This window comes from Coleofasciculus sp. E1-EBD-02 (genome assembly GCF_040218245.1).
In the GTDB taxonomy this organism is placed as follows: domain Bacteria; phylum Cyanobacteriota; class Cyanobacteriia; order Cyanobacteriales; family Coleofasciculaceae; genus Coleofasciculus.
Genome location: NZ_JAVJQN010000207.1, coordinates 1 through 51,853, shown reverse-complemented (window position 1 = coordinate 51,853; position 51,853 = coordinate 1). Strand labels below are relative to the sequence as shown.

Sequence of the window (51,853 nt, the reverse complement as noted above, 5' to 3'; positions counted from 1 at the left end):
TGCGACTTCCCGGCGCAGATGACCCCAATAAGCGAGGTAAATTACTGCTTCAAAACCAGCAGGAAGTCTATCTAGAACTCTTTAAGCAACAGCAGTTTGTGGTAACCTTCAATGTCCTAGAAATCGTCGATCAGGCTATATTAAAATCCCGCCAATGTTTGTCTACCCCATTACCGCCTGGTGGGATATCAGTACGTGATGCCGCAGGTTCCTTTGATTATGCCTATTCTGCCGATGGACGGGTGGATGTTCCTTCAGATGGACTATTTCATTCCGTAGCACTAACTAGCCAAAGTACCGATGTCAACCTGCGCTATGTTGTCGTTCCCCGTGAAGATACCAATGTTTTCCGAATCGCCCAACTGCGTAATCCCCTAGACGCCCCACTTTTAAGCGGTTCAGTTGATGTTTATATCGATGGTGAGTATATCTTATCCACAACATTACCAACCGTACCCACCCTGGGAGAAATTGAATTTGGGTTAGGCGTCGAACAAGGGATAAAAGTGGCTCGAAACACGACATATCAGGAAAAACGTTCTAGTCAGTTATTAGTTGCGTTCAACGAACTGCGTCACCACCTTAAAATTGACATTGCTAACCGTTTACCCAACGAAGCACGGATTGAGATCCGAGAACGTATCCCTGTACCCCAGGAAGGAGAAAAAGTTGATGTAGAACTTGGTAAAGTTTCCCCTCAATGGCATAAATATGAACAAGAAGAACGAGAAAAACCCATTCGAGGCGGATATCGCTGGCGGATAAAAATCCCCGGTCAACAACAAGCAAAATTATCAGCACAGTACACCATTAAAACCTACGCCGATAACGAATTAATCGGTGGCAATCGACGGGAATAGTTAGGCGCAGCTAAATAAATCTGGCGATGGGGGTAAGTATTAAGTATTAAATCTTATGCATCCCCATCATTTAACCCCCTCTGCGCCCCTCTGCGAAACCCTCTGCGCCCCTCTGCGTTGAACAATTATCATAGATTCCCCCATTACACCGCCCAAAAAAGTTCCGACACTACACTATAGTCCACCCAGATAAACCATGCCATCAATTACACCGAACCAAAACATTCAATCCCTAACCCTCGACGCCCCTGTCACCCTCGTTACTCTACTCGAAGACCGCGCCTTAGTGCAACGCAAGGGCAAAGCCAATCTAACATCAGGATTATGGCGCATCACTGTAGAAAATGTCGCCCCCGTACTTTCCGATAAATCCCTGCGGGCAGAATTTGCAGAAAACTATAACAATGCCAGAATTAATGATGTCCGCGTTCGTCGCCAGATGCTAGTCAAGGACGAAGAACGACCCAAAGACATTCAACCATTGTATAACGAGTTGCGATCGCACCAGGATCGCCTCGCCATCATTTCAGAAGACTCTCACCATCAGAAGTATTCCTTTAAACAAGTCAATACCATCTTAAGCAAAGCCTTACAAGAATTACCCATTGATGCCGTTTGGGGACAAATTGATCCCAAAACCTGGCGGGAACAATTGCAAACCCTGTTTAAACAACTCCGTGAATTGCGGACAGAAATCTTAAGCAGCGGTGAACATCAAGCACAACTCAGACGGCAAATTGATGACATAACCACTCACCTCCAATCCCTATCGCGTCCCGATACAATTTACACCGCCAAGATTGAATCCGATGTAATGATTTCTGAAGCCGGAGACTATGAAATTACCTTCGATTATGTCGTTCCCAATGCCTTATGGCGTCCTTGGCATCAAGCCCGTCTGCTAGTCCCAACTAACGCTTCTTCATCACCAGCTACCCTATCCTTTCGGATGGATGGGTGTGTCTGGCAAAATACAGGTGAAGACTGGACTAATGTTGATTTAATCTTTTCCACTGCCCGCGCATCTCTGGGGACTGAACCCCCTCTTTTAAGCGATGACAAATTAAATGTCAAAGAAAAATCAAAACAAATTATTGTTGAAACTCGAAATCAGCAAATTCAAACCACTGGACTGGGTATAGGTGTCACCACTCCGCAGAGAGAAACGACCAATTCAGTCAACCTACCTGGTGTTGATGATGGCGGCGAAGTCCGGACACTTCGCCCTAACCAAAAAGCCACGATTCCCTCTGATGGTCGTCCTTATCGGGTGCCAATTTTATCCTTTGAGTCCAAGGCTGAGATTGAATATATCTTAATGCCAGAACTCTCCTGTCAAGTTGTCCTCAAAAGCCAACAAACCAATTCATCAACCTGTCCCATTCTCGCTGGACCAGTGGACTTAGTACGTTCATCAGAATTTGTCGGCAAAACTGCCATTGGATTCATCGCCCCCGGAGAAAAATTTGCCTTGGGATGGGGTTCTGATGAAGCCATGCGGGTGCAGCGTACCCAAACGAAAAAACAAGAAAAAGACCATCTAACCCAGTGGAAACGAGTGATTACGCAAACCCAGTTATTTCTCTCTAATATTGCGGCAGAACCGAGAGAAATTACAATAACAGAGCGGGTTCCGGTGTCAGAATTAGAGCAAGTCAAGGTGAAGGTTTTAACGAAAAAAACGACCAATGGAATTCAAGCCGATGATGATGGATTTTGTACCTGGAAATTGACCCTCGCGCCCTACTCTCAACATAAAGTCACGCTAGTTTATCAAGTAGCAACATCGCCAGAGGTGAAAGGAGCCTTGTAAGGGTACGGTATTGCCCATTCTCAACCCCTCACCCCCATCTCCCACCCTGGGGAGAGGGGCTGGGGGTGAGGGGTATTCCAAAGGTACTTTGGAAGCGTCTTTATGTGATAGTTCCCCTTCTCCCTTGAAGACTTTGCTGGCGAATGTTACAAAAGAGCGTGAAATCCAATAAAATCGTTAGCCGCTCTAACGTATTTCGGTCATTCTAGGGCAGAATGTTAAATTCGCCAGCAGTATCCTTGAAGGGAGAAGGGGTTAGGGGATGAGGGTGAAATACTTGCCAGTCGTGCTTTTCACCTAAAGTTGACACCAATGCCCCTACAGCTCAGGCTGCTGGATTGGGTAATGGAGGATTTTTCGTTAATGATTCTAATAACCAATACGTGGTCATTTCTCCTTTTCCTTTAACGGCAATTTTTCCCCGTTGTTCAAAGCGATATTGCTCTTTTAAACAGGTATAGGTTGCTTCGGTGACTTGAATTTTACCCGGTAAACTTAATGATTCCATGCGAGAGGCAACATTAACCGCATCTCCCCATAAATCATAGATGAATTTCTTGGTGCCAATCACACCTGCGACAACTGAACCCCTGTTTACACCAATGCGGATTTGTAGCTGTTCACCATAGCTTTCTTGAAAACGGGCGATCGCGTCTCGCATATCTAGCGCCATTTGCGCCACGGCTTGAGCATGATTGGCTTTATAGACGGGTAATCCACCGACAACCATATACGCATCGCCAATGGTTTTGATTTTTTCTAACCCATGTTGCTCGGTTAATTGATCAAAAATTGAGAAAATTTCATTGAGTAAGTCAACCATTTCCGTGGGGTTTATCTTGGCTGATAATGGGGTAAAGCCGACAATATCCGCAAACAAAATCGTCACATCAGCGAATTGTTCGGCAATCGCCGTTTTCTCTTTTTTCAGGCGTTCAACAATCGGAGCGGGTAAAATATTCAGTAATAATTCTTCAGAACGCTCTTGACTTTTTTTCAGGGCAATATCCGTAATTTGACGCTCTAATTCAGCTCCGGCTCTAGCGGCAAATATTTTTAAGACTAATTCCCGGGTTTCATCCTTGAGCATGGGTTGAGTGTCTAGGACAGCAATATGACCAATGACATTCCCCATGGAATCAGTTAAAGGAATTCCCGCATAGCTTTCTGCTTTTAAGTCCACTAAATCTTGATCATCAGGGAAATGCGCGATAATATTGTCAGAATAGCAAGAATATTTGTTATTTTGAATCACTTCCTGACAGGGTGTTCCCAGCAAGTCATATTCAATATTTTTGACAAATTTCTCGTTCTGCCAAAAGGCTAATGTGCGGACTCGCTTTTTTTTAAAATCTAGACATTCGGTAACAAACGCATAACGGGCTGCCAAAATTTCGGCAAGTTGGCGAACACAAGCGTCGAAAAACTCGCGCCCTGTTTTGGTGGCGGTTCCCTCAACAATGAGTTGTAAGGCTTCTTCGCGGCGTTTGCGATCGCTAATATCCCGCATCACCACTATAACGCTATCCTGGTATAGGGGAGAAATCTTGGCAGAGAAGTCTATTCTGCCGTTTTCTAACTGGAGACTATATTCAATTCCAATCGTTTCCTGGCGTTCTAATACGTTTTGAATCGTACTGTATATTAAATCGGCTTGGGGTTGGGGTAAACTTTCATGGAGTGTCTTGCCTACGGCTAGTTGAGGAGATTGATATATCAACTCATGGTTGGGTGTGGCGATTTTCAGATAGCGCCCCTGGGAATCCAAGACTAACACCAGTTCAGTCATGGCGTGGAATAAGGCGCGAAGTTCTGCTTCTGATGTGGTTAAAGCCGTTTTAGTTTTTTGCAGTACGTCTACGGTTTTTCCGAGTTTTTTATTACGATGTTCGAGTTCACTTTGCAGGTGTTTAAGGTTTAATTGGGTTTGGATTCGGGCTAAAACTTCTTCGAGTTGAAAGGGTTTGGTGATATAATCAACACCGCCATGTTGAAAGGCTTTCACCTTGGTCTCAGTATCCGAAAACGCACTCAGGAAAATAATTGGGATAGAACCTGTTTTCGGATCAGCTTTGAGTTGTTCACAAACTTCATAGCCACTTAATCCGGGCATATTGATATCCAGGAGAATTAAGTCTGGGGGAAGCAGCCGCGTGGCTTTTAACGCCATTTCACCATTAATGGCTTTGCGGATTTGATAGTTGTAATCTGATAAGAAATCCGATAAAAATTTAATATTTTGGGGTTTGTCGTCAACAATGAGGATATCGGCGATGAAGTTGTTGTCATTGGTCATTGGTCAAAACACTGATTTCACGGATTTATTGGAGAGATTGGGGTGGGGAAGTGAAAGGTTAGTGACACTGATTTCACGGATTTAGAGGATATCGGCGATGAATTTATGGTCATTGGTCATTTGTGATAATTGAATGGTGAGGTCGGGGCGGGTTTAGTTATATCCGGGTCAAAACGAAACGTTAGTGGTAAAACCCGCCCCTACTCTTCTTCATCTCTCACCTAACAGTATTGGTTTACACTCTGACTTGGACTGGGTTGAGTTAAGGTGATTAATTGATCAAATTGATAGGTTTCCACTAACTCACTTAGCGCCTCAATGAGTTGAGATTGTTCCTCAGGAATTTGATCAATTAAGCTTAAACTTAACCCATCGTTACAAGAACTTGCCGCGTAGTGGAGTTGCTCAATCCATTCGGATGACATCATCGTCAGATCATTGGCATCTAGAGTATAATCCGATGGAGATACGCTGGCATCAGTAGCATCAGACACCGTTTCGCCTGTTGTGTTCTTGGAATACTCCACCCCTAAATATTGACTCAGAATTTCTAGAATTTCCTCCCGCTGAAACGGCTTGCTGATAAACGCATCACATCCGGCGGTTAAACATTCATCTCGCTTATGGGCAAACGCACTGGCGGTAATCGCAATAATCGGCGGAATCGTGGCAAAATTCGACTGTTTAATCTGTCGAGTGGCTTGATAACCATCCATAATTGGCATGTGCATATCCATGAAAATCAGTTCAGGTTGCCATTGTTGCCAAAGCGCGATCGCGACTTGTCCATTTTCTGCCGATTTAACCTGAAAACCCACCTCCTTTAACAGCGTTACCAATAGCTGGCGGTTTACCAGATGATCTTCAACCACTAAAATTCGATAGGCGGTTTGTCCTGGGGCTAATCTCGTCACCTCCTTGAAATCAGAGGCTGGGGTATCGGGGATAGATTCCGTTAATTCTACCTGAATTTGGAATTGAAAACAACTTCCTTGTCCCAGTTCACTTGTGACAGTAATTTCACCGCCCATCAATTGCACAAATTGCTGAGAAATCTTTAATCCTAACCCGGTTCCTTCGTAGGTATTTTGCCCAAGTTTGGTCTGCTTAAAGGCTTGAAATAACTCATCCATGTCTTCTTTAGCAATTCCGGGTCCGGTGTCCGCTACTTTGAATCCCAGGTTCACGGTTTTACCCTGACTAACCCTCCATACCTCTAGGGTGACTTGACCGTTTTCTGTGTATTTAATCGCATTACTCAGCAAGTTAATTAAAACTTGGCGTAGTTTATGTTCATCGGTTCTAATCCATTGGGGAACAGTATCGTCTCGCTGAACCCTTAAGCGTAACCCTTTAGACTTTGCCTTGAGTTGGAACATGGATTCCAGACGGCGCAATAGTTGATGTAAATTACAGTCAATTTCCGCTAAGGTTATCCGCCCCGCTTCAATTTTTGACATCTCTAAGACATCATTAATCAACTCCAGTAAATGTTCACCACTGTGATTAATGATTTCCATGTAACCTTGATTCTGGGCGGGTAAGGATTGATCGCGCTGCATGAGTTGCGTAAATCCTAAAATCGCATTCATGGGCGTGCGGAGTTCGTGACTCATATTGGATAAAAACTCACTTTTTGCCCGATTTGCCGCATCCGCTGCTTCTTTTGCCTGTTGAAGTTCGATGGCTTGGTTTTGGGTTTGGGCAAAGAGTTCAGCCTGTTGAACGGCGACGCCAAGCTGATTACCAATTTGGGTAACAATTTGAACTTTTGCGGGTTGCCATTGTCGAGGATTACTGTTTTGATAAACGCCTAAAAGTCCCCACAGTTTTTGACCGCAAAAAATGGGGGTGATGATATAGGCTTGGGCTTGCATGCGTTTGAGCAAGTTGAGATAGCATTCGGAAAAGTTAGCTTTTTCAACATCAAAGACGCAGCAATAGGTGTTCTTTTGGCGATAGATTCCACCCTGTTGTTCTTGCAAATACGTGTCTTGAAACAAGCCAGATGTACCCGTTAATTGAGTGGCAAGACACCGGGGATTAACCGTTGTCGTTTGGGCAAAGGTAGAGGATTTTTTACCGTCACGAAGTAAAGCCTGCCAACCGGGGGCAACGGATTCGGCAACGATTGCCCCACTCCAATCGGGGTTAAACTCATAAATCAGAACGCGATCGCAGTCAATGGCGTGTCGTAATTCAGCCGTTGTCGCCTTAAAGATGGCGTCTAAATCTAAGCTTTGACGCATTTGCTGGATGACACGGTTAATTGTTTTTTCCCGCTGCGCCATCAATTTGATCGCGGCTTCAGCGGCAATCCGTTCTTGAATTTCAGTTTCTAAGGCGGCGTTGGTTGCCACTAATTCTGCGGTGCGTTCCTCAACCCGAAATTCTAAGGCTGCGTAGGCGCGATGTTTTTCGTCTTCTGCCCATTTCCGTTGCAATTCTGTGGCGGCGCGGGCGGCAAATACGTTCATCATCGCTTGATCTAAATTGGTGATGCACAAGGGTTTGACATCACAAATACCCAGCATCCCAATCACCTGTTGATTTTCGTCGAGTAAGGGAATCTCCACGCCATGTTCGGTATCCGTTGTATCGGGGAAAAGTTGCTGCCAATTGTCAGCATGGTTACCACTCTGTTGAGTTTGGGGAATAATTTCAGAGGAGGTATGCTGTAACTGGGAAACCTGACAGGATGTGATGCAACAACAAGCCAGACTGTGCCATCCCGGTTCGCGATCGCGGATTTTCTCGGCGACGACGACAGCCGGAACATGTAAGGATTTTGCCAGATTCTGCACCAAGGCGGCAAAAAAGTCTTCTCCGGTAACCGACGCTGTACCTGCAACAATGGCGCGTAGAGTTTCTTCGGTTTGGCGTCGTTGTGCCACTTGCTGTTGTAATTCCTGGTTAATTGCTTCCAATTGTTCCGGGGTGCGTAGGGCGAGGAATTGGGGCAGTAAATCGATTAATCGTAGCGCTGTATAACAAGATATCAGGGCGGTTAAAGCCCGTTCAAGTCCCGATATCCAGTAATCGGCGTACCAAAGTGTCCAAATATCAAACAGATGTCCGATGCCACAGAAAATAATAAACGCACCGAATAAAACAAAGACTCTAGAGAAAGGAATATCCCGGCGTTGGCGGACAAAGTAAATCAGCATCGCCGGAATCGAGAAATACGCGATCGCAATCAGCGCATCACTGGCAACATGCAATCCCACCAAGGGAGTTTGCCACAGGTAACAATTCCCGTGGGGCATGTAGCTACGGGAGGATAAAATAGTTTGTAATGAGTCCAGCACAGTCTTCTTTTCCTAAAAAATTCTTTAAAGCAACGGTTTAATCCACCCTGGTTTGTCTTATCGTGCCATTATATCGGCTCACAATTGTAGCTGTGTCAGTCCATTGGTTAGGTGGATGGACATAAACCTAACTCTATTAAGTCTAGAAATCTGTGTAGGGGCGGGTTTAGGGACAACATTAATGGAGTAACCAATAACCTTTCTACAAAACCCGCCCTGCCCCACCCTTTCACCCCGACATTTTTTATGTGCGATCGCGGTTGGGAATTTAATCAGTTTTGTTGTCCGGTTTTGGATTAATTGATTGCCTTGTGCTGGGGGAATGGGCGGGTTTTATTCTTAAGTTTAAGTTCAGGAGGGCGGGTTTTGTTGTTCCCTTATAGGTGAGGAGGGCGGGTTTTGTTCGACAGTTATCGGTGGGGAGGGCGGGTTTTGTTCGACAGTTATCGGTGACTAGCTGAATTGATTCCCTAAACCCGCCCCTACAATTGTCCCTAAACCCGCCCCTACATCTAAACATTTCTCTTCCAGAATTTTCGCACCCCTGCACCCCTGTACCCCTGCACCCCTGCACCCCTGCACCTCAGCACCCCTACACCCCTAAACCCCTACACCCCTAAACCCCTGCACCCCTGCACCCCTGCACCCCCGCACCCCTGCACCCCTGCACCGGAATCCCTTCTCCAAACAAGCGCTATAAAGAAATGTGAACTAGGATCGATGATAGTCAAGATAGAATCAGACAGCGACTTCACCCAACCTGGGTGGAGATCTGCTGCTGCCGAGGAGATAAGCTATGGAAAACGAAAAAGTACCAACTACTATTATCACGCTGACCGCTGGTGTCGTTATCACCCTGGTCAGTTTGTGGGTTGGTCAAAACCACGGCTTGATGCCAGAACAGGCATCAGAACAAGCGCCGTTAGTCGATGACTTTTTTGACGTGATGATGACTATCGGCACCGCCCTGTTTTTGGTCGTCGAAGGGGCGATTGTGATTGCCATGATTCGCTTTCGGCGACGCGAGGGGGATGATACGGATGCTGAACCCATCATCGGTAATTTGCCCTTAGAAGCCTTTTGGACAGCCATTCCTGCCATTATCGTGATTGGACTAGGGATCTACAGCGTCGAAGTTTATCGAGACATGGGCGGTTTTGAACCGAACTTGGTTAAAGCCGATACCCCCGCGCAAATGGCGAGTATGCCCGGAAGTGCGATCGCGGCACCCTTAGTGGCTGATGCGGAGGGGATGGAGTCCGATGAAGCCGCACCCAAGGGGGCTAAATACGGCTTTGGTGCCGCACCTAAACGGCAAGGACAAGCGGCTGACTTGGTGGTGAATGTCACGGGTTTACAGTTTGCTTGGATCTTTAACTATGCCGATAGTGGCATTGTTGCTGGTGAATTACACGTTCCCGTTGGCAAAGACGTGCAACTGAACATCTCCGCCCAAGATGTGATTCACTCCTTCTGGGTGCCTCAGTTCCGCCTCAAACAAGACGCCATTCCCGGTCAAGAAACGGAACTGCGGTTTGTTGCCACAAAACCTGGAACCTATCCTGTGGTTTGCGCTGAACTCTGTGGGGGTTACCACGGTGCGATGCGAACCCAGCTTATTGTTCATACCCAAGAGGAGTATGAGGCTTGGTTCAAGGAAAATCAGATTGCCCAGCAGCAAAACCCGAATCAAACCGTGGCGGTGAACCCGGCTGATTTATCCGAGTCCGAGTTTCTGGAACCCTACACGACGAAGTTGGGCGTTGATGAAAAAACGTTAACCCAGTTACACTCAATGCATGAATCCTAAACAGAAGCCCATCACACTCCAGTTGTCCATCTGGACAGGCTGCTTTAGTTGTCACAAGAAATTCTGATGACCCAAACCGAAACTGCACCTCAATCTCAAGCCACTTCCCACAGTTCCCATCCAACGGCATGGAAGTGGTATGACTATTTCACGTTTAATGTTGACCATAAGGTCATTGGCATTCAATACCTAGTTACCTCGTTCGTGTTTTATTTGATCGGGGGATTAATGGCAGTCGCCATGCGGGCTGAACTGTATACCCCTGATTCAGATTTACTTGATCCCAATCTATATAACGCTTTTCTGACCAATCACGGCACGATCATGATCTTTTTCTGGGTCGTTCCGGGGGCAATTGGGGGGTTTGGCAACTACCTGATCCCGTTGATGATTGGTGCCAGAGATATGGCATTCCCGAAACTGAATGCGATCGCGTTTTGGCTGGTTCCTCCAGCGGGGGCGTTGCTGTTAGGCAGTTTCTTTTTCGGCGGCGCTCAATCGGGGTGGACATCCTACCCACCTTTGAGCCTGATTACCGCCAATACCGCTCAATCGATGTGGATTCTCAGCATTATCTTGGTGGGAACCTCCTCAATTTTGGGTTCGGTGAACTTTATCATCACCATCTTCAAAATGCGCGTCCCCAGTATGCGCTGGGATCAGATGCCGTTGTTCTGTTGGGCGATTTTAGCCACATCGATATTAGCCCTGTTTTCCACGCCCGTGTTAGCGGCTGGATTAACCCTGCTGTTATTTGATATCAACTTCGGCACTAGCTTCTTCCGCCCCGATGCTGGGGGGAATGTGGTGGTGTATCAACACCTGTTCTGGTTCTACTCCCACCCGGCGGTGTATCTGATGATTCTGCCGATTTTCGGGATTATGTCGGAAGTGGTTCCGGTTCACGCCCGTAAGCCGATCTTTGGCTATAAGGCGATCGCGTATTCATCCCTAGCCATCTGTATCGTCGGTCTATTTGTCTGGGTACACCACATGTTTACCAGTGGCACCCCGCCCTGGATGCGGATGTTCTTCACCATCTCTACACTGATTGTGGCAGTCCCGACGGGTGTGAAAATCTTTAGCTGGGTGGCGACACTCTGGCAGGGGAAAATCCGTTACACCTCGCCAATGCTGTTTGCGATCGGTTTATTAGGCATGTTTGTCTTGGGCGGACTCAGTGGCGTCACTCTGGGAACCGCACCCTTTGATATTCATGTCCACGATACCTACTACATTGTGGCGCACTTCCACTATGTTCTCTTTGGCGGTTCCGTGTTTGGTCTTTATGCCGGAATGTATCACTGGTTCCCCAAAATTACGGGTCGGATGTACAACGAAACCTGGGGGCGAGTTCACTTTGTTCTCACCTTTATTGGGGCGAATCTTACCTTTTTACCCATGCATCAATTGGGTTTACAAGGAATGCCCCGCCGGGTAGCCATGTATGACCCCCAATTCACGGCGATTAATCAGCTTTGTACCTTCGGTGCAATTCTATTAGGGTTCTCGGTGGTTCCCTTCGCGATTAATTTAATCTGGAGCTGGATGTATGGACCCAAGGTGGGTGATAATCCCTGGGATGCCTTGAGCCTGGAATGGACAACCAGTTCACCACCTGAAATCGAAAATTGGGAAGTCTTACCTGTATTAACCCATGGTCCTTATGCTTATGGCATGAATGGTCGCAATGGTAAAGGTCTCAATCCCAGTGCGCCGACATCGGGAGAACCTGCTGTAGAAGCGAAGTAAGGTTAATGTAGAGACGTAGCATGCTACGTCTCTACATGTAGATGGCGATAGTTAGGAAAATAGTATGCAAGGTTCAACAATTGACGAATATCAAGTCTCCTCTACCCCAGAAGCCTCGGCTGAGGGGGCGGTGGCGGAACATGAGGAACATCCCGATTATCGGGTTTTGGGGCTAATAGTTTTTCTTGCCTCTGAATCCCTGATGTTTGGTGGGATGTTTGCCTCTTACTTAATTTATAGAGGCGTATCCGCAACCTGGCCCCCCGAAGGCACAGAAGTGGAACTCTTAGTTCCAGCGATTAACACGATTATTCTGGTGTCGAGTAGTTTTGTCATCCATAACGGAGATGTGGCGATTAAAAAGAATAATGTCTCCGGGATGCGGTTGTGGTATATCATTACCGCGATTATGGGCGTCATTTTCTTAGGCGGTCAGGTGTATGAGTATCTCACATTGGGGTATGGTCTGACTACTAATGTGTTTTCTAACTGCTTTTATCTGATGACCGGATTCCACGGCTTGCACGTCACCGTCGGGGTTTTACTGATTCTCGGTGTCTTGTGGCGTTCCCGTCGTCCCGGACATTACGGTGAAACCAAGCACGTTGGCATTGAAATGGCAGAAATTTATTGGCATTTTGTCGATATCATCTGGATTATTCTGTTTACCCTGCTGTACATTTTGACGCTGTTTTAAGTTAGGACTTACGCAAAGCCTCGATTTGTAGTGGCGTGACTCAACTAAAATGGTGCAATAGATTGGGTACGTAGTGAGGGCTTTAGCCCTCTCCAGCTAGGCGTGAGAGAACTAAAGTTCTCACTACAAACAAAGTCCTATTTTAGCTGTGTCAGTCCAGTAGTGGCGTGGCACACCTTATTTGGTGGATTAGAATTGTAGGGGCGCATGGCGTGCGCCCAGAAAATCGCCAAAATCTATCCCACCATTTTAGCTGTGTCACGCCAGTAGGGTGTGTTAGCGTAGCGTAACGCACCTTGACCAACTTATGGTGGTGCTGCGTCAGTCTTGTAAGTGATGGTAGAGGCGTAGCATACTACGTCTCTACTAATATCCATTTAAATTGTGTATTCTCTATTGCCCGTTGCCTTACCCCTTGAACAAACGTTCTTGAATCACAGCTATGACCTTACCAGAGCTACAGCGAGCTATTTACCAATTATCTGTTGAAGAACAATTCGTTCTGCTGGAAACCTTAGTTCAAGCGTTGAAAGTTAGACACCCATCAAAATCGGAACGTCGCACCCTTGTTAATCAGCTACGAGGTTGTCTGAAAAAACCCGGTCAGCCAGTTCTAACCGATACAGATATTGAGTTGATGCGAGAAGACCGCTTAGTGGAGAAGTACCTCAAGTGAGAGTTCTTCTGGATACAAACATTATTCTCGATTTCTTTCTGGAACGGGAGCCATTTTTTCAGTTAGCTAGTGAAGTTTTTGAGGCAATTGCTGCCGAATGCATAGAAGGTTTAATTAGTGCATCCAGTGCAACGGATATTTTTTACATCTGTAAACGGCAGACACAAAATCTTGAACAAACCAGGCAAATCTTGACTCAAACGTTAACGCTTTTGAGTGTCTGCCCTGTGGATTATACAGTTTTGAATACGGCTCTCAATTCCGGCTTAGTAGACTTTGAGGTTATTTATCCGAAATTATATCCATTTGCCGCCCTACCTCTCATGAGGATTAATAGGAGTTAAAGGTTAAAATGATTATTGTGGCGGATGCTTCAGTGCTAAAAGTTTTGCAATTGATTCAATTAACGTTTTCGTGAAATAGGTTAGCGCTACGATAGCTAAAATGGTTACGCCACCATTAACCAGAAGGGTTCGGGAATTGGCGGGTAAAACGTCAGGTTGATTCGCTGTCATCGGAATGGTTGAGGTGTTTGTCGTTTTCATAGTGTTGTCCTTTCTAGTTATTTCCTCTACGCTAGACCTGAAATGCTGGCAATAGTGTGGAAAAAAGTAGACTCAAATAGATCGATTCACCCTCATCCCCTAACCCCTTCTCCCATCGAGGGAGAAGGGGAACCCGTTCCTAGTTCGTAGTTCGTAGTACGGGCTTTAGCCTGTTACAAGTCTCGCCGTCACCCCAACCCGTGTCTCTAAAACCAATTCCACCCACAAACCCTTCCCCCTTCACCAACCCATGTAGAGACGTTGCATGCAACGTCTCTACATGTTAACCGTTCCGGAAATAGAAGAATGTAGATCGAAGTAGAACCGGGGTTTCCAGGTCAATTTTACCTATTTATAATCGGGGTAAAGCCACAGAATCGGTGACAATCATGAACCTACCCAAATATGACATCCATGAGGACGAATTCCTCAAAGCCATCGCCACTCGCCTCGGCTTATCTGGCAAAACCTGGGATGTATTTCTCGCACGCTTCCAGGATAAAAATAGCAATGCCACCAATAAAGATATCGCCTTTTGTCTAGAGGCTGAATTACTAGAAGGAACCAGTGATGGGTCAAATCCAGCAACCATTCTCCGCGACCATTTAATCGCCATTTGTGACAAGTTTGAAGCCCAAGGCTGTGATTACCAGGGAAGCACCAAGGGGAAGTGGAAAATAGCCAAGCGCTATTTGCGCGAGGAGTTGTATCCAGAATGGGTCAAACAGCGCCGTATCATTCCCCTCACCTGTGAGCAACTTTGGCAGGAACTTTGGGGACAAGCCAAGCCAACCAATAAAATGCAGCCGATTTTGCTCAATGATAAATTGCAGCCTGTCTCATTAAATCCGAAACTGCCGTTAGGGTTAGAGATGGGAGAGGCGGAAATTGACGCAACCGCCCCCATATCGATTCCGTTAAAAAGTAAAATCCGCTTAGACATTAATCTGGAACAGGCGGGCTATTTACTCCTATTGGAAAAAGGCACATCGGGGAAAATCTGGTGTTTATGTCCCTCTGGATTTGCACCAGAATGGCGACATTCAGGAGGAAGAATAACGTTACCCTTAGCCAGTTCTCGTCATCGGTATTTTAAGTTAACAGGTTCGACAGGTTGGGAGGAAATTGTAGCAGTCATTACCCGGAATTTACCCGAGTTAGACTGGCTACCGGAACCGGGTGAACCATTATTACAATTGCAGGAAGGGCATTTAACAGGGTTATTGGACTATGTAAAGGATGACCGCGACTCCCAACTTTTGCGGATGGCGTATCAGGTGACGGTGTAATTGAGGTTGGGTTGTCCGTGTCAACTTAAACTAAACCCCTCACCCCCAGCCCCTCTCCCACGCCGGGAGAGGGGAGCAAGATAGTCTCGGTAGGGTGGGTTAGGCGGGAACAAAACTATTGAAAATAACCTGAAACGGAACAATCCGCCGTAACCCACCAAAGCCTTTAAGGGATAAGTTACCCTTCACAAACACATCGAAAAACAGGGCGCAAGCCTTGCGCCCCTACACAATTATTAACCATGGACAAACAACGAATTCAAGACTATTTGAATCTAATTCAAACACTCCTAAGTCTCGGTATCGGTAGGGTGGGTTAGGCGGGAACAAAACTATGGCACATAACCGGAAACGGAACAATCCGCCGTAACCCACCAAAGCCTTTAAGGATACGTTACCCTTCACTAACACACTCGACAACTACGGAAATTGAAATCGGGAAACTAGAAGAATCAATCACATCATTAAAAAGAGTAGACAATGAGAGTTTTGAATAGATTGCGAACATTAGTAATAAGATTCGTGAGACTCAAGCAGATATTACGCTGTAGACAACTAAATCAGCAAGTTCTCCAACTCTATAATCAAGGTCAATTTGCTCAAGCCGTGAGTCTAGCTGAAGCGGGATTGGCATTAGCCCAAAAACTGTGGGGAAATGACCATACCAATGTGGCTGCGACTCTGAATAATTTAGCTTGTCTCTACAATGCTCAGGGAAAATTTGCCGAAGCGGAATCCTTATATCAAAAAGCCCTAGCCATGAGACAGCGCTTGTTTGCTGATGACCATCCTGATGTGGCGATAAGTCTGAATAATTTAGCCGCACTCTACAAATCTCAGGGAAAACTAGGGGAAGCAGAATCCTTGTTAAAACAAGCCCTGGCAATGAATCAGCGTCTGTTTGTCGATGATCATCCCAAGGTGGCTACAAGTCTGAATAATTTAGCTTATCTCTACAATGCTCAGGGAAAATTTGCCGAAACAGAACCCTTGTATCAGCAAGCCTTGGCAATGAGACAGCGTCTGTTTGCTAATGACCATTTTGATATAGCTACAAGTCTGAATAATTTAGCCGGACTCTACAAATCTCAGGGAAAATTTGTAGAAGCAGAACCCTTGTTAAAACAAGCCCTGGCAATAAATAAGCGCCTGTTTGTCAGTAATCATCCCAATGTTGCCACGAGTCTGAATAATTTAGCTTCTATTTACAATGTTCAAGGAAAATTCGTAGAAGCAGAACCTTTGTATCAGCAAGCCCTAGGCATGAGACAGCGCTTATTTGCTGATGACCATCCAAATGTGGCACAAAGTTTGAATAATTTAGCTTATATTTACCATGCTCAGGGAAAATTAGCGGAAGCGGAACCCTTGTTTCAGCAAGCTCTGGCAATGAATCAGCGCTTATTTGCTGATGACCATCCTGATGTGGCACAAAGTTTGAATAATTTAGCTTATATTTACCATGCTCAGGGAAAATTAGCGGAAGCGGAACCCTTATATCAGAAAGCCCTAGCCATGAGACAGCGCTTATTTGCTGATGACCATCCTGATGTGGCACAAAGTTTAAATAATTTAGCTTTACTCTACAAATCCCAAGGAAAATTAGCCGAAGCAGAAACCTTGTTAAAGCAAGCCCTGGCAATAACACAGCGCTTGTTTGCTGATGACCATCCAAATGTGGCACAAAGTCTGCATAATTTAGCTTATCTTTACCAATCTCAGGGAAGACTAGCCGAAGCGGAACCCCTGTTACAGCAAGCCTTCACAATGAGGCAGCACCTGTTTGCTAATGACCATCCTGATATAGTTACAAGTCTGAATAATTTAGCTTATCTTTATCAATCACAGGGAAGACTAGCCAAAGCAGAATCTTTTTATCAGCAAGCTTTAGCAATGAATCAGCGCCTGTTTGTTGGTAACCATCCTTATATGGCTAGAAGTCTGAATAATTTAGCTCATCTCTACGAATTACAGGGAAAACTAGGCGAAGCGGAATCCTTTTATCAGCAAGCCTTGGCAATGAGTCAACAACTATTTACTAGCAATCATCCTGATATTGCCATCAATCTCAATAATTTAGCCTCATTATTCGCTGCCACCCAGCGCTATGATCAAGCGCTAGACTACATGAAACAGGCAATGGCAATCGAGAACCGTTTAATTTACCAAGCCTTTACCTACAGTTCGGAAAGCGATCGCCTTGCTTTCCTGCAAACGGTCAGACATAATTTCGATGTATTCCTCTCTCTCATCTATAAGTATTTCCCCAACTCTCCCCACGCCATCCAAGCCGCACTCGATTTAATCCTCCAGCGCAAATGCCTCACCGCCGCCGCTTCCGCCGCCCTCAATCAAGCCATCCATAGTGGGCGTTATCCCCATCTGCAATCGGAGTTTACGAAACTGCGACAACTCAGCGACCAGATTATCCACTATATCTATCACGAACCTCGACCTGACCTGATTCCCCAACTGCAAAGGGAACAGAACCAACTACAGAAACAACTGACCGCCCAAGTCCCAGAAATCCAACTCCAAGACCAACAAATTGACTGTCACACCGTCGCCTTAGCACTACCTGAAGGTAGCAGTTTAATCGAGTTTGTCTGTTTTAATGTCTTTGATTTTTACACTTCTCAAGTTAAACCCGCCCGTTATCTAGCATTTATCCTACCCGCCGGACAACCCGATAACGTGCAGATGCGATACTTAGGCGCAGCCCAAGAAATTGACCAACTGATACAGGACTTTCGCCGTGATGTCTCTGATAAGGTAAAAGCGGTGCAATCTCTAGACATGGGAGGAGAGGACGAGGAAGACGAAGCAGACGAACAACCCCAACCCATCAACGGCATAGAATTACAGCATCGAATTTTTGCCCCCCTTCGCCCCTACTTGCAGCCCAACCAACCCCTATTCCTCGCCCCCGATGGGGATTTAAACCTGTTACCCTTTGACCTTCTCCCTAGTGATGAGACAGGAGAAACTCTGCTAAGAGACGAGTACGCCATCAGTTATCTGAGCGGTGGGCGAGATATCTTGCGCTCTAAAATTCAAACCAATCGCCCATCCTCTCCCCCCTTAATTATTGCTGACCCCGATTTTGACCTCGTAGCACCTGTAGAAGCGGGTTTAACCGATAACATAGCCATCGAAACACCTGTAGGGGCGGGTTTAGCCGATAACATAGCCTCAACACCGCCAACCTCTCAACAAAACCCGCCCTCTGTCTCCCCTAATGAACAGAACTCAATCGCCACTCTCCTACAAACCCTAACCAATTCCCCATTCCAACGCGCCGAAGGCACCCGCCGCCTGGGAGAAAGCATCGCCCAACGCTTCAACATCCCCCCCTACTTTGGCAAAGACGCCCTCGCCTCTCACCTCACCCATTGCCAATCCCCAGAACTCCTATTAATCGCCACCCACGGCTATTTCTCCAAATCCATGCAACAGCCAGACTATGACAATTTAATCTTAGCCCTACTCACTTGCCCCAATGGACAAGAAGCGACTATCTTATACCATAACCACAAGCTGCTCAACGAGACATTACTAGAGAAAATCGAAACAGCCGCCACCATCTTCACCAAACAAGGAAACCCCAATCCTGCTCACAAGTTGCGAACCCTCATTCCCCAAATTAAGGCAATCATTCAATCCCCCCAAACCCCCTCAACCTCCGATCCCGAAGACCCAATGTTACGTTCCGCCCTCGCCTTTGCGGGCGCGAACCGTTGGCTAGCAGGCAAACCCTTACCCGCCGCCGCTGAAAAAGGCATGGTATTCGCCCAAGACATCGCCGCCCTTGATCTCTGGGAAACCGAACTCGCTATCCTCTCCGCCTGCCAAACTGGAATCGGGGATGTCAAACTCGGTGAAGGAGTGTTCGGCTTGCGTCGCGCCTTTGCCATAGCCGGAACCAAAACCTTAATCATGAGCCTTTGGTCAGTTCCCGATCGCGCGACGGCTTTGTTGATGAATCGCTTCTTATCCAATCTGCGTCAGGGTATAGGACGACGTGTGGCATTAAAAGAGGCTCAAGATTATATTCGCACAATTACGGTTCAACAGTTACAGGAATCTGAATTCGGTCGTAGCATCTTAGCGGAATTAGAGAAAGCATTACCCCAGACTCGACAATTGAGTGAAACCGATCAACCCCTCGCCCATCCTTACTTCTGGGGCGCTTGGGTCTGTCAAGGAGAGACAAAAGCCGTAAAATTGAAAAGATTATAGAATTAATATGAAAATCGCTACCTGGAATGTCAACTCAATTCGCACCCGCCAAGATCATGTCTGTCAGTGGTTAACAGACAATCCTGTGGATGTGCTGTGTTTGCAGGAAACCAAAGTCGTTGATGAACAATTTCCGCGATCGCCCTTTGAAGACTTAGGCTATCATCTCTATGTGTCCGGGCAAAAATCCTATAACGGGGTGGCGTTGTTTAGCCGTAAACCTTTAGAAGCAGTGAGTATGGGGTTTACGGGAGTGTTGACGCCAGAGGAGGTGGGAGAATTGGATGAGCAAAAGCGGGTAATTACAGGTATCCTGGATGGCATCCGAATTATTAATCTCTATGTTCCCAATGGTGCTGAGGTGGGAAGTGAGAAGTATGAGTATAAATTGCGCTGGTTAAAACTGTTACAGGAGTATGTGCGATCGCTCTTAGATACTCAATCCCATGAACTCTGTATCTGTGGGGACTTTAACATTGCGCCCGATGACCGAGATATTCATAATCCCAAAAATAAAGACAAGCATATTATGGCATCGCCAGCAGAACGCCAAGCCTTAGAGGAGGTGTTGGCGCTAGGGTTAGGGGATGCATTTCGCAAGTTTACTCAAGACGGGGGTCATTTTAGCTGGTGGGATTATCGCCATGGTGGGTTTAGCCGTAACCGAGGTTGGCGGATTGACCATCATTATCTCACGCCAAAGCTCTATGAAGCTGCAACCCGTTGTAGGATTGATGTAGAACCCAGAACCCTGGAGAAACCGAGCGATCATGCACCAGTGATTGTTGAGTTTGAGAGTTAGGAGATTCTCGTGCGATCGCGGGTTATGAATGGCAAAAAGGGGAAATCTGTAGGGGCGACCCGCTTGCATCAATGAACAACTCCAATCCACTCAATTTGATCGGGTCGCCCTTTATCTTAACCCATAAAATAAGCAAAAGAGGTTTTTATGTATTTAGTAACAGGCGCTACTGGAGGATTAGGACGCCGGATTATCCGGGTGTTACGGGAACAGGAATTACCTGTGCGGGCATTTGTCCGGTTATCGTCAAATTACAAGGAATTAGAAAACCGAGGCGCGGAAATATTTGTTGGCGATTTGCGCGACGATAGAGACATCGAAAAAGCCTGTCAGGGAGTTGATTATATTATTAGCGCTCATGGGTCTGGAGGGAATGCTCAAGCCATCGATTATCGCGCCAATCGAGAACTGATTGATCAGGCAAAAGTGCTGGGAATTAAGCAATTTGTCTATAGTTCAGTATTAGGTGCAGAACGAGAGTATGAAAATGCACCCGTGTTTAAGGCGAAACGAGCCACGGAAAAGTATTTACAAAGGAGTGATATCACCTATACAATTCTTCGCCCCTCTGGTTTTGCCTCTAATCTTTTACCACTAGCGGAACGATTTCGGGAAACGGGGGTTTATTTGCTCAACGGGAATCCCAAACATCGCTCATCTATTGTGAGTACCGATGATTTAGCCAAAATTGCCGTTGATTCGATTAGCATTGAAGCCGCACACAATCAAATTTTTCCGGTAGGAGGACCCGATATTCTTCAACGGGAAGATATCCCTCATATTTTTGGTCGTGTGTTTAATCGAGACCCCATTATTATTAATCCGCCCTTATTTGTCTTTGATGGGGTAAAAACGGCGTTAGAGTTGGTTAATCCCAAAATTAGCAATGGCTTAAATACACTGCGAACCTTAATCACGAATGAGTTTTTCTGTACGACAGAACAAATTACTGAAATTGAGTCGGTCTACAATTTACAAATGGAATCCCTAGAACATTTTCTGAAGCGGTATTTAGTGACATAAGCAGTCATTTCGTTCCTTCGTTCGTAGTAAGGGCTTTAGCCCTAGATTTTGTTAAGTTTCCTTCTGTAGGGGCGAGTCGCTGCACATCGTAGGCGGTGTCAGAATTAACCTGTCTCGACTCGCCCTTGTCCAAAGGTAGGTGGTGTCAAATAATTCTCAATACTTGATACAGGGCGACCCGATAAAATTAAGGGTTGGGTGATGTGAATTGGATACAGCGGATCGCCCCTACTGGGGAAAACGCTACAGTTAACGACTATCGCGCCAACACCGTTGTAACCCGAATCCTACACCCAGCGCGATTAACCCAACCACAGAGGTAGGTTCAGGTACTGAGGTTGCATCATCTGCACTCGTCAAATAATTAGCCACGGCAAAATTCTCCATATCGGAACCCGGGTTATCCGTGGATGTACTCAGAAGACTATTCGCTGAACCTGTACTATTGCTGCTATTACCTGTCAGATTCCAACCAATAACATCAAAGGCTTGCAAATCCAAGTCACTAATACTTAAACGTTCGCCGCGTGCTGCTGTCGGGTCCATGATTCCCAAACTGCGGTTATCCTTCCAGTGACTAGCTTGGCGTCCATCTCCGTTATAGCTACCCGTGGAAAATAAACCCAGGTTTGTATCCCCTCCATCAATGGAAAAATACGCCTTGCTTCCGGCGGCTAAGTCCAGAATACCCTGGTTGGCACTATTTTCAGAGTAGCGAAACAGATCCAGTGGACTGAAGATTCTGTAGGGATCAAGTGATAACGGAGCGCCTGGTCCATCTTTGGAATAATAGTCTACAATATCCACACCGCTGACAAACCCCAATGCATGACCGATTTCATGAGCCGCTATTCCCACGAAATCAAAAGCATTGCTGCTAATTCCATTATCGGGATTAAAGTCGAAATTGAAGTCACTATTGAATTTAATTGTTGCATCAGTCGAGCTATTGTTCCCACTGAGTAAGTCGAGGGCTTTGGCATTTGCCCGATTAATACCCAGATAATAATTATTGGCGCTGGAATTATTATCCCTGATCGTATTACCCGAAAATGGATCGGTCGTCAGAAAATCAAGAAACGAACCGGTTTGCAAATTGGCGACCGCCGTATTATCATCCGTAGATAATCGGTCATTACTTAAGGCATTGCGAACAGTAGAGTAGCGACTCCCCACTGTATTACTACTCGCCTGACCTAAAATGCCAGAACCCAGCGACTCAAAACCAATGTCAATGTTGACGGTAATATCATCAGTGAATTGATCAGACCAAAGATCTCCAGCCGCTGTGAATCCATCAATCGCCTGTTGAGATGTCCCTGAAGACGGACTAAAGTTAAATTGTAGGGCTTGTGCGGCGGTGGCGCCAAAACTGATTTCTACAGCAACAGCAAGAGCTGTCAATGGTGTGAGTGATCGGACATACTGACTCAGAAGTGAGAGCTTATTTGTCATGACTCGCCTAACTCAATAAGGTGTGTTCAACGATACACTCTATATCTATCCATTCCAGAACTTGGAGATACAGCAGTTTGCTCTGCTATGCGGTACATTGTCGATCCCCCTAAATCCCCCTTAAAAAGGGGGACTTTTATTTACTGTACTTTATTACAGCGCAAAGCGCTGTATTATTCAGGTTTGCCATTGGTCAGGTTGGTCTATTTGATTGAGTCCTGAACGGTTTACGACAATTGACCTAGATCTTCAAATTTTTAGCTTCCTCTTGTCTCTGATATTAACCTACATTGACGACAAGAATGGAGAGTAATGTTACAATAATTTAAAATGGTGTGCAAATCTTTTTATTCTTTGTTTGAAGTTAATTATTGAACGATATTGGCATAGCATAGCTAACATTGTGGAAGAGATTTTACCATGGAATCGGGCGCACATTGGTGGGTAAAAGGGCGCACGTCAGTGCGCCCCTACGGTTCTAATTCATCAAATTGCCACGCCACTACACTTAAAACTTAACCCGATCCGCGATCGCACGTCCAATTTCCAGGGAAGCGGTAGCCGCTGGAGAGGGCGCATTACAGACATGCAGCGTTTTATGTCCTTCGACAATCAGAAAATCATCCACTAATTGACCATTCTCCATCAAGGCTTGGGCGCGAACGCCTGCATGAGTGGGACTTAAATCATCAGATTGAATCTCCGGAATCAGCCGTTGCAAACTGCGAACAAATGCAGCTTTACTAAAGGAACGAATGATTTCGTCCACGCCAATTTTCCAATAGCTTTGTGCCAATTTCCAACACCCTGGAAACGTGATAATCTCTACAAAATCTCCCCAGTCAAAATCAGTCTTTTTATACCCTTCTCGCTTAAAACTCAGCACCGCATTTGGACCCGCATGAATCCCACCATCAATCATCCGGGTAAAATGGACGCCTAAGAAGGGGAAATTCGGATTCGGAACCGGATAAATCAGATGTTTCACCAGATATCGCTTCTCCGGCTTCAATTCGTAATATTCCCCCCGAAACGGTATAATCTTAGCTGGAGGCTGCATCTGACCCAATTTCACCACGCGATCGCTCTGCAATCCGGCACAGTTAATCGCCATCCCCGTTTCAAATTCTCCTTGATTGGTTTCGACGACTAAACCGTCAGGCGTTTCCCGCAGATTTTGCACCGTGGTATTTAATCGCAGTTCTCCCCCTTGGGCGCTAATTAATTCCACATACTTTTCACACACTTGCCGATAATCGACAATCCCCGTCGCCGTCACGCGAATTCCACCAACCGAACGGACATGAGGTTCAATTTCTGCCACCTCTTCCGGACTAATTCGCTTCACTGTTAACCCATTTTCTAATCCCCGTTGATAGAGACTATCCAGCAACGGTAGTTCCTCAGATTCTGTCGCCACAATCACTTTGCCACAAACATCATGAGGAATCCCATGTTCCTGGCAAAATTTGACCATAGACAGATTCCCTTCACGGGCAAATTTTGCTTTAAAACTGCCTGGTTTATAATAAATCCCCGAATGAATAACACCACTATTATTGCCCGTCTGATGATATGCCCAACGGTTCTCTTTTTCCAGGACTAAAATCTTACAGTCAGGGTAGCGTTGTCCGATTGCTAATGCCGTAGACAAGCCAACTATTCCGCCACCGATAATTGTAAAATTATATTGTGTCATTGGTCATTGGTCATTGGTCATTGGTCATTTATCATTGGTCATTCGTCATTCGTCATTACGTGAAGTCGGGGCGGGTTTATTTACATCTGGGTGTAACCAAAAAGATAGTAGTGAAACCCGCCCCTACACAATCTCCCCCATCTCCCTCATCTACATTTGCGGTGCGATCGCATAATCCACTAACTGGGCTATTTTTTGCCGCAGCGTTTCTAGTCCTAACCGTTTGCTAGCTGAAATAAATATCCCTTGGGGAAATTCGTCTTGGGCTAAGACTAGGGCTTCACTGTCTACTTCGTCAATCTTGTTAAATACCACTAGAATCGGTCCCGGTGTCACGGGCATATCTGCCAAAATGGACATGACTGAACGAATATGATTTTGCCACGCCGGATGGGATAAATCCACCAGATGAATTAACGCATCGGCTTCTGTCACCTCTTCTAACGTGGCGCGGAAGGAATCGACGAGGGGGGGTGGTAATTCGTGAATGAATCCCACGGTATCGGTTAGCAGAACCGTAATCGCTTCCCCCGTCTCCGCATAAGTAATCGGTAAACGTCGGGTAGTGGGGTCAAGGGTGGCAAACAATTGATCAGCGGTGTAGACTTCGGCATTCGTTAATGTATTTAACAACGTCGATTTGCCTGCATTTGTATAACCCACAACAGAAATCGTTGGTACATCTTGTTTTTGGCGTCGTTGTCGCATCCGCGATCGATGTGCCTGCAACTGGTTTACCTCTTGTTGCAATCGGGCAATTCGGCGCTGAATTGCACGGCGTTCGGTTTCCAGTTTGGTTTCTCCGGGTCCACGAGTGCCAATTCCACCGCCTAACCGAGACATGGCTTGACCTCGACCCGTGAGGCGCGGCAGCATATATTCTAATTGGGCTAATTCGACTTGTAATTTCCCGGCACGGGATTGGGCGCGTTGGGCGAAAATGTCTAATATGACTTCCGTGCGATCGACGACTCGTACCCCGGTTTGGGCTTCTAAGTTACGGACTTGGGCGGGGGATAAGTCGCGGTCAAATACGACTAGATTCGCCCCTAATGTCTGCACCGTCAGGGCAATTTCCTGCACTTTTCCCGCGCCGACAACGGTTTGAGGATGGGGTTGCGATCGCCTCTGTCGCATCGTCTGTAATACTTCCCCTCCGGCGGTTTGCACCAGTCGGGCAATTTCGGCTAACCCGTCTTCAAACTGTCCCTTACTCATATTCCCTGTCATTAACCCGACAATCAACACCCGATCTTGATCAACATCGACATGTTGAGCAATGAATTCGCGGCGAAATTCGGCTTCAAGTCCTTCGACTAAATCAAAGAAATCTTGTTTAGTCAACAGATCTAAACTTAATGCTGGGGATAAATGCCAACTCGGTTGACCCTCGGTGTCTTGTTTCGATGACTGAGTAACAGGAATCAGGTGGGCTAAATAGGTTTCGTTCACATATCCGGTTGCGCCTCCCCCCCGCCGTTCAAATCCTGACTCACTCACGGTTAGCATGACTAACGCATCCAAGCGCTGAATCGCCATGGCGGTTAAGTCAGCGTTACGCGGGGTATGGGATTTGAGTTGAGTGGCGATACAGCGAATCCCACACAACCGTTCTGCACCATAGCGGGGTAACTCCAAGGGTGGGATTTTGGTTTGCGTTGGGGTTCCCACTCCCACTCGAATCACCTGTCCTCGACGATTCAGGTAAGTACATAAGGGCTGTTTGATATCAGCGCTAATCGCGGCTAACCGTTGGGCAAATTCCGGTGTGGTCAAGCGATCGCCTGGTAAGCGCTGGTGATAGAGGCGTTGCAGTTGTTTAAGCTGGCTAGGCTTTAAACCGACAAGATTGCCGTAGATCGTTTCGATAGGCGACTTCCAGTAAACTGGCTCCTGACTCTACTTTTGTTTATTTTAGATCCTCCCCGGTGTCAACGCACGAGGATTCCTCACCAGCAAATCCAAATGTAGGGGCGGGTTGAAGAACTCACGTAACGGAGAAATCACTACATTTCATCCAAAACCCGCCCTTCCCCCAATCTTGAACTACTTTCCTAGTTCATTTATTGGTAGGGGGGCGGATGTTGCTGTTCATTTATTGGTGAGGTAGGGCGGGTTTTGTTTTTCAGTTAGTTCTGAGTAGCCGATTTTAGTCCCTAAACCCGCCCCTACAAATTGTTCCTTGATGACTAACTAACTCTTCCTCATCTCCCTCATCTCCCTCATCTCCCTCATCTCCCTCATCTCCCTCATCTCCCTCATCTCCCTCATCTCCCCCATCTCCCCCCGCTTCCCCTGCTTCCCCTGCTTCCCCTGCTTCCCTCTTGACAGGTGGGTCTAGTGTGAGGTAGGTTAAATATAACTAAATAGTAATTTAGTAAACAAACAACACAAAGCAGCCCAAGGGAGATGAGCCGATGTTATTTCGTCAACTATTTGACAGTGAAACCAGCACCTATACCTATCTCATCGCTGATTTAGCTACAAAAGCGGCGATTCTAGTCGATCCAGTGAAAGAACAGGTTGATCGCGATCGCAAACTCCTCGATGAGTTGGGATTAACTCTACAGTATTGCCTAGAAACGCATATTCACGCCGATCACGTCACCGGAACAGCGCGATTGCGCGAGTTGACTCACTGTCAGGGTGTGGTTCCTCAAAATGCCTCGGCTGCTTGTGCTGACCGCTTTCTGGCGGATGGTGAGGTGTTAAGGGTGGGTTCAGTTGAGATTGTTGCGATCGCCACACCGGGTCATACCGATAGTCATAACGCCTATTTAGTGAATCGCGATCGCGTCCTCACGGGAGATTCGCTGTTAATTCGCGGATGCGGTCGAACTGATTTCCAAGGCGGTGATGCAAGCACACTATTTCATTCTATAACTCAAAAGTTATTTAATCTGCCCGATGAGACGCTGGTTTATCCCGGACATGATTATCACGGACATACCGTATCCACGATTGGCGAAGAACAGCAATGGAATCCCCGATTAGCGAATCGCGATCGCGCCAGCTTTATCGAATTGATGAATAACTTAAATCTTCCTAATCCGAAAAAGATAATGGAAGCAGTTCCCGCTAATGAACGCTGTGGCAAAGTAGCGGTGAACACCTAAAAGAAAAGGGATTCCTGTAAACATCTACACCAATACATTCACTTAGACAAGTTCTGCATATAGATAAGGAGAAAAACTCATGGTTTTAGCTAATGCCAATAACCTCCAAGAAATAGACGCCCAAACGTTAAAACAATGGCTGGATCATCAACAAGTAATGCTGATTGACGTGCGGGAACCGGGCGAATATGCCAGCGAACATATTCCTGGGGCAAAATTAATGCCCCTGTCTAACCTGAATCCCGTCGATGTTAAACCAGAAACCGATCAACAGGTTGTATTATACTGTCAAAGCGGGAATCGCTCAAAACAAGCCGCCCAAAAACTCTTCGACTCTGGATTTGAATCGGTAAATCATCTTCAAGGTGGATTACCAACCTGGAAATCCGCAGGATATCAGACTCAAGTCAACAAAAATGCGCCCATTAGTTTATTCCGACAAGTGCAAATTGTGGCAGGTACATTAGTGTTTACGGGAACTGTACTGGGTGCGTTTGTCTCGCCTTGGTTTTTAATCTTGAGTGGTTTTGTTGGTGCGGGATTAGTGTTTGCTGGCGTCAGTGGCACTTGTGCCATGGGGATGTTACTAGCAAAGTTACCTTACAACCAACGAGTTTAAATGTGATAGGTCATTGATTTAAGCTTGGTGGGCATTGCCCACCCTATTACTTCGTAGATATGATGAAACTGGGGAAGGATAAGGGAATGATTAATTAACGAATGACAAATGACAAATGACCAAGGACAAATAACAAATGACTACTTGGATAATTGGGTTAATTCTTGCCGCCGGAATTGGCATTAGTTTGGGGTTAATGGGGGGCGGCGGTTCGGTGCTAGCCTTGCCTATTTTAGTGTATGTGATGGGGGTGGAAGCAAAAAGCGCGATCGCGATGACATTGGTTATCGTGGGAACCGTTAGCCTGATTGGAGTTATTCCTCACTGGCGACGAGGGAATCTGAATTTCAAAAAGGCGTTTATGTTCGGCGCGGCGACGATGTTGGGCGCATATTTTGGGGCAAAGTTAGCCTTTTTTGTCAGCGGAACAGTCCAGCTTCTGCTGTTTGCAGTAATGATGATTATTGCGGCGGGATTCATGATCCGCAAAAGCAGTAAACCGACGAAACCGGATAACGACTTGCAGTATTATCCTCAACCCGTGTGTAAATATTGTTGGGTGTGGATGCTAACTGAAGGGTTAGGTGTGGGTGTATTGACGGGTTTAGTTGGGGTTGGCGGTGGATTCGCGATCGTTCCGGCATTGGTATTATTAGGAAATACGCCGATGAAGGAAGCGGTAGGAACGTCATTATTAATTATTGCCTGTAACTCGGTGGCTGGATTTCTAGGATATTTGGGACAGGTTCCCCTAGATTGGGGATTAATGGGTTCATTTATTGTGGCGGCGAGTGTGGGAATTATAGTTGGTGCATATTTAGCACAGTATGTCAAAGCCCAACAATTACAGAAAGCCTTTGGTTATTTTTTAATTGCCGTAGCCGCGTTTATTTTAGTGCAAAACCGTCAGGTGTTCACATCAGGACAGAATCAGACGGACTCAATCAGAAAGCCAGGGGTTCAGATAGCTTATCGATAAATTTCAGGTTTTATGAATATTCGTTGGCGCTTGACTTTTTTTGTCGTTTCCGGTATTATTTCATCATGGGAAAATGTGCCGTCCTATAGACCCAAATAACCCAGAATCGGTAGGGTGGGTTAGGCGGTATTCAATAGAGAAAACAAATCCTTGAATTAGATATCCGCCGTAACCCACCAAGTTACCGTTGCTAACAGTGGAATAACAGAATAGAGGGCTAAGGTTCCCCACTACGAACCCAAGCTAATCTACCCAATTATGCGTGCCACACCAGTAGGGTGGGTTAGGTGGTATTTAATAGAGAAAACAAATCCTTAAATTAGATATCCGCCGTAACCCACCAAGTTACCGTTGCTAACAGTGGAATAATAGAATATAGGGCTAAGGTTCCCCACTACGAACCCAAGCTAATCTACCCAATTATACGTGCCACGCCAGTAGGGTGGGTTAGGTGGTATTTAATTGAAAAAACAAATCCTTGAATTAGATATCCGCCGTAACCCACCAAGTTACTGTTGCTAACAGTGGAATAATATCATGTCCTAATGATTGCCCATAATTGCAATGCTGTAATAACAAGGGTTTCAGGCATTTTTATTAGGGGTGTTTGACCGGACATGATATAACAGAATAGAGGGCTAAGGTTCCCGACTACGAACCCAAGCTAATCTACCCAATTATACGTGCCACGCCAGTAGGGTGGGTTAGGCGGTATTCAATTGAAAAAACAAATCCTTAAATTAGATATCCGCCGTAACCCACCAAGTTATCGTTGCTAACAGTGGAATAACAGAATAGAGGGCTAAGGTTCCCCACTACGAACCCAAGCTAATCTACCCAATTATGCGTGCAACACCAGTAGGGTGGGTTAGGCGGTATTCAATTGAAAAAACAAATCCTTAAATTAGATATCCGCCGTAATCCACCAAGTTACTGTTGCTAACAGTGGAATAACAGAATATAGGGCTAAGGTTCCCCACTACGAACCCAAGCTAATCTACCCAATTATACGTGCCACGCCAGTAGGGTGGGTTAGGTGGTATTCAATAGAGAAAACAAATCCTTAAATTAGATATCCGCCGTAACCCACCAAGTTATCGTTGTTAACTGTGTAAGTAGGTTGGTGGAAATAAACTCAACCTTCTGAAGTTATGTTAACAAGCCTTAAACCCTGACAAATGACAAATGACGAATGACGAATGACGATCCCCACCGTTAACTTTAATTGTCCCCACCTACTTATTCCCCGTTGCCTGTTGCCTTTTCCGCTACAGTTAGCAGTAAGCTGGTTTACGGCGTTCGTCACAAGTGATTATGGCAACCATCAACGATAACTACCTGAAACTCAAAGCAGGCTACCTGTTTCCCGAAATTGCCCGCCGGGTGAATACCTTTGCAGAAGCTAACCCGGATGCCGCTATCATTAAACTGGGAATTGGCGATGTTACCGAACCCTTACCCGAAGCCTGTCGCACGGCGATGATTCAGGCGGTAGAAGATATGGGGAATCGGGAGTCTTTCCGAGGCTATGGACCCGAACAAGGGTATCCCTGGCTGCGGGAGAAAATAGCCGCCCAGGATTTCCATGCGCGGGGATGTCAGGTGGATGCATCGGAAATCTTCATCTCCGACGGTTCTAAGTGCGATACGGGCAATATTCTGGATATTTTCGGCAAAAATAACAAAATTGCTGTAACTGACCCCGTTTATCCCGTCTACGTGGACACGAATGTGATGGCGGGACATACTGGAGAGGTGAATGAGAAGGGTGAATTTGAGGGATTAGTCTATTTGCCGATTAGTGCCGAGAATAATTTTACCGCAGAGATTCCCTCTCAGAAGGTGGATTTGATTTATCTGTGTTTCCCCAATAATCCCACAGGCGCTACCACGACTAAGGAAAACCTGAAGGCGTGGGTAGATTATGCCAAAGCCAATGGGTCAATTATTTTCTTTGATGCGGCTTACGAATCGTTTATCACCGACGAGAGTTTACCCCATTCTATCTATGAAATTGAGGGAGCGCGAGATTGTGCGATCGAGTTTCGTTCCTTTTCTAAGAATGCGGGATTTACCGGAACTCGTTGTGCGTTGACGGTTGTTCCTAAAACCTTAACTGCAAAAGCATCGGATGGTTCAGATGTAGAACTTTGGAAGCTATGGAACCGCCGCCAGTCTACCAAGTTTAATGGGGTGTCTTATATTGTCCAACGGGGGGCGGAAGCGGTTTACTCAGAAGCCGGAAAAGCCCAGGTGAAGGCGTTAGTTAGCTTTTATTTGGAAAACGCCAAAATTATTCGTCAGAAGTTAACGGAAGCGGGATTAAGTGTGTATGGTGGGGTTCATGCACCGTATATTTGGGTGAAGACACCCAATGGTTTATCCAGTTGGGATTTCTTCGATAAATTGCTGCAAACCTGTTATGTTGTCGGAACACCCGGTTCCGGATTTGGCGCTGCGGGTGAAGGCTATTTCCGAATTTCGGCGTTTAATAGTCGGGAAAATGTGGAAGAGGCGATGAAGCGAATTACTCAGAAGTTTAAGGTGTAGACTCTAGCAAAACCCCGACTACTCGAAAAAGTCGGGGTTCTAATTTCCATCGCTTATAGAAGGAATCGGTTAAATTTGAGAAAACTAAGTTTTGAAACAGATGGTGAGAGAACCAAGTGCCATTAACGAATACGAATTTGTTCGCGATCGCATGAAAACGGGAGACTTGATTGCCTTCTCCGGCAGGATCTGCATTTCCCGCGTGAATCAGTTAGTAACTCAATCTCCCTACTCCCATGTTGCGATGGTACTTGAGGTGGAAATGGGGGGTGGATTTGGCAAAAGTGTCCTGATTATCGAATCAGCCGCCCCCCAGACGGATCGAGATCCCACAGGTAGAAAAGCGATTAAAGGAGTTCAAGTTAATTGGCTTTCTCGACGATTAGATATGTATAAGGGCAAAGCCTGGTGGCTACCCTTAAAGGAACCCATTGACCCCGATAACTTATTCAAAATGCAGATGTGGCTGAGACAAACGTATAATGAACGCCGCCCTTTCGCTACATTACAAGCGGCAAAAGCAGGGTTGATGCTTTTGAATAAGTTAGGGTTAGGAAATAAACTGGATCTTTCCGCTCTATTTTGCTCAGAATTGATTGCCGCCGCGTTACAAATTGCGGGTGTAATTGATCCTTATATTAATCCCTCGAAGCAGACACCAGTCGATGTGGTTAATTTTCCTTGCTTTGCTAAACCCCCAATTTTAATTAAGCCTGATTAATCGGAATGAGTTTAAACACCCGCCCGGAGTTCAAACTCCGGGCTAAAAGCTCAAGTCCACTAAAGTGGACTAAAACTTTTAATCCGAATGGTACTAACTTAAAGCTGATAGACAGTGCCTAACCTACGGTATAGCAAGAGTTCCGGCGATTCCAAAAGGCTTAAGTCAGTGCCATTAACCTTAAGTCAGTGCCATTCAACTTAGAATTCCGATTCGGGTGGATTTTCCACCGTTAGATCTAGTTGATAATCAATCGGTTCATCCGCCTCAGATACCACCACAAACTCATAGAACCCCGATTCCGGCAATTCCCCAGAAAAGGTGCGCTGGCGCGAATCTTCCAGGAAGATTGTATTGCCTGTGGGACTGTAGATCGAGAATAAGGCGTCGGCGTCACTGGAGAGATCCACATCCATCAATTGATCTGCCGCTAACTCGGCGGTAAAGGCTTTTCCTTCTCCAGGTTGCAGAGTTCCACTCATTTGTGTGCCAGTCTCACCCGGTTCAAAGACAATGCGTTCTAAAGCTTCTCTGGATTGCAACGCCTTGACGGTATCCGCAACCGTGGCTTGCCAGATTTGACCCATGGGTTGATCCAGAAATTCTGATCCAGTTTCTCCTGCTTGTTTGGGGAAGACGCGGAAAAACTGGGCATCGGCGATGTCATATAATGCTCGACTACTGACACGTAGACGATTGACTTGACGTTTCCAGCGATCGCGATCCGTTTGATCATAACTGCCTAATTCTGCCTTGGCTTGACGACTCAGATCAAGCTGTTCGATCTGGGTGAGTACATTTGCTGCGATTCTATCCCAGGCTTCTCGCAGCCTAGCATCGTCTGGATCGGTACTTAATGGATCTCCCCGTTGTGCTGGATACTCATTCCAAAACGCTTCATCGACTAAACTGACATAAAAGTCATAATCGATCCCCAGGTTCATCCGTCGTTGTCGCAGGGTTTGCTTGCGTTGTCGTTCTTCCAGCGAAAAGTCGGAGGAGGGTTCAGGTTCGTCATCATCCTCTGGTGAAATCACTGGGTTCTCAAAGTCCTCTACTGTAGGCGTAGTATCGGGTTGGTCAGATTGCAGTTGGCTGTCAATCCAGAGATTACCCGCCCACCAGCCAAAGCCACCGGCTGCTAGAATTAACCCTAATACTAGGATCAATTTCCCCAACCAGCCTAAAGCGGCGTTATTATTGCCACTGGGCGCAGACCTCTGGGCAACAGGGGCAGGGGGGGAGGGTGGCGCCGATGTAACTTGACCCGGTGAAACCGCTACAGTTGCTTGAGTCTGCGGTGATGGTGGCGGCGGTGGAGAGTATGCCTGTGGGGGGGACTGAGAATTCAGCATCTGTGAGACTTGATTCGCGCTTTGGGGGCGATTACGGGGATGGGGTTGCAGCAGTTGTTCGAGGATATGGCTGAGAGTAGGGCTAAGAGGAGTGGCACTAAAGTGCCTACTACGATCCCAGGTTAAGGTGTGGGGATCGATGAGTTCAGAGGGTTCTTTCCCGGTGAGTAACACCAAGACTGTTGCCCCTAAAGCGTACAAATCGCTACTGGCAGAAATAATCCCCCCTTGCATTTGTTCGTGGGGTGCATAACCCACTTTACCCAAGCGCGTGGCTGTAGCTGGGGATGATGCCATCACCTGAGAGGCTACCGTAGCAGCGATTTGCTTAACTCCACCAAAGTCAATCAGTACAGGCAATCCATCCTTTTGACGAATAATAATATTCTCCGGGGAAATATCTCGATGAATCACGCCTAGGGAGTGGATATAGTCCAAAACTGGTAAGATTTGGCGTAATAGTTTGAGAACTTCGGTTTCGTTAAACCCTAATCCCTGATTCCGACGTGCCTCTAAGATAGCGCGACAGGTTTGTCCAGCAATATAGTCTTGGACTAAAAACAGGCGTCCTTCTCCCTGCTGCTTCACCCGCAGCAGTTCTCTAAATTCGGGGATTTGGGGATGTTTCAGCTTATAGAGAACTCCAGCTTCTCGTTCAAACAGTTCTGAGGCTTTCTGTAAGGCAAACGTCCCTTGCACTTGTGGGGCGAATTCCTTTAATACACAGGCTTCACCGAAGCGATTCAAATCTTGGGCGAGATAAGTGCGTCCAAATCCCCCATGTCCCAATTCCCGCACAATCCGATAGCGTCCCGCCAAAGCCAATCCCGACTCCCTGTTGCCATTGTCTGCTTGATCTAGCTTCTCACCACAGTGGAGACAAAAGCGACTATTGGGGGGATTTTCGTGACCGTGAGAGCAATGTAAGGGCTTCATTAATCCAGAAGTGGGCTACGTGAGTGAAGAAGGCGGAAGGCGGGCAATAGAGGAATGACCACTAAGATCATTACATGGTAGTAATTGTAGCCTCTGGATTTTTCTGAACTTCTATCATGTCCGCGTCAACCTGCGGACTAGCGCCGTTTTCTGAACTCTGACCGTACAATAAGGCTTTCAACACTCGCTCAAAATTTGGGTTCGTTCAAAAATGCTCGAAACCTCCTCACTGGTAAAGGTTTCAAGGACTAATCTCATGTCCTGATGATTGCCCATAATTGCAATGCTGTAACAACAAAAGCTGTTTGGCAGATCAAACAAGTTTGTCAAAACTTCCCCTTACGCCCTCTAATATTATTAGATTGTGGGCGAACCCGTTTTCTTTTGTCCAAAGTCCAGTTACATAATTCCCCCGGAAGGCTAAAGCTTATGGGCAATAACTTGTTTAGTCACTCGAATCAAATGATAAGCACCTTTGTTATCAATGATGGTATATTCACTAGGTTTGAGCCATTCTTCTTTAAGTCGATTAAATCGCTTAGACTCAATTAAAACCAGAGTTGAAGGAGGATTAGGCTCAATTTTAGCGATGTCCTCAATGTAGGCAATAAACTTATGTTCTTCATCAAAATAATTAACCGATCGCTCGGCATAAAACACGACACTGGGCTTTTCAAACCCCATCATCACTAACTCTTCTGACGGTTGGTTCACCTCAGCCGCGATCGCAGATAATTCTCGTAGGGGAAGCTGACGTTCCTGATCTAACAGAAAAGCAGCCGGGGAAACCACGAGGATAATAAACGCCACAAACGCCACCAAATTAATCGTTCCTAACCAACGCCACCCTCGACGCCTACATAAGGCAATCACCGCCGCTACCGCAGCCATTCCCCAGAGGATACCTCCCCGTAAGGGTAATCCTGACGCTTGCAAGGTTTCCGATAAGTTCAGCGCCGCCGGATCATAGCCAATGAAATTAGGACTATACCAAATTGCCCCAGCGATGACGCCAAGAAGAATCACATTAAATCCAGCACTCAACCGTAACCCCCATAGACGCTGAGGACGGGGATAGGTGAGTAAATCACTAGCTAATAATGCCACCAAAATCGCCGCCGCAGGCATTAAGGGTAAGACATAACTGGGAAGTTTGGTGACAGCGATCGTAAAGAAGCCAAACACCCCTGCAAACCAACACAAGGCAAATAAACCCAACTGACTGGCACGAGGGGACGAACGCCATCGGTTAACCTGCCAAAACCGTAATCGGGCGATCGCTAAAGGTAAATAACAGGACCAAGGGGCAAACCCGACTAACACAACCAGAAAATAGAAATACCATGGCGCCCAATGGTGATTTACCACCCCGACAAAGCGTTCAATATTGTGATAGCCAAAAAACTTTTCGATGTAATCTTCGCCATTCGCCAAGGTAACTAACACATACCAGGGAATTGCCAGGACACCAATAATACCCAATCCCCAAAACAGGCGCATTTCCCGCACCACTTGCCAAAACTTCCCCAGATACACCAAAAATGCGCCAATAATTAATCCAGGGAGGACAATTCCCACCGGTCCTTTGGCAAGAATTGCTAAGGCAATTAATATATAAAATGCCAAATACCAACCGGAGGCAAATCCTAAGAGGGGTTTTCCCTCTCTACGGTGTCGGCTATCTTGCGCCCCCGCTTCCTGTCTCCTGGTTTCCCCTTGCACATAGCCAATAAAGAACGATAAAAGAGCGGTTCCCATACAGCCAGAGAGTAGCATATCCGAAACCCCAGTCCGCGCCCAAACTAAGGTTATGGGATTCAATGCGATCAATGTCGCCCCAATTGCCGCCGATAACCAGCGCTGGCGTTCTGGATTGACGAGTTTTGAGGTGTCTTCTAATTCAGAGAAATTTTCATCAACCAGGCTACGGGGACGAGAAATACCAAAATAGCGTAGCGTATAAAAGCCCAAAACCGTTAGCGCGATCGCACTCATCGCCGAGGGAAGTCGTACCGCCCATTCATTAACGCCGATGAGGTGATAACCAATCGCCATCAACCAGTAGACTAAGGGCGGTTTATCAAACCGAGTCTCCTCGTTAAAATACGGCGTAATCCAGTCTCCTGTCACCGTCATCTGGCGGGCGGCTTCCGCGAATAACGGTTCTGTTTCATCCACTAAACCCGTACTGCCTAAGTGCCACAAAAACGCCACCCAGCAAATCGCCGCTAACCCTAAAACCGAGTACATCCACAAACGAGTTGGATGCTTTTCCCAAACATTCCACCACTTTGTCACTGGTTGAGCGATCCTATCCTTAGATTCAACTTCCACTACTTTGTCACGAAAGGGCAACATTAACTCTCAACGTCTCCAACTTAATTTAGCCAGAAGCGCGATCGCAATGTCCCCCTTCCCTGACTGGGACAACCCCGTCAAGTTCCTTGTCCAACAGTGTAGAGACGTTGCATGCAACGTCTCTACAAAACCTAATACGGTTGTAAGACTAACTCCCATTCGCCTGTCTTTTGATTCCAGACGGGTACAGGCGTCTCTCCAATCACATAAGGTCCCCAATACAAACGAGAACCATCTTGGGCAAACGCCACCACAATATCCCCATTTCCCAAAATCAGATCATCTTGGGGAAGAGAAAGAATCAGCCCTTGGCTTCCGCCTTCCATAGGGGAAAAATCCCAGTGGGCGGGTTTGGCGTCAGCCTTTGAATCCGTTTGACGTTCTAGCAGCGCCACCCGCACCGGATGTTCCGTGGAATTGCTGACTCGCAACCCTCCTTTTTGCGCCGCTAGTGCAACGGGATCAAGGGGGGGAGAGGGTGAAGCCTCTGGGGAGGGTAACGGTGAAGAGAGTGGTGATAGTGCTGGTGATAAGGGTTGAGCCGTTTCCACCTCAGCAACCTCTGGTGATTGGCTCACCGAGGGTAATGATGCTGTATCTGAGGATTGGGGTTCTATCCAAACCTTGAACTCAAATAATCCCAGTCCCAGTCCAGCCATACCTAAGAGGAGTACGATGATAAATACTGGATATAGCATATAGTTTAGTCGTTTCATTCGTTTTGGGGGGATTGACTCTGCACCACTGCGTCTGTGGGGGGTGCTAACAAAATGAATTGCCAGCCCCCTACTCTCATTGAAACAAGCTTGACCAAAACCGTGTTATTTTGCACAAAAGGCTAAGTGGTTAAGGTCTGTGTGTGGTTGCTTTCTGGTTGATCGATGCAAAATACTCGTCTGAATACTCTCGTCGATGTGATCTTGGCAAGGTTAGCCCAGTGGTTTACCAATCCCTGGCGACGCCTGTCCATAATTTTGCTGGGTTTACTGTCAGGCGTTTTCCTCGGTAGTGCTATCTCAACGACAGCCGGACAAACCGCTGATTGGGATGTGATTGCGGCTGGGATTTTAATTATTTTCACGGAAACGGTGAGCCGGATTGTTTATGGTAGAAACCGCCAGCGTTTGCCTTCTGTGAGCAGAGCATCTCGTTTGTCATGGTTCCTTGAAACAGTGAATGCGCTGAAAATTGGTTTGGTTTATAGCATGTTTCTGGAAGCGTTTAAACTGGGTTCATAGTGTCATTTGTCATTTGTCATTTGTCATTTGTCATTTGTCATTTGTCATTTGTCATTTGTCATTCGTCAGGTTATAAGGTCAGATATAATTTTTAATTATGCGTAGGGGCGGGTTTGACTATTATCGTTTCTTACCTCACCCAGATGTCACTAAACCCGCCCCGATTAAGTTGTGCGTAGGGGCAGGTTTGACGATTATTCCCTAATCTAAATGTTTTTCAAGTTTCCCCAACTCCCCTATCATTCATAATTCATACTCATGGTTCAAACAATTCAAGCAGAAAACATAACCCTGCGGGAACTGATCACCCTCTATGGACTTCAACTCGTTGAAGATGAGCAATTTTTTCGAGAGTGGCAAGATAACCTTCCTGAACTGACCAACCAGGAAAAACAGCTATTGGATCAGATAAAAGCTGGCTATATTAATTTGCGGAATTATCCGCCCTTATTAGAAAACACGGTTAATATCGCTGTTTTGTCGCCTTTACTTTTTGTCGGGCAGTTTTATTTGCCTCCTTTTCACATTAAACTAGAAAAATCTGTACAAATTGCTACAGAAGATGGTGGCTCAGTCATTAAAGGACGAATAGACGTTTTGCTTCTGAATGAGCAATTTTGGGTGAGTGTGATTGAATCGAAACAGGTGGCTTATTCGGTAGAAGCAGGACTCGACCAAATTCTTGCCTATATGCTAGCAACTCCCCACCCAGAAAAACCTGTTTTTGGGATGATTACCTCCGGCGGTAGCTTTATGTTTATTAAGCTGGTTAAAGGTGAACCCCCGCAGTACGGAACGTCTGATATTTTTGATATTCGCAATCGTGGCAATGAATTATATAATGTTTTTAGTATTTTGAAACGTTTAGGTCAGATAGCGGGATAACGTGTCGATATAATACGATGATGAGGGATAAGGGAGGGGGGTTTTGTTGATAGGCTATCGGTGGGGGAGGGGATTTTGTTGATACGTTATTGGTGAGGGAGGGCGGGTTTTGTTGATAGGTTATCGGTGACAAGTTAATTGAGTTCCTAAACCCGCCCCTACTAAGGCGGGTTCTGTTGATACGTTATCGGTGAGGGAGGGCGGGTTTTGTTGATAGGTTATCGGTGACAAGTTAATTGAGTTCCTAAACCCGCCCCTACAATTGTAATTGTGGCTAAACCCGTCCCTACCCTAAGACTTATGACTCATCCCGTTTCCCCGTCTCCCTCCCTCGGTGATATTCTTAACCAATGGATCGCCGGAAAATCACCTAATTCATCGGCTTGGCAAAAATTAGTTACAGCGGAATTAACACCGCCAGAACGGGCGAAAGCGTTTGGAATTACGCCAGATAACGTAACGGAAAAATTACGGGCGCGATCGCGTCTTCTTCTCTCTGTCTATACTGATGTTCTGGCTTTACCTTCCTTTGCCCAGAAAATTCAGGATAATGGAGAACAGTCAGAGTCGATTCAAACGAATATTCTCCTATCTCTGTGGCGATTATGGATTCCGTTGGCAATACAGTTGGCGGATTCTCGAAAACAGTTAGGGCGTCCACTGATTCAGGGAATATTAGGCGGACAGGGAACGGGAAAAACTACATTGGCGGTTGTATTAAAATTAATTTTAGCCCAGTTAGAATATCGCACCCTTAGCCTTTCCATTGATGACCTTTATAAAACCTATCAAGAACGACAGCAACTGCGAGAACACGATCCGCGTCTGATTTGGCGGGGTCCACCAGGAACCCATGATGTGGAGTTGGGAGTGCAGGTATTAGATGAGTTGCGATCGCAGAATTCCTCAGACTCTATTCTCGTTCCTCGCTTTGATAAATCCGCGTGGCAAGGTGCAGGCGATCGCACGGATTTTGAACCTGTACAAAAGGCGGATATTGTGTTGTTTGAAGGCTGGTTTGTCGGGGTGCGTCCCGTGGCGGCGACTGTGTTTTCGGGGGCGACTCCAGCACCTATTGAAACAGAGAGCGATCGCGCGTTTGCAAGGGATATGAATGAACGACTTAAAGCCTATTTACCTTTGTGGGAACGCTTAGACCATTTAATCGTACTTTACCCCATTGATTATCGCCTAAGTTTGCAGTGGCGGCGTCAGGCGGAGGCGGAAATGATCGCGACGGGCAAATCGGGGATGAGTGATTCAGAAATTCATGAATTTGTCAAGTATTTTTGGAAAGCATTGCATCCAGAATTATTTATTACACCATTAATTCACAATCCAGATTGGGTGGATTTAGTCATTGAAATTAATTCCGATCATACACCGGATCGGGTTTATCATCCTGAGGAATAACTTGGATACTTATACCAAATCCTGATGAGGTACAGCCTCAAGCAAGATCCCCGACTTCGTAGGAGTTGTCGGGGATCTGTCTGTGTACTTCACTATAATTGAAAAGCACTGTAAGTTCAAAAGTTATCAATTAGACGCGCTGAAGATACTGATAGTTTTCGTTTTCTACACACTTACGTAACTCTTGGAGTTTCCTTAAGCGATAAATTGCCTGTTGATAGGCGGTTTTTGAATCATAGGTTTCAAGCTGAGTTAGGATGATATCACTTTCATTAGCAATCGCCTCAAGGAAAAATAGTCTAAGTTTGCGGCGATTTTCTTGATCTAACGGCACCAAAGGTAAACTTTCTTCTTCTCCATCTATTTTAATTTTTGTTTCTAGTGATTTTCCAATCTTAGAAAATTTTGATTTAGCCAACCATTCATAAATATTTTCTGATAATTCTATATAGTTGGTTTCTTGATTGTTGGCTGAGTAGAAAATAATATCTAACATGATCATCTATTCTCCGTATCATCAGAGTTGGTCAATTCTGTTTCTGGAAAATTTTCTACCCATGCTATATCTGCTGAATCTAATAACTGTTTAGCCGGTTGAGTTATTTTTCCGGTAGTGATAACGCCGATAACGGTTTCTTTAGAAATTAATTTCCTGGCTAGGGCAGAATCGATACGTTTTGATTTATGGGCTTTAACTTCAATGTAGGATTCTTCCGTGGCTATATTCTCCTTGGTGTAACTTAAGGATTAAATCGCCTTTGCATTTGGCGTATTATTTCTTTAACTCGTGGAACATGATCTTGATTGACAATTAAAATATCTCCATCTGGGTTTCCTCCAACTGTTCTCTCAGCAAGGATACCTTCTTGTCTAAGTTCCTTGATAATCCATCCAATTAAATCCCGATGGATTTTTAGTCTGGCTATTTGTTTGTCTTCATCAGTTTCACCATCTATATTGGTCATGGAATAGCCTAGCGTTGCTGCTTCTAGTTTAGTACAAAGGTGCGATTGTATCTTCCCAGTTTGTTGTCTCAATCGCAGAATAGATCACCATGGGATCAGATAAGATTGCTTTTCATACATATTCTGTCCACTTTGTCAATACGTAAGTTCTAAATTAAACTGGCGATACAATCAAACTAAACACTTTTTCGCTCAATCGCTACCATCATGACATCCACACCAACTCAATGTGAGAACCTGCAAACCCAAGTAGACAGTCTTCTGCAATTACTACATCAAGAGCCATCATTACGCGCATCTCAGGATATCACCGCTGTGCAAGCCTCTCTACAAAAAGCCATTTCTCCCACATTTGAGATTGTCTTTGCGGGTGCATTTAGTGCGGGGAAATCGATGCTAATTAACGCACTATTGGAACGGGAACTGCTTTATAGCGCTGAGGGACACGCCACAGGTACAGAATGTTATATCGCTTATGCGGATACAGATCAAGAACGAGTGGTACTGACGTTTTTGAGTGAAGCAGAGATTCGAGAACAGGCGGTAGCATTATGTCAGAAATTGGGATTATCCGCCGCCGCGAAAGCCGCGAATCATATTCAGCAGTCTGATGAAATTAACACTTTACGTCAAGGATGTCAAGAGATTATCCAACAAGAATGCGGAGAAAGTAAGTCAGAACGCGCCAAACAAGCAAAGGCATTGGACTTGCTAATGGCAGGGTTTTTAGCAAACCGCGATCGCATCCATTCTACCAGCCATGCGACGTATTCGATGGAACAGTTTGACTTTTCTAATCTCAAAGAAGCAGCGGGTTATGCGCGTCGGGGGAGTAATAGTGCGGTTCTCAAGCGGATTGAATATTATTGCCATCATCCCTTGTTACAGGATGGTAATGTTTTAATTGATATGCCAGGAATTGATGCACCTGTTCAGCAAGATGCCCAGTTAACCTATACCAAGATAGAAAATCCCGAAACCTCCGCCGTTGTTTGTGTGTTGAAACCCGCCTTAGCCGGGGATATGACAACCGAGGAAACGCAACTGCTGGAGACGATTCGCAATAATCCAGGAATTCGCGATCGCGTCTTTTATATTTTCAATCGCATTGATGAAACCTGGTATAACAACCAGTTGCGACAGCGCTTAGATGATTTAATTCGTAGCCAATTCTGGGATACACCCAAGGTTCACAAAACCAGCGGATTACTGGGATTTTATGGCAGTCAAATCAAGCATTCCACAGAACGCGATCCCTTTGGCTTAGATTCTATTTTAGCGGAAGCTTTCAGAGAGACAGGTATTCAAGAGGAAACGCCACAATTCGTGAATGAATTTAATCGGTATTGTGGTTCGGGTAAATTGGTTGGTAGTGAGTTTAAGACTTCTGTCAGGGGTTATGAAACGCCAGCAGAGAACTATGTGCGGATACTTAGTGAATGGGGACTACCACTGATTGAGAAACTGATTCAAGATAGTGGAATTGAAGAGTTTCGCACATCCATTACGCGCTATCTTACCGAGGAAAAGCGTCCGCAGTTATTTGCCAATCTAGCGGATGACTTACAACCGTTATGTATTAATCTCAAGAAACACTACCTGGGGATTCAGCGAGATTTAGACAGTCAACCTCACGAAATAGAGGCGATGAAAGCCCAGGAATTAGAACGGCTGAATCAGGAATTGCAGCAGGTGGGGAGAGAATTTTGTATTCACATCGCTGAAGAAGTAAATCAGGCGGTAACGAATAGCTGTAATGCCTTTGAGATAGAATTTCGCCAACTTCAACATCAAATGATTCAACGTCTCGATGAATTACTTAATACATTCTCAGTCGCCCAAGCCTATAGTCGCGCCACTCGCAGCCATCCCCGCAATGCAACCGCCCCCTTAATTGCGGTTTTAGTCGAGGCGCTTTATGATTTGGCGAATCAGTTAGAAGATGTTTTAGTTAAAGCCTCTCAACAGGTAGCCTCTCACTTTTTTGCTTATCTGATGGAACAAATACGCCGCCGTGATTATTACCGTCAACTCTATCGATTATTGGGAAATGATGGCGGAATTGAGCAGCAGTTAAAGGCGGTGGAAAAGCTAGTCTGTCAGGCGTTAGCCAGTGAAGCGCGAACAGAGTGCGATAGATATGTGCGAGAAAGTCCCCGTTTTTATGATGAAGGGACATTTTCAATTTATCAATTCCGGCAAACCTTAGAGCAAACCTCACAGGGATATGATGCTGAAAGTATGATTGCAGCCGAACCCGCGATTCGACAGTTATTGAAATTAGATTTTGAACCCAAAGTCGAGGCAACAATTCGCCGCAATTTCCGCCAAACTATGAATCAAACGCTGAAAACCATGTTATTACATAAGGCAGATGAACAGGCGGATAGTATTTTACAGGAATATCCCAATGCCCGTGCTTATTTAGAGCAAACCTTAGAACAAGAGGCGGAGGAAAAAATTAATCAAAATCAGCGAATGCAAGAGGAAGTTAAGCAAAAGATTGCGGGTTATAATCAAGCGGTTGCTGGGATTAATCGTTGTTTACAGGCGATGAAATTAGACAGGCATCATCAATTACCGACGATTGAGGAATCAGATTTAAGTGTAGTGCCAATTTCCGATGACGTGGATAACTTAGCTGAGAATACAGGAGTCTCAGCAGATTCTGATCTACAATGAAACAAAAATAAGTTTGCTTGAAAGTTTAGAACTAGATATGACCGATCAATTTAAGCCGTTAGATGATGTCGCTGAAGATCAACAGACTGTTTTGTCCTTTAACAATTCCATGTACAAAGTCGGAGAATTTATGGGACAGATGAAGAGTGCATTTCAAGTAACAGGTATTCCTGCCTGTTCTCAAAACTTACAGAATAGAGGTGGAGTACCGTATGCAAGCTCAAGGGACGCAAATTCATGGCTTAAACAAGGTGTAAATTGTGAGTTACTGAAACCTGGTAGCAATGGCTGGAAAAAAGGAAAAGTGAGGATAAAAATGATTCTAGAGTTTTGCCCTGATGAACCAGAAGTGGAGGAAATCTCTGAAAGCCAAGAACCCAAAATTCCCCAGCCAGAATCGCCCCTAGATGATTTACGTCAGAGGATAAACCAAGAAAATCAACCAGAAAACCAATAAACAAAACACCGCCAATTTCCATATCTTGTAGGGGCGCAAGGCTTGCGCCCGAAATCCCCACCATGTTATCTGTGTAGGTTGGGTTGAGGAACGAAACCCAACTTCCATGATTTTTTGTTGGGTAACGCTGACGCTCTAGCCAACCTACAATAACTTAGATTTTTGATTAAAATAGCCAGTAGGGTGCGTTAGCGTTCGCGCAGCGTTCCCGGAGGGTAGCGTAACGCACCATTTCTCTAAAGGAGATGATAAATGAACAATAAAAACCATTTAAAACGCCTACAGCAAGATGAAATAGTATCTTTATCTGAGGATTCTTTGTCAATTTTAATTGCACATCCCACGTTTAAAGTAAGTGAATTCATTAAAGCAATGATTAACTTACTTATAAACAATGATAATGTCCTAAAGTATTCAGTCCAGCAAAAACGACGAGATATAGAAGAAGTAAATGGTTGGTGGAATGAGGGAATACAATGTCAAGTTCTCACCCATGAGGGCAAGGGGTGGCAGAATGGCAAAGTTAGACTAACTCTAGAGTTTTGTCCTGATGAACCTGAAATTGAAGAAACATCAACCAGCAATGAACCCGAAATTTCCCAGCCAGAATCGCCCCTGGATGATCTGCGCCAGAGAATCAACCAAGAAAATCAATCAGACAACCAATAAACAAAACGCTGCCAATTCCCATTTATTGTAGGGGCGCAAGGCTTGCGCCCGAAAAACCCATAAACTGAGGCATGTTAACCCACTCTTTTTGCCAAGAGTTATACAGCGGAAAAATTAGTTAAATGACTGATAATTGTGGAGATAAATATGGAAGATAGATTCCAGCCTTTAGACAATGAAGAAGTTGTCTCCGTAGACAATAACGATAAAATTATTTCTGATTCAATGTTTACAAGTGGACAAATGGTATCAGCAATAGAAATGATATCCAGGAATTTACCCAATGCCAATAAAGATAAAATAGGAAAATGGTTTAATGAAGGAATCAAGGGAAAAACTCTAAAACTTGGGGCTAAGGGCTGGCAACAAGGAAAATTTAGAATAAAAGTCACTCTTGAGTTTTGTCCTGATGAACCTGAAATTGAAGAAACATCAGCAAGAAATGAACCCGAAATTTCCCAGCCAGAATCGCCGCTTGATGATTTGCGTCAGAGGATCAACCAAGAAAATCAACCAGAAAACCAATAAACAAAACGCCGCCAATCCCATTCCTTGTATGGGCGCAATGCTTGCGCCCGAAACGCCAGAAAACCCATGAAAAAAACACCGCGAATTCCCATTCCGCCAGAAGTGAGAAACTATGTATTTAAACGCGACAATTACCAATGCCAAAGCTGCGGTAAAACCCAACTCGACACCAAACTGCAAATTGATCATATTATTCCCCTTGCCCGTGGGGGGAAAAATGATATTAGTAACCTACAAACTCTTTGCCGTTCCTGTAATTTAAAGAAAAAACATCATCTTGATCCTCGCTTCCGGCGTCACTTCAGTAGCTAAGATAGCCTAGTGTCAACTTAAGGCTGAACCTGAAATATAATGTAATCAAATTCCCCCTTTTGAAGGGGGATTTAGGGGGATCTCATCGCATGATCAAGTCAATACAAGCTAAAACCTAGAAAAAGTGTTCCAGAGATTGCTTGCAATGTTTTTACAAGACTTATACTCTGTTCCGGTTCCTCTGAGGGAAACAATAAGGGGGCAATCCAACCGAATATAATCCCGCCAATGACGATAATTTCTATAACAATAAGTAGCGTATTTCGCTTCATATCATGCCTTCTGGGGATATGATATTATCTATCTTTACGCCGGACGAATGAACGCACTGTCTGAATCCACCGTTTTGGAGAATCCTCGGGACGATAGTTTAGCTTAAACATAGATACCCAGAATGGCAATCCTCCTACCTTGGCACTGATTAACAAATGCATCGCTAAACATCCAACTAATATCACCCATCCGGTTAAGTGTAGATAATACCAGATATGATTTAATTCTCCATTGGGCAACCATTCTTCTTTGACCATACTGCCAGTCACTAAGGAAAAGGTAACCGCTAATAACATCACCGTATTAACAATCCGATGCAGACTATACCAACCGATAGGTTTACCCAGTTGTCTGAGTTTTTGAAACGAATTGGGTTGAACCAAGCGTTTAGACCCTAAATGAAAACTGTATAAGGCAAACGCTGGCATTACGGCTAGGAGTAAGGTTTTGCCAAATGTACCATGAATGCCAATAATATCCGGAATTTGGGGCAGAGAAAGTTGACCAAATCGTCCATCGTAGGTGTCATACACCCAGTAGGATGTGATGATGGCTAAAATGACAATTAGCCCATTGATACCATGCAACAGTCTCAGAAGTAATGGTTGATAAGGGGTAGCACGAGACATGATTCACGTTATCTCGATCAAAATATAATATTTTATAGAATAACATTGGCTTAGTAGGGGAGGAAGAGCCTACCAAAGCACATTCCCAGGCTTTGCCTGAAAACGAGAGTATAACGGTTGATGTCCTGTAGGGGCGACCCGCTTGTATCAATTAAAAACTCCAGTCCACTCAATTGACTCGGGTCGCCCTCTGTTTGTAGTAAGCAAGAGGAGGCGATTAACATCGCTGCTACACAAACATAGGCGAAGCCTTCCCGAAGGGTAGTCCGCCTACGCGGACTAAATGATAACGGGGGTAGCTAACCCGGATTTGGTATGAGTAGTAGCGTGGCACACCTAATTTCATAGATTAACCCCACGCCCAGAAAATGTAGGGGTGCAAAGCTTTGCGCCCCATTCAATGATCAAATCTATCCCACAATTTTAGCTTTGTCAGTCCAGTCGTGGCGTGGCACAGCTAAAATGATGGAATAGCTTGATAGCTTGTAGGTTGGGCGAAAGCCCCTACACTGATGGAAATTGCGTCACATGCGCTACGGCTTGCAGGGTGAGTTGACCTTCTTGCACCTCCAGATGATGCATCTGTAGCGATATCCCTGGCATTTCAAAGTGACTCAAGTGTAAAATTTTACCCGCCTTGGCGACTAAGGCTTGAGTAAGTTCGGGTGAGAGTTCTTTTCCGTGGGCGTATTCAACCTTCTCTAGGACAACACTGCGTCCGTCATCACTTACTCTCGGAGTCGTGGTGAACGAGACTCGTTGCGTTTCATTACTTTGACTCAGCCGCACATCAGCATCAAGACCCACTCGACCTTCGGCTAAGAGGCGACAATTTACCTGCTTGACGTTGAGCGTTTGTGGCTTACCGTCCACCTGAACCTGGAGTGAGCGAAGCTGAGTCCCTAACACATCGGAGTTGAAGGCACGGTTGAGGTCAGCTTGAGCAATCACAATCCGTGCTGTTCCCTCTGTCGGTTGGGTCAGTACAATATTACCCGTTAAGGCTTTGAAAGGAGCAACCGCAATGGTTTCTAGCCGAATCGCCATCTCTTGTAGACGGATATCGTGTTCCATGATTAACCCCTCACCGTAAATGGCTAGGGATTCTAACTGACCCTTGGCTAGCAGGGAGGGGTCTGTTTTCACTTGCACATTAAGTTTTCTGGCATCATCGAGTTGGCTGGACAGTGCCAGTGTTGCAATTCTGTTTAATGTTTCTTCTCCAAGGCGGTCTAGGGTTAGCACGCGATCGCTCCTTTATCTCAGCCGTGTATCCTCTCATTATATTAAGAAACATTAATTTATGGATCTACTCTGGGTTAGAAATACACTCAGAAATAACTAACCCATTAACATGCTGACGAAAAAGCAGCTACCATAAGCCTTACAACCTTCAGCCCTGGAGCCCTCGGACTTGCAGCCGTCTTGTACTAGCTCACCAGAAAATGCATGGAAAAAGAACAACTACAAAATCTTGACCAGCTTGGGATTCAATTTGTCCGCATTCTCTGGTGCGACAATGCCAACATTATCCGGGGAAAGGCAGTCCATCGGAAAGCCTTATCCGAATACCTCAGCCATGGTGTGGGTATTTCTGCGGCGCAACAAGCCATTCCGGTCATGTATGATGCACCTGTGGCTGGGAGTGGGTTTGGACCGGTGGGTGAAATTCGTCTCGTGCCAGACTGGAGTACGCTGAACCCTTTACCCTATTGTCCAGGTCATGCCCGGGTCATGGGCGATATGATGCTAAATGGTGTGCCTTGGAGTCTCTGTCCCCGTCATTTTCTCAAACGCATGGTTGGGGAGGCGAACCAAGAGGGGTTAGAGGTTATTGCCGCCTTTGAGAATGAGTTCTATCTGTTGCAGCGAACGGTTGAGGGCATTGCACCTGCGGATGAAACCGTATTTGCCTCAACGATGGCAATGGATTTGCATCAAGGACTCATTGATCAGATGGCGGAAGCGTTAATCGAGCAGGGAATGCTGGTTGAGCAATATTATCCCGAATCCGGTTCCGGTCAACAGGAAATCTCCATCCTCTACACCAACGCCCTCAGTGCGGCAGATCAACAGATTGCCTACCGGGAAACAATTAAAGCGATCGCACTTCAACATTATCGTATCGCTTCATTCTTACCCAAAATCTTTGCGAATCAAGCGGGTAGCGGTTGTCACCTGCACCTGAGTCTCTGGCGAGAGGGAGAAAATCTCATCCCCCATCCAGAGGAAAATGGCGAACTGTCCGATATTGCGCGTCATTTTATCGCGGGAATTCTACACCACCTACCCGCTTTGATGGCACTGACAACACCCACGACTAATTCTTACCGCCGCCTTTTACCCCAGTGTTGGAGTGGGGCATTCCGGTGTTGGGGATGGGATAATCGGGAAGCGGCTGTGCGTGTCCCCACGCATCCTGAACCCCCGAGTCCGTCTCATTTTGAATTCAAAACCGTGGATGCTACGGCGAATCCCTATTTAGCATTAGGGGCAACGATCGCAGCAGGACTTGATGGTATCCGCCAAGGCTTAGAATTGGCAACGCCTGTGTCTGTAGATCCCGGTACGATGACGGATGCTGAACGCCAAGGGGCTAATATTGAACGATTGCCGAGTACCTTAACCGAGTCGATAGAACACCTTAGAAATGACTCGGTACTCCTCAACGCCTTGGGTGAAGAGTTGGCTCATGTTTATTTGGCAGTTCGACAAGCCGAGTGGGAGGCGATGAGGGATTTCGATTTGGACGCTGAAGTAAAGCTTTTATTAGAGCGATATTGAATTACCTTCTGTAAGGTGGGCATTGCCCACCCTACTGTAACTTCACACAATTTTAATCAAAGCGATAAGCAAAAATACTTATACTAGAAATTAAGATGCCTCCCCTGCTCTAGGAGACAAGGAAGAAACATCAGAGCAATCTCAACAGTTAACCGGAGGTTGGACATGAGTATGAAAGAATTGGTTCACTCTCACCACCATTTAACGCTCAAAGAGATTGAATCGCTGCTTAAACCAGCATTTGATACCTTAATTTTAGTTACTGCCATAGCCTTTACTGTGTGGTTGGCTCTAGGGGTACAAGTTGAACCCAGCTCAGGTGGTAGCAATAGTATGAAAACTGCTACCCAATCCGTTGTTTGAGTCCCGCTATCTAAAGCATTAATTGAGTAGCTAGAACAGATGTACTGCACCATAGCCGTAGAGACGCGCCATGGCACGTCTCTACAAAAGGTATTTTTGTCTATCCAACAGATCAGGATTTATTCAGAAACGCCTGAATTTGACCAATAGCCGCTGCACCAATATTGAATAAAGCCCAGCCTGCGGCTAAGAGGATAGGCAACAAGACAATGAGTAACCGTAAATCCATAGTTTCACCTACCTCGCTTGAATGCTTAAATTTATGTGAAGGATTCTCATATTATAGTTTTAACCAAATTATGCCCCCAAAAGTCAATAGGTGACAGGTTTTTTTTCAGACCCTATTCAGGCGGGTGAAATCCCAAGTCTGTGCCTTTTCCGCCATGCACCAGCGCTAGCTTCTGGTAACGCTGTGCGTGTTCGATTAATTCAGCCGCCTCGGTTTCCGAAATATCGCGGACTTTTCGCGCCGGAATGCCAACCACCAGGGATAAAGGGGCAACATCTTTGGTCACTAATGCGCCAGCACCGACAATGCTGCCATATCCTACCCGCACACCGTCTAAGATAATCGCACCAATTCCAATCAAACATCCCCGTTCAACATGAGCCGAATGGACGACAGCCCGATGTCCAATTGTCACATGGTCTTCCAGAATCGTGGGTTTACCGGGATCTCCATGTAAAATAGCACCATCCTGAATATTGGTGCATTCACCAATCTCAATCCGTTCGACATCACCCCGCACTACAGCGCCATACCAAATACTGGCTTCTGATGCGATCGCGACGTCACCGATAACTACCGCATTGGGCGCAACAAAGGCGGCTTGAGACTGATCAACAGCAGACCAATAGGAGGGAGTTGCAGGAAATTGGGGATAAGAATCAGTCACGATTGCCTACAAATACAGATGAGTGTGTTCGAGGGTATTCTATAATTGATGAAGCCACATATATATTATTTATACAGGTACTAGCGCAATCGCCGAATGAATGACGATACCTTCAACCCTAGATGATTAATCCTAGTTTACAGTACCCCATATTCGGTTCAGAGATTCAATGTCCTCACTGTCGGCAGTCTATTCCGGCATTGACATTGACCGATACCTATTTGTGTCCCCGGCATGGCGCTTTCGAGGCAGATCCCAAAACTGAAGAACTCATCCACTTACAATCGGGGCGTCATTGGCGTCAATGGCAGGGTGAATGGTATCGTCAGCATACCCATCCGGATGGGATTCGCTTTGAAATTCACGAAGCTCTCGATCGCCTGTACACTCAAGGCTATCGGGCAACACGGGTGATTATTGCCAGTCGCTATCGAGATTTAGTTAGTGCTTATCTGGAACGAAGTACCCCTTGGCGGGGACAATCGGAACCGGGACGCCCGCGACTCTATGGTTTACCTGTGGCATTTAGCCCAGAACCAGAGGATGATCCTTGTTGGGAAGTGATTAATTTCGATTTGGAAAAAGAGCCAGGAATTCCGGTACGCTATCCTTATTTTCGATTATTTGAGTGAATTGTCTTATGTCATTTGTCTTATGTCATTTGTCTTATGTCATTTGTTGCTTCCCTATCCCTAAGTCGGGGCGGGTTTAGTTAAGTTAGGGGTTAACTAACAGTCGGTAAATATCTAGACAATTACTGACATAACTAGACATTTTCTCGGATATAATCAGGAAATGTCTAGTTTACCCCCCAACAAGCAGCTACTCGACTTTGTGTGACGGTCTTGCAGGTTGCACCGA

General features: G+C 45.7%; 43 protein-coding genes. 28 read left to right on the top strand and 15 right to left on the bottom strand.

Features of this window, described 5'->3' with window-relative positions; translation table 11 throughout:
* Together RIC07_RS32620 and RIC07_RS32615 are read left to right on the top strand one after the other, a co-directional pair.
* On the top strand, positions 1 to 860 hold an 860-nt coding region (locus RIC07_RS32620), incomplete at its 5' end, for a DUF4139 domain-containing protein (protein WP_446398152.1).
* A 196-nt stretch (positions 861 to 1,056) separates the two neighbouring features.
* Entirely contained in the window at positions 1,057 to 2,673 is a 1,617-nt protein-coding gene (locus RIC07_RS32615) for a mucoidy inhibitor MuiA family protein (protein ID WP_446398151.1), read from the top strand.
* A 325-nt stretch (positions 2,674 to 2,998) separates the two neighbouring features.
* Here the strand turns inward: RIC07_RS32615 and RIC07_RS32610 are convergent, their stop codons facing one another.
* Both RIC07_RS32610 and RIC07_RS32605 read right to left on the bottom strand, forming a co-directional pair.
* Positions 2,999 to 4,969, bottom strand: coding sequence for an adenylate/guanylate cyclase domain-containing protein (locus RIC07_RS32610; RefSeq protein WP_446398150.1), 1,971 nt, complete (start codon positions 4,967 to 4,969; stop codon positions 2,999 to 3,001).
* A 221-nt stretch (positions 4,970 to 5,190) separates the two neighbouring features.
* On the bottom strand, positions 5,191 to 8,277 hold the full coding sequence (locus RIC07_RS32605; RefSeq protein WP_446398149.1) for an ATP-binding protein: 3,087 nt from the start codon (positions 8,275 to 8,277) through the stop codon (positions 5,191 to 5,193).
* A gap of 796 nt (positions 8,278 to 9,073) precedes the next feature.
* Here RIC07_RS32605 and RIC07_RS32600 point away from each other — a divergent pair.
* From RIC07_RS32600 to RIC07_RS32580, 5 genes are all read left to right on the top strand, one after another.
* Positions 9,074 to 10,087, top strand: a complete 1,014-nt coding sequence (locus tag RIC07_RS32600) for a cytochrome c oxidase subunit II (RefSeq protein WP_446398148.1) — start codon at positions 9,074 to 9,076, stop codon at positions 10,085 to 10,087.
* A 66-nt stretch (positions 10,088 to 10,153) separates the two neighbouring features.
* Positions 10,154 to 11,839 (top strand): cytochrome c oxidase subunit I, encoded by a 1,686-nt coding sequence (ctaD, locus tag RIC07_RS32595; RefSeq protein WP_446398147.1) that lies wholly within the window; start codon positions 10,154 to 10,156, stop codon positions 11,837 to 11,839.
* A 64-nt stretch (positions 11,840 to 11,903) separates the two neighbouring features.
* Complete coding sequence (locus RIC07_RS32590; protein ID WP_446398146.1) at positions 11,904 to 12,536, top strand: cytochrome c oxidase subunit 3; 633 nt, start codon at positions 11,904 to 11,906, stop codon at positions 12,534 to 12,536.
* 442 nt (positions 12,537 to 12,978) lie between these two features.
* The gene (locus RIC07_RS32585) at positions 12,979 to 13,212 is read left to right on the top strand and encodes a hypothetical protein (RefSeq protein ID WP_044208174.1); all 234 of its coding nucleotides are present in this window, start codon (positions 12,979 to 12,981) and stop codon (positions 13,210 to 13,212) included.
* On the top strand, positions 13,209 to 13,556 hold the full coding sequence (locus tag RIC07_RS32580) for a type II toxin-antitoxin system VapC family toxin (RefSeq protein WP_446398145.1): 348 nt from the start codon (positions 13,209 to 13,211) through the stop codon (positions 13,554 to 13,556). The genes RIC07_RS32585 and RIC07_RS32580 overlap by 4 nt, the downstream gene beginning before the upstream one ends.
* 12 nt (positions 13,557 to 13,568) lie before the next feature.
* Here RIC07_RS32580 and RIC07_RS32575 read toward each other — a convergent pair whose 3' ends face one another.
* On the bottom strand, positions 13,569 to 13,757 hold the full coding sequence (locus tag RIC07_RS32575) for a hypothetical protein (RefSeq protein ID WP_446398144.1): 189 nt from the start codon (positions 13,755 to 13,757) through the stop codon (positions 13,569 to 13,571).
* Between the two features lie 389 nt (positions 13,758 to 14,146).
* Between RIC07_RS32575 and RIC07_RS32570 the strand changes: the two genes are divergently transcribed.
* The 4 genes from RIC07_RS32570 to RIC07_RS32555 all read left to right on the top strand — a co-directional run bounded on the left by RIC07_RS32570 (position 14,147) and on the right by RIC07_RS32555 (position 21,110).
* Positions 14,147 to 15,046: a DUF4384 domain-containing protein gene (locus RIC07_RS32570; RefSeq protein ID WP_446398143.1), complete on the top strand. Its 900-nt coding sequence runs from the start codon at positions 14,147 to 14,149 to the stop codon at positions 15,044 to 15,046.
* Between the two features lie 522 nt (positions 15,047 to 15,568).
* Complete coding sequence (locus RIC07_RS32565) at positions 15,569 to 19,285, top strand: tetratricopeptide repeat protein (protein ID WP_446398142.1); 3,717 nt, start codon at positions 15,569 to 15,571, stop codon at positions 19,283 to 19,285.
* Between the two features lie 7 nt (positions 19,286 to 19,292).
* Complete coding sequence (gene xth / locus RIC07_RS32560) at positions 19,293 to 20,087, top strand: exodeoxyribonuclease III (RefSeq protein ID WP_446398141.1); 795 nt, start codon at positions 19,293 to 19,295, stop codon at positions 20,085 to 20,087.
* A gap of 147 nt (positions 20,088 to 20,234) precedes the next feature.
* Positions 20,235 to 21,110, top strand: a complete 876-nt coding sequence (locus RIC07_RS32555; protein WP_446398140.1) for an SDR family oxidoreductase — start codon at positions 20,235 to 20,237, stop codon at positions 21,108 to 21,110.
* Positions 21,111 to 21,359: 249 nt separating this feature from the next.
* Here RIC07_RS32555 and RIC07_RS32550 read toward each other — a convergent pair whose 3' ends face one another.
* The 3 genes from RIC07_RS32550 to hflX form a co-directional block, all read right to left on the bottom strand.
* Complete coding sequence (locus RIC07_RS32550) at positions 21,360 to 22,565, bottom strand: NF038122 family metalloprotease (protein WP_446398139.1); 1,206 nt, start codon at positions 22,563 to 22,565, stop codon at positions 21,360 to 21,362.
* Positions 22,566 to 23,073: 508 nt separating this feature from the next.
* Positions 23,074 to 24,264: an L-2-hydroxyglutarate oxidase gene (gene lhgO, locus RIC07_RS32545; protein WP_446398138.1), complete on the bottom strand. Its 1,191-nt coding sequence runs from the start codon at positions 24,262 to 24,264 to the stop codon at positions 23,074 to 23,076.
* A 150-nt stretch (positions 24,265 to 24,414) separates the two neighbouring features.
* The gene (gene hflX, locus RIC07_RS32540) at positions 24,415 to 26,133 is read right to left on the bottom strand and encodes a GTPase HflX (protein WP_446398153.1); all 1,719 of its coding nucleotides are present in this window, start codon (positions 26,131 to 26,133) and stop codon (positions 24,415 to 24,417) included.
* Positions 26,134 to 26,681: 548 nt separating this feature from the next.
* Here hflX and RIC07_RS32535 point away from each other — a divergent pair.
* From RIC07_RS32535 to RIC07_RS32510, 6 genes are all read left to right on the top strand, one after another.
* Complete coding sequence (locus RIC07_RS32535) at positions 26,682 to 27,380, top strand: MBL fold metallo-hydrolase (RefSeq protein ID WP_446398137.1); 699 nt, start codon at positions 26,682 to 26,684, stop codon at positions 27,378 to 27,380.
* A 79-nt stretch (positions 27,381 to 27,459) separates the two neighbouring features.
* On the top strand, positions 27,460 to 27,999 hold the full coding sequence (locus RIC07_RS32530; RefSeq protein WP_446398136.1) for a rhodanese-like domain-containing protein: 540 nt from the start codon (positions 27,460 to 27,462) through the stop codon (positions 27,997 to 27,999).
* Between the two features lie 136 nt (positions 28,000 to 28,135).
* Positions 28,136 to 28,978, top strand: coding sequence for a sulfite exporter TauE/SafE family protein (locus tag RIC07_RS32525; protein WP_446398135.1), 843 nt, complete (start codon positions 28,136 to 28,138; stop codon positions 28,976 to 28,978).
* 1,199 nt (positions 28,979 to 30,177) lie between these two features.
* A complete protein-coding gene (locus tag RIC07_RS32520) occupies positions 30,178 to 30,312 on the top strand; it encodes a hypothetical protein (protein WP_446398134.1) in 135 nt (44 codons plus the stop codon).
* On the top strand, positions 30,293 to 31,528 hold the full coding sequence (locus tag RIC07_RS32515; protein WP_446398133.1) for an LL-diaminopimelate aminotransferase: 1,236 nt from the start codon (positions 30,293 to 30,295) through the stop codon (positions 31,526 to 31,528). The genes RIC07_RS32520 and RIC07_RS32515 overlap by 20 nt, the downstream gene beginning before the upstream one ends.
* A gap of 100 nt (positions 31,529 to 31,628) precedes the next feature.
* Positions 31,629 to 32,249: a hypothetical protein gene (locus RIC07_RS32510; RefSeq protein ID WP_446398132.1), complete on the top strand. Its 621-nt coding sequence runs from the start codon at positions 31,629 to 31,631 to the stop codon at positions 32,247 to 32,249.
* 200 nt (positions 32,250 to 32,449) lie between these two features.
* Here RIC07_RS32510 and RIC07_RS32505 read toward each other — a convergent pair whose 3' ends face one another.
* The 3 genes from RIC07_RS32505 to RIC07_RS32495 all read right to left on the bottom strand — a co-directional run bounded on the left by RIC07_RS32505 (position 32,450) and on the right by RIC07_RS32495 (position 37,614).
* On the bottom strand, positions 32,450 to 34,540 hold the full coding sequence (locus RIC07_RS32505; RefSeq protein WP_446398131.1) for a protein kinase domain-containing protein: 2,091 nt from the start codon (positions 34,538 to 34,540) through the stop codon (positions 32,450 to 32,452).
* 420 nt (positions 34,541 to 34,960) lie between these two features.
* Positions 34,961 to 36,898: an ArnT family glycosyltransferase gene (locus tag RIC07_RS32500; protein WP_446398130.1), complete on the bottom strand. Its 1,938-nt coding sequence runs from the start codon at positions 36,896 to 36,898 to the stop codon at positions 34,961 to 34,963.
* Between the two features lie 131 nt (positions 36,899 to 37,029).
* Positions 37,030 to 37,614: a hypothetical protein gene (locus RIC07_RS32495; protein WP_446398129.1), complete on the bottom strand. Its 585-nt coding sequence runs from the start codon at positions 37,612 to 37,614 to the stop codon at positions 37,030 to 37,032.
* Between the two features lie 165 nt (positions 37,615 to 37,779).
* On the opposite strand from RIC07_RS32495, the gene RIC07_RS32490 reads away from it, so the two are divergent.
* The 3 genes from RIC07_RS32490 (at position 37,780) to RIC07_RS32480 (ending at position 40,434) form a co-directional block, all read left to right on the top strand.
* A complete protein-coding gene (locus RIC07_RS32490) occupies positions 37,780 to 38,136 on the top strand; it encodes a DUF565 domain-containing protein (RefSeq protein WP_446375077.1) in 357 nt (118 codons plus the stop codon).
* A gap of 258 nt (positions 38,137 to 38,394) precedes the next feature.
* A complete protein-coding gene (locus RIC07_RS32485) occupies positions 38,395 to 39,021 on the top strand; it encodes a restriction endonuclease subunit R (RefSeq protein ID WP_446398128.1) in 627 nt (208 codons plus the stop codon).
* A 300-nt stretch (positions 39,022 to 39,321) separates the two neighbouring features.
* Positions 39,322 to 40,434, top strand: a complete 1,113-nt coding sequence (locus RIC07_RS32480; protein WP_446398127.1) for a glycerate kinase — start codon at positions 39,322 to 39,324, stop codon at positions 40,432 to 40,434.
* A 130-nt stretch (positions 40,435 to 40,564) separates the two neighbouring features.
* Here RIC07_RS32480 and RIC07_RS32475 read toward each other — a convergent pair whose 3' ends face one another.
* Both RIC07_RS32475 and RIC07_RS32470 read right to left on the bottom strand, forming a co-directional pair.
* Positions 40,565 to 40,930, bottom strand: a complete 366-nt coding sequence (locus RIC07_RS32475; RefSeq protein WP_446398126.1) for a hypothetical protein — start codon at positions 40,928 to 40,930, stop codon at positions 40,565 to 40,567.
* A 244-nt stretch (positions 40,931 to 41,174) separates the two neighbouring features.
* Complete coding sequence (locus tag RIC07_RS32470) at positions 41,175 to 41,399, bottom strand: hypothetical protein (RefSeq protein WP_446391942.1); 225 nt, start codon at positions 41,397 to 41,399, stop codon at positions 41,175 to 41,177.
* Positions 41,400 to 41,606: 207 nt separating this feature from the next.
* Between RIC07_RS32470 and RIC07_RS32465 the strand changes: the two genes are divergently transcribed.
* The 5 genes from RIC07_RS32465 (at position 41,607) to RIC07_RS32445 (ending at position 46,047) form a co-directional block, all read left to right on the top strand.
* Entirely contained in the window at positions 41,607 to 44,081 is a 2,475-nt protein-coding gene (locus RIC07_RS32465) for a dynamin family protein (protein WP_446398125.1), read from the top strand.
* Between the two features lie 13 nt (positions 44,082 to 44,094).
* Positions 44,095 to 44,538 (top strand): KGK domain-containing protein, encoded by a 444-nt coding sequence (locus RIC07_RS32460; protein WP_446398124.1) that lies wholly within the window; start codon positions 44,095 to 44,097, stop codon positions 44,536 to 44,538.
* A gap of 252 nt (positions 44,539 to 44,790) precedes the next feature.
* Positions 44,791 to 45,207, top strand: a complete 417-nt coding sequence (locus RIC07_RS32455; protein ID WP_446398123.1) for a KGK domain-containing protein — start codon at positions 44,791 to 44,793, stop codon at positions 45,205 to 45,207.
* 147 nt (positions 45,208 to 45,354) lie between these two features.
* Entirely contained in the window at positions 45,355 to 45,735 is a 381-nt protein-coding gene (locus tag RIC07_RS32450) for a KGK domain-containing protein (RefSeq protein WP_446398122.1), read from the top strand.
* A gap of 66 nt (positions 45,736 to 45,801) precedes the next feature.
* A complete protein-coding gene (locus tag RIC07_RS32445) occupies positions 45,802 to 46,047 on the top strand; it encodes an HNH endonuclease (protein ID WP_446341411.1) in 246 nt (81 codons plus the stop codon).
* A 296-nt stretch (positions 46,048 to 46,343) separates the two neighbouring features.
* Here the strand turns inward: RIC07_RS32445 and RIC07_RS32440 are convergent, their stop codons facing one another.
* Complete coding sequence (locus RIC07_RS32440; RefSeq protein ID WP_446398121.1) at positions 46,344 to 46,949, bottom strand: cytochrome b/b6 domain-containing protein; 606 nt, start codon at positions 46,947 to 46,949, stop codon at positions 46,344 to 46,346.
* A gap of 504 nt (positions 46,950 to 47,453) precedes the next feature.
* On the bottom strand, positions 47,454 to 48,194 hold the full coding sequence (locus RIC07_RS32435) for an LmeA family phospholipid-binding protein (RefSeq protein WP_446398120.1): 741 nt from the start codon (positions 48,192 to 48,194) through the stop codon (positions 47,454 to 47,456).
* 204 nt (positions 48,195 to 48,398) lie between these two features.
* Here RIC07_RS32435 and RIC07_RS32430 point away from each other — a divergent pair, with 204 nt between their 5' ends.
* Positions 48,399 to 49,733, top strand: coding sequence for a glutamine synthetase family protein (locus RIC07_RS32430; protein ID WP_446398119.1), 1,335 nt, complete (start codon positions 48,399 to 48,401; stop codon positions 49,731 to 49,733).
* A gap of 165 nt (positions 49,734 to 49,898) precedes the next feature.
* The gene (locus RIC07_RS32425; RefSeq protein ID WP_157453452.1) at positions 49,899 to 50,096 is read left to right on the top strand and encodes a hypothetical protein; all 198 of its coding nucleotides are present in this window, start codon (positions 49,899 to 49,901) and stop codon (positions 50,094 to 50,096) included.
* A gap of 112 nt (positions 50,097 to 50,208) precedes the next feature.
* Here RIC07_RS32425 and RIC07_RS32420 read toward each other — a convergent pair whose 3' ends face one another.
* Together RIC07_RS32420 and RIC07_RS32415 are read right to left on the bottom strand one after the other, a co-directional pair.
* Positions 50,209 to 50,325 carry a photosystem II protein Y gene (locus tag RIC07_RS32420; RefSeq protein WP_446370066.1) on the bottom strand — a complete coding sequence of 39 codons (117 nt, stop codon included), beginning with the start codon at positions 50,323 to 50,325 and terminating at the stop codon, positions 50,209 to 50,211.
* A gap of 112 nt (positions 50,326 to 50,437) precedes the next feature.
* Positions 50,438 to 50,992, bottom strand: coding sequence for a gamma carbonic anhydrase family protein (locus RIC07_RS32415; protein ID WP_446398118.1), 555 nt, complete (start codon positions 50,990 to 50,992; stop codon positions 50,438 to 50,440).
* Between the two features lie 122 nt (positions 50,993 to 51,114).
* Here RIC07_RS32415 and RIC07_RS32410 point away from each other — a divergent pair, with 122 nt between their 5' ends.
* A complete protein-coding gene (locus RIC07_RS32410; protein WP_006106563.1) occupies positions 51,115 to 51,624 on the top strand; it encodes a TIGR02652 family protein in 510 nt (169 codons plus the stop codon).
* Positions 51,625 to 51,853 lie beyond the last annotated feature (229 nt).

Excerpts from the sequence above, each read along its gene's own strand:
- RIC07_RS32615 (WP_446398151.1), top strand. The coding sequence starts at position 1,057 with ATGCCATCAATTACACCGAACCAAAACATTCAATCCCTAACCCTCGAC.
- RIC07_RS32610 (WP_446398150.1), bottom strand. The coding sequence starts at position 4,969 with ATGACCAATGACAACAACTTCATCGCCGATATCCTCATTGTTGACGAC.
- RIC07_RS32600 (WP_446398148.1), top strand. The coding sequence starts at position 9,074 with ATGGAAAACGAAAAAGTACCAACTACTATTATCACGCTGACCGCTGGT.
- ctaD (WP_446398147.1), top strand. The coding sequence starts at position 10,154 with ATGACCCAAACCGAAACTGCACCTCAATCTCAAGCCACTTCCCACAGT.
- RIC07_RS32590 (WP_446398146.1), top strand. The coding sequence starts at position 11,904 with ATGCAAGGTTCAACAATTGACGAATATCAAGTCTCCTCTACCCCAGAA.
- RIC07_RS32585 (WP_044208174.1), top strand. The coding sequence starts at position 12,979 with ATGACCTTACCAGAGCTACAGCGAGCTATTTACCAATTATCTGTTGAA.
- RIC07_RS32575 (WP_446398144.1), bottom strand. The coding sequence starts at position 13,757 with ATGAAAACGACAAACACCTCAACCATTCCGATGACAGCGAATCAACCT.
- RIC07_RS32570 (WP_446398143.1), top strand. The coding sequence starts at position 14,147 with ATGAACCTACCCAAATATGACATCCATGAGGACGAATTCCTCAAAGCC.
- xth (WP_446398141.1), top strand. The coding sequence starts at position 19,293 with ATGAAAATCGCTACCTGGAATGTCAACTCAATTCGCACCCGCCAAGAT.
- RIC07_RS32555 (WP_446398140.1), top strand. The coding sequence starts at position 20,235 with ATGTATTTAGTAACAGGCGCTACTGGAGGATTAGGACGCCGGATTATC.
- RIC07_RS32550 (WP_446398139.1), bottom strand. The coding sequence starts at position 22,565 with ATGACAAATAAGCTCTCACTTCTGAGTCAGTATGTCCGATCACTCACA.
- lhgO (WP_446398138.1), bottom strand. The coding sequence starts at position 24,264 with ATGACACAATATAATTTTACAATTATCGGTGGCGGAATAGTTGGCTTG.
- RIC07_RS32535 (WP_446398137.1), top strand. The coding sequence starts at position 26,682 with ATGTTATTTCGTCAACTATTTGACAGTGAAACCAGCACCTATACCTAT.
- RIC07_RS32530 (WP_446398136.1), top strand. The coding sequence starts at position 27,460 with ATGGTTTTAGCTAATGCCAATAACCTCCAAGAAATAGACGCCCAAACG.
- RIC07_RS32525 (WP_446398135.1), top strand. The coding sequence starts at position 28,136 with ATGACTACTTGGATAATTGGGTTAATTCTTGCCGCCGGAATTGGCATT.
- RIC07_RS32520 (WP_446398134.1), top strand. The coding sequence starts at position 30,178 with ATGACGATCCCCACCGTTAACTTTAATTGTCCCCACCTACTTATTCCC.
- RIC07_RS32515 (WP_446398133.1), top strand. The coding sequence starts at position 30,293 with ATGGCAACCATCAACGATAACTACCTGAAACTCAAAGCAGGCTACCTG.
- RIC07_RS32510 (WP_446398132.1), top strand. The coding sequence starts at position 31,629 with ATGGTGAGAGAACCAAGTGCCATTAACGAATACGAATTTGTTCGCGAT.
- RIC07_RS32505 (WP_446398131.1), bottom strand. The coding sequence starts at position 34,540 with ATGAAGCCCTTACATTGCTCTCACGGTCACGAAAATCCCCCCAATAGT.
- RIC07_RS32500 (WP_446398130.1), bottom strand. The coding sequence starts at position 36,898 with ATGTTGCCCTTTCGTGACAAAGTAGTGGAAGTTGAATCTAAGGATAGG.
- RIC07_RS32495 (WP_446398129.1), bottom strand. The coding sequence starts at position 37,614 with ATGAAACGACTAAACTATATGCTATATCCAGTATTTATCATCGTACTC.
- RIC07_RS32490 (WP_446375077.1), top strand. The coding sequence starts at position 37,780 with ATGCAAAATACTCGTCTGAATACTCTCGTCGATGTGATCTTGGCAAGG.
- RIC07_RS32485 (WP_446398128.1), top strand. The coding sequence starts at position 38,395 with ATGGTTCAAACAATTCAAGCAGAAAACATAACCCTGCGGGAACTGATC.
- RIC07_RS32480 (WP_446398127.1), top strand. The coding sequence starts at position 39,322 with ATGACTCATCCCGTTTCCCCGTCTCCCTCCCTCGGTGATATTCTTAAC.
- RIC07_RS32475 (WP_446398126.1), bottom strand. The coding sequence starts at position 40,930 with ATGTTAGATATTATTTTCTACTCAGCCAACAATCAAGAAACCAACTAT.
- RIC07_RS32470 (WP_446391942.1), bottom strand. The coding sequence starts at position 41,399 with ATGACCAATATAGATGGTGAAACTGATGAAGACAAACAAATAGCCAGA.
- RIC07_RS32465 (WP_446398125.1), top strand. The coding sequence starts at position 41,607 with ATGACATCCACACCAACTCAATGTGAGAACCTGCAAACCCAAGTAGAC.
- RIC07_RS32455 (WP_446398123.1), top strand. The coding sequence starts at position 44,791 with ATGAACAATAAAAACCATTTAAAACGCCTACAGCAAGATGAAATAGTA.
- RIC07_RS32450 (WP_446398122.1), top strand. The coding sequence starts at position 45,355 with ATGGAAGATAGATTCCAGCCTTTAGACAATGAAGAAGTTGTCTCCGTA.
- RIC07_RS32445 (WP_446341411.1), top strand. The coding sequence starts at position 45,802 with ATGAAAAAAACACCGCGAATTCCCATTCCGCCAGAAGTGAGAAACTAT.
- RIC07_RS32440 (WP_446398121.1), bottom strand. The coding sequence starts at position 46,949 with ATGTCTCGTGCTACCCCTTATCAACCATTACTTCTGAGACTGTTGCAT.
- RIC07_RS32430 (WP_446398119.1), top strand. The coding sequence starts at position 48,399 with ATGGAAAAAGAACAACTACAAAATCTTGACCAGCTTGGGATTCAATTT.
- RIC07_RS32425 (WP_157453452.1), top strand. The coding sequence starts at position 49,899 with ATGAGTATGAAAGAATTGGTTCACTCTCACCACCATTTAACGCTCAAA.
- RIC07_RS32420 (WP_446370066.1), bottom strand. The coding sequence starts at position 50,325 with ATGGATTTACGGTTACTCATTGTCTTGTTGCCTATCCTCTTAGCCGCA.
- RIC07_RS32410 (WP_006106563.1), top strand. The coding sequence starts at position 51,115 with ATGATTAATCCTAGTTTACAGTACCCCATATTCGGTTCAGAGATTCAA.